Below are 57,671 nucleotides of genomic sequence, written 5' to 3' on the forward strand. Positions count from 1 at the left end.
CCCCCTCCCCGGCAGCGGCGCAACCGGCGAACACCGCCTTTCGCACCGCGTTCCTGCGAGGCATGGGTGTTGAGGAAGCCGATTTTCCCGGACGCGACAGCATCGCGGAAATGGAGAAGTTCGGTCGCGAGTATCGGCTGATGATGGAAGGCCTGATGCAGCTGCTGCGCAAGCGGGCCGAGGAAAAAGGCAACGCTCGCGTCGCCCAGACGGTGGTTGGGGCCTCTGAAGTCAATCCGCTAAAATTTCTGCCGACGGTCGACGACGCCATCGTGACCCTCATCGCGGAGCGCAGCCCCGGATTTCTGGCCGGTGAAGCGGCAATCGCCGACGCCGTCCGCGACCTCGCGCAACATCATGTGCGCGCCTGGCGAGGCGTGCAGTCCGCCTTGCGGCGAATGATAGACCGTTTTGACCCGGCCGAGATCGAGAAAGAGCTCAAATCGAGTTCCGCGATCGGCACCCTGCTTTCGGGCGGGCGCCGCGCAAAACTGTGGGAGCTTTACCAGAAACGCCATCGTGACATCGCCCAGAGTGCGGAATCGAGCTTTTTGGGCGAAATCGGCGCTGATTTTCGGGATGCATATGAGGAGGAGTGAAACATGATCGATCGCCGCGAATTCATCGTTGCCCTGGGCGCAACCGGGCTGCTTGCTGCTTGCCAGAGCGGTCCGCCGAAACCATCCGCGGTGACCGTCAACCTGACCGGCGCGGCCGGCATGAACCCGGGACCAGGCGGCGGCGACCGGCCGGTGACAGTCCTGGTGATGCGGCTGCGCAGCACCGGTAAATTCAATTCGGCCGATTATTTCGCGCTGCAGGGAGATGCCGGCTCGGCACTCGCAGGCGATCTCATCGGATCCGACCAGATCTCCGTCGGGCCTGGAAAGACCGCATCCAAAACCATCACGGTCGAGCCGGACGCGGCTGCGCTGGGCTTCGTTGCCCTCGTTCGCGAGCCCGGCGGCCGGACCTGGCGTACAACCAAGTCGGTGTCGTCGGGATCAACAGTTACCGTCAACGTCACGCTTGGCAGCGGCGGCATTTCCGCCTAGCGGCCAGGGCAAGGGGTGCTCGATGCAGGAAGTAGCGGCATGAGCGATGCAAACAGGGTGCTGTGGTCCGAAGGCCTGTTTCTCCGGACCCAGCATTTTCAGCAGCAGGATCGCTTTTTCGAGGCGACCGTGCGCGGCGCGTTGCAGGCCGGGCAGCTGCATACGTTCGGCTTTCAGCAGCTGACGCTGGACCAGGCGATGCTCGATGCCGGCCAGGTCTCGATCCTGTCGGCACGCGGCATCTTTCCGGATGGAACCCCCTTCTCCATCCCGGATCTGATGGACGCGCCACGACCGCTGCCGGTCACCGCCGATACCGGCGCCGGACCGGTGCTGGTCGCCCTGCCGCTCGAGCCTGCCGGCGGTGTCGGCTTCGATCCGGCGCACGCCGCATCGACAGGGGCACGCTATCATGGGCGGATCGTTTCGGTGCGTGACGCCGTCCAGGGCGGTTCGGATCCTGAAGAAATCGAAATCGCCCGCCCGCAGGCGCTGCTGATTGCACCGGGAAAATCGGTTGGCGGCTACACCGCCCTGCCGATAGCCGACATCAAAGGGGTTCGCGCCGACGGCGGCGTCTCGCTGGACGAGACGTTCCTGCCGCCGACACTGGTCACCGGGGCGGTGGCCTGGTACCGGCAGCTGCTTCTGGAAGTTGTCACCGGCCTCGACCAGATCGCCGAGGCGCATGGCAAAATGGTCATGGGCGGGCCAGGGCGCAGCGTTGAAGACCTGTTGATGCTCAATCTCGCCAATGCGGCGCGTCCGCGACTGGCGCACATGCTGGCTCAGGATGTTTTCCATCCGGCCGAGCTTTACCTGGAGCTTGCCGGTCTTGCCGGTTCAATGGCGACCTATGGCTCGAGCGCGCGTCGGCTGAGCGAGTTGCCCGCCTACGATCACATGGCGCCCGGCCCCGCCTATTCGGCGCTGGCCGACGCCTTGCGCTCGCTCATCCTAAGCCTGCGCTACATCGAGCCCAAATCACGCGCACTGCCGGTCATGCGGCATTCGACCAATGTCTGGAAAATCCGCATCGACAACCCGAAGCTGCTGGTGGCCAGCCGGATCGTCATCCGGGTCGGCTCCGAGCTGTCGGAAGATGCCTTGCGCAAGATTTTCGTCAACCAGGCGACTGTCGGTTCGGCCGATCAGTTCGAGGGCCTGTGGAAATCCCGCCTGCCCGGCATTCCACTGAAACCGCTTCATTCCCAGCCGCGCGAAATCCCCTACGATGGCGATCGGCTGTGCCTTGAGCTGGACCAGAAAAGCGAGCATTGGGCCTCGCTGCTCGATGCCCCCGGCTTCGTCATCGGCGTGTCGGGCGTGCTGCCTAGCGAGCCGCAGGTCGACTGCTATTCGGTAAACAGGTGAGATGATGAGCCGCGATGATCCTTTCGGACTGTCGGAGGATCGCGAACGCACGCGCATACGACTGACCGGCGCGCCAATGCCGCGACCGATGACACCACTGCTGTCGGGCGTGCCAATCAAACGCTCGCGCACGCATCCCAACACGCTGGTCAATGCATTCGCGCCGCTGCTCGAGTTCGCGCCCGAGCTTGAAAGCGCGCTGCCGCCGGAAAACCCGGAAGCGTTGCGCACCCGGCTGCTCGACGAGCTGGTGCGGGCGCGTGACGCGGCAATGGCGGCGGGTTCCTCTCTGGAGCGCGCCGACCAGGCAGCCTGGGTGGTGGCGGCGTTGCTCGATGATTTGGCCCTGAACACGCCATGGGGCGGCGCCAGCGCATGGCCGCGCCAGCCGCTTGTGGTGATGCTGCGAGGCGATGTCGATGCCGGCACGCAGTTCTTCACGCGTCTCGATGAACTGGAGCGGCACCCGAACCGGGATCGCGAATTGCTCGAACTGCAATATCATTGCCTGGCGCTCGGCTTCCGCGGCAAATATCGTGTGCCAGGCCGGTCGGGCGACCGCTCGCTCAATGCGGTTCGCGTTGCTGCGGCGCGCTTTCTGCGCGATGCCGATGCCGACGGCGCGCCGCTGTCGCCGAACTGGAAAGGCGTGATCGCATCCGACGAGCCGCAGCGCTTCATCGTGCCGATCTGGGTGATGGGGCTCGGCGCGGCGGTTCTCGCCACGGCAATCTATCTCGGCCTGTCGATGGGTCTGAGCAGTCAGGCGGTCGAGCTTTCGACGCTGGTTCGTGCCTTGCCGCCGCCGGAGCGCGGCGAAATCAGCCGGACATCGCCACAGGTCGACGCGCCGCCGCCGGAGGCAGTGGATTTCGCGCTGGTGCCGGAGTTCCAGGCCGGAGCCCCGGCGAACCTCAGAGCCGCGCTCAGCGGCACCGAGAGCGTTTCGCTGGCCAGGCTGATCATTCAGGCCTCCAACCCCGAACTGTTCCAGTCGTCGCGGCCGACACTGACGGAAGGCTTCGAGCCGCTGATCGGTTCAATCGCCAAAGTGATCCTCGCCAATCAGGAGCTGATCGGCAACATCACCGTGGTCGGCCATACCGACAGTATTCCCTTGCAACGATCCAATCCGCTTTCCACCAACCAGCGGCTGTCGGAAGCGCGCGCGGCAACCATTACCGAGATGCTGGTCCAGAACGGTGTGCCGCAGGACCGCATTCGTTTCGAAGGACGTGCAGCTACCGATCCAGTGGCCGACGACAGCACCCGCGCGGGACGGGCCTTGAACCGCCGCGTCGAGGTGCTGGTCGAAAAGAGGCTGTGAGATGTTCATCCTGCGCTTCCTCTGGGCGGTTCTGACATCGCGCTGGCTGTGGACGCTGATCGGCATCGCACTGCTTTCTCTGGTTATCTGGGTGTTCGGCCCGATCGTCAGGGTCGGTGCCTACGAACCCTTCGCCTCGGAAAATGTCCGCATCGTCATCATTGCGCTGCTGGTCATCTTCTGGCTGATCTGGCTGATCGTCGCACAGCGCCGGGCGATCCGGGCCAACCGCATGTTCGTCGCCGAAATCGCTGCGCCCGTGGTGGAAAAACCGCTGAGCCCCGGCGAAGAGAACGTCGCCGCCGTCGGCGCCAAGTTCACCGAGGTGATGGTCGAATTGAAGCGCCGCAAGCTGGGCGGACGCAAGTTCCTGCGCGAGATGCCCTGGTACGTGATCGTCGGGCCGCCGGCCACCGGCAAGACCACGGCCTTGCGCCAGTCCGGCCTGAACTTTCCGATCGACCTCACCGACGATCTGCAGGGCGTTGGCGGCACCCGCAACTGCGACTGGTTTTTCTCCGAGAACGCGGTTCTGATCGACACGGCGGGCCGCTATGTGCAGCAGGAGAGCCAGCCGGACGTCGATGCGGCGGAATGGCTGGGCTTCCTCGACCTCTTGAAAAAGCATCGCGGCCGCCGGGCGCTGAACGGCGTGATCGTCGCGCTTTCGATCGATGCGCTTTCAGAGGGCGACGAAGCCATCAAGGCGCATGGACGCAAGATCCGTCGTCGCCTGGCAGAGCTCAACGACCGGCTCGAAATCCGCCTTCCAGTCTATCTGATGCTGACCAAGGCCGATCTGATCAAGGGTTTCGAGGCCTTCTTCGGCGGCCTGTCGACGGCCTCGCGCGAGCAGGTGTGGGGCACGACCTTCGCGCTGGATGCGCGTGTCGACGCAAAGACCATAGAACGGGAAATCGCCACCCTTGCGACGGAACTCGAGCGGCGGCTGGTGCCGCGCCTGGAGGACGAGGACAAACTCGCCGCCCGCGCCGAGATTTTCAGGTTTCCCGCCCAGCTGACGAGCCTGTCCGAGCCGATCCAGGTGCTGGTCGAGGCGATGTTCGGCGAAAGCCGCTACGAAGAAGCCGCCTGGCTGCGCGGCCTCTATCTGACGTCGGCGACCCAGGAAGGGGCGCCTATCGACCGGCTGACGGCGGCGCTGTCGTCATCCTTTGGTCTTCCGCCGCGGCGGGCCATGCCGGCGCCGCGTGTTGAAAAACGCAGCTTTTTCCTGAAGAACCTGCTGACCGAGGTCATTTTTAGGGAAGCCGGCCTGGGGACGTTCGATCCGCTGGCGCAGCGCCGCCGCGCCTGGATCTGGCGTGGCGCCGCGGCCGCCTGTGCCGCCGCCGCGCTGTTGGCCGGTGCGATGTTCACATGGTCCTACTATGACAACCGCAATGCGATCGCAGCGCAGGCGGGCCAGTTCGAAGCGCTGCAGGCGCCGCTGACCGCGGCAGCCGCGAGCCCGGCATCGGTGGAGCAGCCCGCCATCGACAGCGCGCTCTATGCGATGGCCGAGGTCGCAAACGCCCGTACCGCACCGCCGAGCAGCGCCCAGGACCTGCTCGGGCCGTCGGCGTCGGCAGAGCTGCTGCGGGCGCAGGCCGACACTTACGACCACGCTTTGCGCAACGTCCTCGAGCCGCACATGGTCGCCCTGCTCGAGGCGACCATGTGGCGGCAGATCCGCGATCCGGATTTCATGCTGGGGGCGCTGAAGACCTATCGCATGATGACCGGCCTGTCGCAGATGGACGCCGATTACGTCCAGAGCTGGTGGGTCAACGACTTGCCGGAATTCGCACCGGCGGCGCCCTTTCCGACCGCCGACGCGGAAGAGCACCAGCTTGCCGCGATCCGTCGCATGGCGGTCGACGACAGCTACATATCAGCGGATCAGGCGCTGGTTGCCGAGGCGCTGAAAACGGTTTGCACGATTTCGCTGCCGGCGCGCGCCTACAGGCAGTTGCTGGCAGACCCGGCGGTGGCCGGCCTAAAGGAATGGATCCCGGCGAATTTCGCCGGTCCCAACGGCGCCAAGGTTTTTGCACGGCGTTCCGACAAGACGCTGCGCGTCGGCATTTCGGGCGCGTTCACCTATTCCGGCTTCCACGATGCCATTCTCGACCGGGTCGAGGACGTCGCCGCCCAGGCCGCACTCGATCGGGCGGTGTTTGCCGGAGGCTGTTCGGAAAATTCCGAAACCTCGGTTTCGGCGCTGTCGGAGGATATTCTAAAACTCTATTACGAAGACTACATCGCGCAATGGGACAGCATCCTGCGCGATATCAGGCTCGCGCCATTGGCCGACCTGAATGTCGCCAGCGAGAACCTCAAGGACCTTTCGAGTGCCGACTCCGCGCTGAAGCGGCTGCTTACGGCGGTCGTTCAGGAGACCGAGCTGACCCGGTCCGATGAAGCGCCGGCCGCCGACAACAAGGCGGCAGCCAAGGGCACCTCGAAACTGCTCGGCAAGCTGGGGAAGCTTGGAAAGATCGTGAAGACAGGCGCAAAACTGCTGCCACGCGCGGGTTCCGCCGACGAGGTGGATCTTACCGGCACTCTGGTGGCCGAACATTTCAAGCCGCTCAAGGGGGCGATCGCCGAGGTCGACGGCCAGCCGCCGGCACTCGACGCCGCGGTGGTGGCGCTGACCGCACTTTCGAACGTGCTGCAGACGGTCACGGCCAATCCCGACCCCCAAGACGCCATTAAGAAGCAGGGTGGGCTGGCCGAACTGACGGGAGCGGTCGCCAGGCAAGCGCAGATCCTGCCCGATCCAGTCGACGACTGGCTCGGCGGCATTGCCGGCGACACCAGCGGCCTGACACAGAAGGCGGTCACCTCGGAGCTCAACGCCATCTGGCGCGCCGACATCCTGCCGTTCTGCCAGGCGGCGCTGAACGACCGCTACCCGTTCAGCCCCGAAAGCGCGGTCGACGTCAATGTCCGCGATTTCGCCCGCCTGTTCGGGCCGGCCGGGATGATCGACGCCTTCATCAACGACCATTTGATCAGCTATGTCGACACCGCCAGCCAGCCATGGAAATGGCGCGCCGATTTCGGCCTCGACGCGGCGGCCCTGGCGGCGTTCGAACAGGCCAGGCGGATCCGCGACGATCTGTTTCCGGGCGGTACCGGGCCGGTGATGAGCTTCACGCTGCAACCGACGGACCTGTCGCCCAACGTCACGCGCGTGACGCTCAACCTCGATGGCCAGAACCTCGTCTATTACAACAATGCGACGCGGCCGCAGCCGATGACCTGGCCCGGCAAGGACGGCACCGGCGTCATCTCGCTCGCCTTCCAGCCGATCGACGGCTCGCCCGAAGTCATGTTGAACGAAACCGGCAGCTGGGCGTGGCTGAGGCTGCTGCGCAGCGGCCGCTTCACCGGCACCTCGCTGTCCGACGTCTACAGCCTGCGACTGGGCACGCAAGGCATGTACGCCGATTTCGAGCTCAAGGCGGCCAGCGTCGAGAACCCCTACAATTTGCAGATGTTCAAGAAATTCTCATGTCCGCCGCAGATATGATCCTGCCCGGCTTTTACGGCAAAATGCCTGCCACCGGCGATTTCGTCACGCGGCGGCTGCCGGGGGATTTTGTGCGCATCTGGGACCGCTGGTTGGCACTGCACATCGTCCCGCTGTTTGGCCAGGAAGCTTGGCCAGCCACTACCGCGCTACGCTTTCTGGCCGGCCCGGCTTTTTTCGGCGCATCGGCAGGTATCATTTTGCAGAGCGCCGACAGGGTTGGCAGACAATTCCCCTTGAGCATCGTCGCGCAGCTTCCCGAAGCTCCCGTCGAGTTGGCTTATGCCGAAGCGTGGTTTGACGGGATCGAGGAGGTGGCCATCGCCGCCCAACATGACGAACTGACGCCCGACGAACTGAATACCGCTTTGGCCGCACTTCCGGTGCCACCTGTCGAGCCGAGCGAAGAGATCATTACCGACTTGGTCATGTGGACTGCGCATTCCGACATTTTCGATATCGATCCGCAATCTCCGCAAGCGACGCTGGAGCAGATCTTCGCTGCTAGCTGGGAGACCAGCTGATGCAGGGGCAAGTCTGATGTTCGTCAGCCAGAACACCACCCCCTTTCTCGCCGAGACCTTTCCCTACGCGGATAAGCATGCGGTGAAATGGTGCGTGGCGGTCGTTCGCGCGACATTTGACGTCGACGAAGATGGCAACTGCACGCCGGCAAAGGAACAACTGCCATTCGTCTTCGCCGACACGCATTACGGCGATCCCGAGACCACATCGATCCGCGTCGAGACTGACTTCGTGCCGGTGAAGCCGCATTGCGAGGTGGTGCTCGATGCGATGGCGGTTGCGCGCGGCGGTCGTCCGGCGGAAACGGTTGAAGTCGGCCTGTTCGGGCCAAACCTCCAGAAGCGGGCGATCGTCACCGGGCAGCGCCGATGGTTTCGAGGCGGGCTCGGCATCCAGTCGTCAAGTCCGACGCCGTTCATGTCGATGCCGCTGGCCTGGCATCTGACGTTCGGCGGCTGGGACCGAACCGATCCGGATCCGGCCAAGCACCGCAGCGACGCGATCAATCCGATTGGCAGCGGTTTCCTGGTCGGCCAGGGCAACATCGACGGCACCCTGCTGCCTTCGGTCGAGGACCCGCAATCGCGGCTGCGGATATGGAACGATCGCGCCAAGGCGATCGGGTTCGGCCCGGTGCCGCGTTTCGCCAAAGAGCGCGCACGCTATGCCGGGACGTACGACAAGCACTGGATGGAGAACGTGCTGCCGTTCCTGCCGCAGGATTTCGACGACCGGTATTTCCAGGCCGCGCCGCAAGACCAATGGGTCGAGAAGCTGAGCGAGGGAACGATATTCGGGTGCACCAATATGAACGCGTCGGGCCGGTTCAAGGTCAGAGTGCCGAGAATGGAGCTGCCGGTGAGATTCATGTACGACGATCACACGGAGCATAAGTTCGTGAAGCCGGATACGCTCAATCTGATCCCGCACGAAGGCAAGATCGTGCTGGTCGGGCGCGCGACAGCGAAGCTGCCACGCAAATTCGTGCGGCTGCAGCAGGTGCAGGTGGGGCCGCCGCGCGAAGAGCCCGCGGCCAAGCCGCACTACGCCGGACTTGGCGAGGCGGTCGCCGCGCTGGCCAAGCTGCGGGGCCGCCGCCGATGACGGTCGTCAGCTGCGTCAGCCTTGTTTCGCCGGTCGGCTACAGCGCCGCCGCGACCTGCGCGGCGCTGCGGGCCGGCATCGCGGCGTTTGAGGAACTGGACTATCGCGACCGCATGGCGATGCCGATCCGCGGCGCCCGGGTCGACGCCATCGCGCCTTCCAGGCGCGGGCGCGAGCGGTTGCGCATGCTTGCGCGGCTGGTGCTGGAACATATCGAGCCCGATATCGGCGCGGCGCTGCCTTGGGCGCAGATGCCGCTGATACTGTGCACCCGCGACAAGGAAACGCCGGGCGCGCAGCTGAACGGAATGTTCTCCGACCTGCGTTTTCCGGATGGCTCTGCGGTGAACGGGCGGCGCACGGCGCATATCGCAGCGGGCCAGACATCCGCCTTCGCGGCGCTGATGCAGGCGCGGAAGATGCTGGGCGAAGGCGCACCGGCCTGCCTCGTCCTGGCAATCGACAGCCTGATCGATGCGCGCACGCTGGCCTGGCTCGACCGCCATGTGCGGCTGAAGACGAGCGAGACGACGGACGGGCTGATCCCCGGCGAGGCCGCATGCCTGGCGGTCGTCAGCCACCGTCCGATGACACCGCGCCATGTCGCGGTTCGCGGCCTCGGGCTTGGCGCGGAAACTGCGACCGCGATCAACGAGGAGCCTTTCCGCGCCAACGGACTGGCGGGCGCCTTGAAGACGGCGCTCGCCGAGGCGCGCACGGAGATGCACGAGGTCGCCTTCCGCTTCAGTGATGTCAGCGGCGAGTCCTATGCGTTCGAAGAGCTTGCCTTGGCGCAAGTCAGAAACATGAGAAAGACACGACCGACGCAACCGATCTGGCACCCGGCCGACTGCATCGGCGATACCGGCGCCGCGGCGGGGTTGATCCAGCTCGCCTGGGCGGAGCAGGCGTTCGGCCGCGGCTACGCGCCGGGTGACCTGGCCGCCCTGCACAGCAGCTCGATGGCTTTCGCCGGCCGCGCGGCCGCAATCGTGTCGGCTTGAGGAGGAGACGATGACCAAAGACGTCTTTGCCGGAAAGTGGGAAATTGCTGCGGAGAACGGTATGAACAAGTCGATTGCGCGGTTTCCCGACGTCTGCATGTCGCCGCCGTCACCGCCGGCAGGGCCGATACCTATTCCCTATCCCGATACATCGTTCTCCAATAATCTGAAGGAGGGTTCCAAAACGGTCAAAGTCGGGGGGAAGGGCGCTGCGCTCGCCCAGAAATCCTATTACAAGGAGTCGGCCCTGGGAAATGAAGCTGCGACGCGCACCTTCGGGGCGAACGTCATTTCGCACCAGATTACCGGTAAAACCTACTTCCAGGCATGGTGCATGGACGTCAAGTTTGAAGACAAGAACGTCTGTCGCCACCTTGACATAACATCGAGCAATCATGGGTCTCAGCCGGTCATCACTCCACCTCTGCCCACAATGGAAACTATGACCATGGCGGATGTGCAGACGAAACTGAATCAGGGCAAATGCCCGTGCTGCGACGGACCGTTACACGAATGGCAAAAGGATCCCAACAACAACAACCAACCATATGCTCCTATGACCTCAAGCGATTTCTGGCAGAATCGCATAGATCGAATGCCAATTGGCACACCAGCTCAACGCGCTCTGCGAGGTCAGAGGCAGGTTGCCGCGGGAAAGTTGAAACAGGCGCAGCGGCAGGCTAGAGAGGCCAAAGCCGCTGGTCGCCCCGGTTGCCCCAATGTCCATCAGAATGAAACGGATGGTTGCGCGATCCACTTCGACATTCCTGAGGGCACCGTGTATCCAGATGGGCAAACCGTGGCGCAAAAATGCGATGAAGAGTTCACTCACGAAGTCAAAGCAGTCACACGCTCCCTATGGGCCCGGGCCAATCGCAGGAAAGTCCCTCCCGGGACGACGTTGGATCACGTAACACCTAAACAGGCGGGTGGTTGCAACAGCCCGAACAATACAGTTCCAAGAAATTATGTTCAGGGCACGAGCTGTAAAGAGGTGGAAGCGAACCAGACCATACTAGAGCAAGGTACACCGCTGTGAGCGACGAAATCGAAGACGACGAGTGGACTTTTCGGGACCTGTCTCTCGGCTTCCATTTGAGGAATGACGATATCCTACGATATGACCCGGAAGGCCTTCTAAGAACCGGCCGCGAGTGGAATATTGTCGCCGCACTGAACATTCTGGGCCGATCTGGAAATTTCTTGCAGCTGGACCGCTTGACACCGGTCTTGGCGGCGACCGATGACGCGCAGATCTGGGATGCTGGAATCAATATGCTCGGTTTTTCGGGCAGTTGGTCGCAGATTGTTCGCTGGTACGACCTGTTCATGCAGCGACCTGATGCTCCGGGCGTGAAATACTACATGGCCTTTCTTCTGGGGGCATCGTGCGACCGCCGCGCCATCAACGTTCTGCTAGATCTCTACAGCAGATCCTCCGATTCGGAAGAGGCGCGCAACCATGTGATCCGTGAACTGTCGTGTTTGCTTGAGGACCGCAACAATGCAATCCTCCTCGCTCGTAATGCCGATCCGCCCTTTGAAGACCTTGTAAGTCTGATCCGACCCTCCGTCGAGGCGCAAGCCTCGAAGGAGAGCAACTCGATTTTCGAGGGCGCGGTTCTGGATATCCCCAGCCTGGCCGAAAAGATGCGGAACGAGTTGTTTCAGGAAGATGAAGCGCGCGGGCGCTTACTCCGCAGGAGACTGGTTTTCGAAGCTGCAACTGGAATCGACTGCACGGCCATGTTCAATGAGATTGGCAATCTCAATCGCTTGGCTGCAATTGCAATACTTGATGAATTTCTCGATACCGACCCGGGGGCCAGATTTCTCCCGGGGCGGCGCTATTTCTTCGGCCACCCAATACCGCTTAGCTCTACGCCGCGCGGCTGATGGCCTGCCACTCCTCGACCCTGTCCGGAATGGCAACCGTCACCACATCATCCTCGAAATGCTTGGCGAACGCCGGCCCCAGTTCGGTCGGGTCGATGGTGAACATCCTGGTCTCCTCCCGCGCTTCCGGGAAAAGCTCCAGCAACGCCGCGCAGGCGGCGACGGCGACATAGGGCTCTTTCATCCGCTCGATCAGCCAAGGCAAAATCGAGCGGTCGCCCAGCATGCCGATACCGCGCACCGCGAGCGGCGCGGTGGCGACGGACTGCATCAGCCCGCCCATCCAGGCGCGCACGTCTTTCTCCGGGCCGGCCGTGATCGCGGCCCGCAAGGCAGTCAGCGCGTCGGGTCCGCCGGCGACAGCGGCTTTGCGCAACTGGACCCGCGCCAGGTCGCCGGAGCCAAGTTGCGTCAGAGCCCATCCGGCCCATAGCCGCACCATCTGGTCTTCCGACTCCAGCGCTGCTGCCATCTCGCGCGCGAGGTCCGCTCGCTTCAGTTGGCCGGCAAGACGCATGGCGAAAGCGCGCGCCGGCGCGTCGGGGTCTTTGACCAGACGCGCGAGCAGTTGCCTGGGGTCGACGCCGTGCTCAAGGCAGGCGCCGACCGCCAAATAGCGCTTGAACGCGTCCGGTGCGACCAGCCAGTCGCGCACGAGGTGACCGATCTTCGGCGGCTGGTGCCAGGCCAGGGCGCCGACAAGGCCGCGCCGCTCGTTCTGCTCCTTTGCCGCCGCCACGGTCTGGTCGATGCGCGTGGCGTCGCCCTGCTCGATCGCCATCCAGCCGACGACGAAAAACTCGCCCTTGTCGGGAAAATCGTCGAGCTGCCGTCCGGCTGCCGGCCATGCGGCCGCGCCGGCGATCCGGAGTCCGTCGAGATTGATCTCGACGCGTTGACCGATCTCGCCGATCACCGTCTCGTCCGGCGGATCCTCCTGGCCCCAGTTGTCACGCTGAGCCCAGAGAAATGCCGCCTGCTCGACGTGCTGGCGCACTGCCTCGGCCGCGATGCGGCGCGGCGGCGCAAAGAGCTGTTCTCCTGCCGGTACCATCAGCGCGGAGCCATTAGTTGAGGTTGATGGAGCCGCCGCGAATGCGCTGCGCGCCGCTGGCGTGGCTGGTGATCTGGCCGCCGCGAATGGTGATGCGACCATCGCTGTCCATGATGATCGTTGCCTTGCCGCAGCGCAGTTCCAGCCTGTCCTCGGCGCTGATGCGAACGTTTTTGCCGTCGCGCATGACATGGGGGACGGCAGCGGCGGGACGCACGGGATCGACGATGCGTCCGACGATCAGCGGCTTGTGCGGATTACCCCCGTCGAAGAGCAGCGCCACCTCCTGACCGATCATGTCCGACGAGAGTTCGCAGAGACTCCGCGCTGGCAAGGCCGTCTCCTCCGGGCTCCCCGGAAAGACCACCAGCGGCGTCGATTCCTCGCCGAAGCCGAGGAAGGCTCCAATCACCACCCCGTCGATGCGATGCATGACGTTTTTCATGTCACCCTCTAATTTTCATTGATCTTCGAGCCCTTGATGATCACGTCGCTCGACGCCTTGATGTTGATCTTGCCGGAGCCCTTGACCGTAATGTCCTTGCCGTCGATGATGATTGTACCGTCCTTCTTCATCACGATCTTGGAGCTGCCGCACTTGAGGGTAATGTCGTCGGCTGCTTCCACTGACAGGCTCTTACCGACCTTGATGCCGGTATTCTCCTTCACGTCGGTAAGGCTGCCCTTCGCTACCTTCAGGATGTAACCGCCACCAACGTCGGTGCTGTCGTTCGACTTGATGTTAGCGACGCGAGAGGCGCCTACATCGGTCGCCTGTGACGCGGCGATGGCGACGGTCTGTCCGGCACCGATGCTGATGTTCTGACCGGCACCGATGGTCCAGGTATCGCTCGTGCCTACGCTGTGCGTCTGGCTGATGCCAACGCTCACCGACCGTGTCGCGCCGATGGTGTTGGTCTGCACCGCACCCACGGTCCTGGTCTCGGCGGCGCCGACGCTGTCGATGCGCGCGGCACCCACGGTGATCGTCTGGACGAGCGCGACCGTCTGCGTGTGATTGGCCCCGATCGTCTCCGTCGAGTTCGCCCCAATGCCTATGGTCTCGTTCGACCCCACCGTCAGCGAGCGATTGACCCCCACCGTCTCGGTATCGTTGTTGCCGATATCCGTGGTCTGGTCGACGCCGACCTTGACCGTTTTGTTGTTGCCGACGTCCTCGTCGAGGTTGTGGCCGACGGAGTGCTTGGCGTCGTGGTCGATGCGGTCGGACTGGTCGTGCTGCACAAGCTTGGTGCGGTCGTTCTTGATCAGAAGGTTGTGGTCCTTCTGTGCCTGGAAATTGACCAGTTCGGAGCCGGCCTTGTCCTCGAACATCAGCTCGTTGTAGCCGCCGCCGCCTTTCGAGGAGTCCGATTTCCAGCCGGATTGCGTGGCGTTGCCCGGCAGTCCGTAGGGCGGCATCTGCGAGGCGTTGTAGACGCGGCCGGTGATGATCGGCAAATCCGGGTCGCCTTCGATGAAGTCGACGATCACCTCCTGGCCGATGCGCGGTATCTGGATGAAACCCCAGCCGCTGCCGGCCCAGGTCTGCGACACCCGCACGAAGCAGGAGCTGTTCTGGTCCTTCTTGCCGAGACGGTCCCAGTGGAACTGGACCTTTACCCGTGCATATTTGTCGGTGAAAATTTCCTCGCCGGACGGGCCGACCACCGTCGCCGTCTGCGGGCCGCGCATGATCGGCCGTGTCGTAACCCGCGGCGGGCGATAGGCCAAGGCGGTCGGCGCCACGCCGAGGATCACCTTGAAGTTCTCGCTTTCGACGTCGGCAAGGGCTCTGTAGCCCGGATCGAACAGCCTGTATTCGGCGCTGACCACCAGATATTCCTGGTTCTGGTCTTCCCTTGGGAAGCCGTCCAGCTTGAACGTGCAGCCCGAATACAGGCCGCGCACGGTGCCGACTGCAGCAATGCGCTGGTGCACGGCCTGGATTTCCTCGCGCCGTATCGCGGCCAGGCTGTCGCCGCGACCGACGTCGAGATGCGCACCGGGCTGGCGGTAATTCTCGCCCGCGGCCAGCTTGTGACCGAACGGCTGGGCGGATTTGGCCATCAGGTCGGCGCCCGGCTTCTCGAAATCATAGTCGGTATGGACATAGGCGCCCGGCCGCACCGAGCTGCCCGGAATCCATTCGGTGATGTATTCGACATCGCGCCGGGAGCCCTGCCCTTCAAAGTGATAGGGCACCTTTTCATAGCCCGGCGCCGGCTTGAGCTTGCTCATGGCATCGGCCAGCACAAGCGTGTGCTTGCCTTCGTCATGCTCGAAGAAATACAGGATGCCTTCGTGCTCGAGCAGCCGCTGCACGAAATCGAGATCGCTCTCGTCGTACTGGACGCAGTATTCGCGCGGCGGATAAGATCCTTGCAGGCGCTTCTCGAATTTTGCCGTGCTGTACTTCGAGAAAACCTCCTCGACGATTTCGATGACGCTCATGTTCTGGAAAATACGGCAATCGGTGGTATTGCCGAGAAACCAGAGCCATGGCCTTACGACGGCTTCGTAGTATGCCAGACGGTCCTCGATCCGGGTCAGCCGAAACTCGGAGACAAGGCCGCTGAACCAGCGTTTGGGATCGGATTCACCTTCGATCGAAACCGCACCGCCCAGCATCTTCAGCGGATCGACGTCGGGGCTGTTGCTTACGAACCCGACCGTATAGGCCAAACAACGACTGATCTCATCGCGCCCGACAAGATGCGTGAAGGTCAACAGCTCAGCGCCAACCGGCGTCTGCACAACCGTGGCACGTTCGTTCGGCATGGGTCGTGCCCCCTCCCGCCGCTCGTTTCTGCCTGAGCCTAGCACATGTCTTGCACCGACCAAAGGGGACCCTTGGCGGCTGCAGCCTGGTCGCCTGTGGAATCATCGACTTGAACGCTTCTGTGCCGCCGCGCTCAGAAATTGCTGGTATAATGGGGTGTCCTGGGTGAGTTTCCCGACAGGATCGACGGCGATTTTGAATGTATATCAGGCTGCAGATCAACAATGTCGTCTCCCTGCCCGCCGGTATGTCGACCGGCTACTCCGCTCGTGATCGCAGCTTCGAAATCGGCCGCGAGGCCTGTGACTGGACCTTGCCCGACCCCGACAAGTTCATCTCCGCCAGACACTGCGAAGTGCGTTACCAGGCAGGCGCGTTCTGGCTGTACGACATCTCGCGCAACGGCACATTCATCAACGGATCGACCCAGCGCATGGCCGGCCCCCACCGGCTCGGTCAAGGCGACCGGTTGCTGATCGGCCGCTATGTCGTCCTGGTTTCGATTGACGACGAGCGGGCCGCGACAGGGCTTCCGCGAAGCAGCCACGGTTCGACGCAGCGACAAATGCCGATCACCACCGGCCGGCCGCGGGATTTCGGAGACCAGCCTTTCTTCGAGCCGGTGGAGCAACGGCCCGGGCAGAGAGCACCGGTGTCGACGTCTTCGCCGCCCGCGCCTCTCGCTTCGACGCCCGCGCCTCTCGCTTCGACGAAAGACGAGGTGCTGCGGGACATCGCGATTGCAGCCGGCATCGCGCCGGAACTGCTTCAATCGCGTGATCCGCATGAAGCGGCCGCCGAAATCGGCGCGGTGCTTCGGACTGTTGTCGAGGAACTGGCCCTGCTGCTGAAGGCACGTGCGGCTGCGAAAATACTGGCCAAGAGCACACACCGGACGATGATCAGCGCTGCCGATAACAACCCCCTAAAGTTCGTCCCGGGAACCGACGACATCCTAGAAATCATGTTTGCGCGGCGCAGATCCGGCTACCTTGATGCCAAGCACAGTGTCGAAGACGCGTTCCGCGATCTCAAGACGCACGAATTTGCCACCTATGCAGCCATGCAAGCTGCGCTCTCCCGGCTGCTTGACGATTTGTCGCCTGAGGCGATCAGCAAAAAACTCCCACCGACGTCGTTCACATCGAAGAAGGGCCTGGCTTGGGACGCCTTCGTCGCCAAATGGCGGACCATGGAGGAAGCGCACGAAAACGGCATGCTGGACATATTCCTGGCCTATTTCAGCGAAGCCTATGCCAAAGCCGACAAGCAAAAGTAGACCGGCAGGACTGAACCTGGCAGGTGCCCCGAAAATCGGATCGGTTGCTGCGCTTAGCTTCGGCTGCGGAGCGGATCACGCACCAGGTGGAATGTATCCTTGGCGAGCCCAAAGATACGGCGCGGTCGTTGGCGAAGAAAAATTCTTTCGCAGCGCTGCATCTGGTTCCAATCGACCGTTTCTAAGCTTACGATCATTTTCGACAGTTCGCCAGCGGGTAAGGCTGATTGACCTGGGGGTCTGCGGCACATGTCATGTTACGGCGGGTTAGAAAGATATAGTCGATCTTCCTCCAGACACTGCCCTCGTCAGCAGCGCCTGCAGTTCCTGCGCCTGCAGTCCCTGCGCCCGGCCGGGGACCGTCTTGCCCTGATGTGGCGCGCATGCGGCACCGACGCGTGCACGGACGATTGGCGATGAGCTCGAAGGACGACCCTTTCGGCCCAGCGGGCAAGACCGTCATTCGCGCACCGCGCCGTGCTGAAAAATCAGCGCCCGATCCCCAGCGGGCCGTTGCCGACGGCGGGCGCCCCGGCCCCTCGCCGGTCAAGGATTCAACGGTTTTCGATCCGGTCGCTCGGCATGCACCGCCGGGCTGGACATCCGGAACCGTGATTTATCAGGGCGCAGACCCCGGCGCAGCGGCGGCAACCGGCTCCGTTGCGGCGGCGCCGGGCATTCAGCAGGAAATACTGCTGCATGCCACGGACAGCGTCAAATATTCCGCAGCCAATCAGATCCTCGCCGCGGCCGCGCCTTTGCTGATGCTGTTTGGCCAGCTCAGGCTTATGGCTGTCGAAAGGCAGGCGGAGCAGCTGGCGGAACATGTCGCCGAGGCGATCGAAAAATTCGACCGGACATTGGAGAAAGCCGGTGTTCCCGAGGAAGATGCACGGATCGCAAAATTTGCTCTCTGCGAAACCGCTGACGACCTCATCGGCAACCTGCCTTGGCCCCAGACAGACGCCTGGGCGCAGCACAGCATGCTGTCACAGTTCTTTCACGTCGTGCCCACCGGCTCGGGCTTCTACCAAGCACTAAACAAGATACTGGCCGCGCCGGAGGCACACTACGATTTGCTTGAACTGATGCATGCCTGCCTGTCGCTGGGGTTCGAAGGCCAGTATCGAGGCCTGGCGCGCGAGGACAACAATCTCGAACGCGTTCGACGCGACGTCTACGAGACGCTTCGTTACTTCAGGGCGCGCGCCGACGACGACATCTCGCCCCACTGGCAAAGCCTGGCGGTGTCCAGCCTACAGTCGTCGGCCCGGTTGCCGCTCTGGGTGATTGCGGCGGCTGCGTCGGCGCTGCTGACGGCGGCATTCTTCGCATTGCGGGTCTTCATTACCAACGAGGGCGATGCCCTTGCCGGCAGGCTGCTGGCGCTCGATCCGTCGACGCCGATCGCCATCGAACGCGCCAGCGTGGTGCCGTCGGCTGCGCCGGTGAAAGTCGCTCCGCCTGTCGCTCCTACCCGTTCCCAGATCGATCGCGTCCATGCGGCACTCGCCAAGACTATCGCGCGCGGCGGGCTGAGCGTCGGCACGCAGGGCAGGTTCATCATCGTGGAGATCAACAATGTCCTGCTGTTCCCGTCCGGAAGGGCCGAGATAAAACCGGAGTTTGGACCAATCGCCGCGGACATCGCCGCAGCACTCGAACCGGAGCCTGGACCGATCATGATCGTCGGCCACACAGATAATGTGAAGCCGCGGAAATCGAGCGAGTTCAAATCCAACTTCGACCTTTCCATCGCCCGGGCGAAGGCCGTCGCAGCTGTCATGGCGCCACGGTTCAGCAAGCCTTCGCGGATCACCGTCGACGGCAAGGGTGAAGACGAACCGATCGCCGACAATGCGACGCCGGAAGGCCGCGCCCAGAATCGCCGTGTCGACTTGATGATCCCCAAGGAGGAAACGCTGTGAGCACGGCCATTTGGAAGCGCCCATGACGCGCTGGCTGCTGCGGATATTCAGCGCGATCGCGTTGGCCGGTTTCGCGGCAGCCGTCTGGTTTGCCGGACCATTGATCCGCTTTGCCGACACCCGTCCACTGGCACCCGTCTGGCTGCGCGTGACGATCATCGCCGTGATCGTTGCGATCGCGACGCTGTTTTATGGAGTGCGTTTCTGGCAAAAGCGAAAGGCGCAAAAGGCGCTCGAGACGATAGTCGCCCGCAACGACGACAGGGACGACGACTCGCAGGTGCTCGAGACTCGGATGAATGAAGCCATCGCTGCGCTCAAGCGGTCGAGCGGCAAGCGCAATTTCCTCTACGAGGTTCCTTGGTACGTCGTCATCGGCCCGCCTGGTGCCGGCAAGACAACGGCGTTGGTCAATTCGGGCCTGAATTTTCCGCTTGCCGGTTCGGGCGACGCCCAGCCAGTGGCCGGCGTTGGCGGCACACGATCCTGCGACTGGTGGTTCACCGACCAGGCGGTGCTGATCGACACCGCCGGGCGCTACACCACGCAGGATTCCAATGCGCAGAGCGACAAGAAGAGCTGGCTCGCCTTCTTGTCGCTGCTCAAGGGATACCGCACCCGGCAACCGATAAACGGGGTTATTCTGGCCATCAGCCTTGCCGATCTCATCAGCCTCGATGATCGGCAGCTTGACGCCCATGTCGTCGAAATACGCAGCCGTCTGCGCGAAATTCACGAAACACTGAAAATCCAGTTCCCGGTGTACCTGCTCTTCACCAAGGCCGACCTTGTCTCCGGTTTCATGGATTATTTTGGCGGCTTCGACGAGCAGCGCCGCCGCAAAGTGTGGGGCGCGACATTCCAGACCGCCGATCGCAGCAAGAACATGGCCGGTGAGGCACCAGCCGAATTCGACGCACTGGCAAAGCGCCTGGCGGAGGAGCTGGCCGACCGCCTGCAGGAAGAGGCCGATCCGGTCGCGCGCATAGCCATCTTTGGCTTTCCAGCTCAATTTGACGCACTGAAAGCCCGTATTGCCGGTTTCGTCGCCGGCATATTCGATCCGGCCCGTGGCCAGGTAAATGTCAGCCTGCGTGGACTCTATTTTTCGTCAGGCACGCAGGAGGGCACGCCGATCGACCAGGTGCTGGGCGCAATCGGTCGCAGTTTCGGCAGCGCTTCTCGCGCCCATCTTTCCGGCACCGGCAAAAGCTTCTTCTTGCATGATCTTCTGACCGGCGTCATTTTCGCGGAATCCGGCTGGGTTTCATACGACAAATCGGCTGAAAGGCGTGCAGCGATCGCCAGGTATGGCGGCCTTGGCGCAATAGCATTGATGGCTGCCGCGGCTCTGGGCACCCTGGCCCTGAGCTTTTCAGCCAACAGGTCGCTGATCGCTTCCACCACGCAAGCTGCAAGCCAGTATCGCGAGACGGCGGACCCGCTCCTTAAAAGCACTGAAGTCGCCGATGTCGACCTTGAAAACGTCATCGGCCCGCTCGACCAGTTGCGTGAGCTGCCGGCCGGGTTCGACACCAGTGACTTGCCGACCCCGATCCAGGAGACGTTCGGCTTCAGTCAGAGGGAAAGACTGCTTTCGGCATCAAGAACAGCTTACCGGCAGGCGCTGGAGCGCATGTTCCGCTCGCGCCTGCTGCTTCAGGCCGAACGGACGATCCAGGCCAGGATGGCTGATCCCACCGCGCTCTACGAACCGCTGAAGATCTACATGATGCTTGGCGGCAAGGCGCCCAAGGTCGATGACGAGCTGATCGTGTCCTGGATGAGGCAGGACTGGGAGCAGAACCGGTATCCGGGTGAAAACAACCGCGAGGGACGGGCGCAACTCGAAAAGCATCTGCGGGCCATGCTGGCGTTGGACGACGCCTATGATCCGGTTTTCGAGCTCAACCAGCCACTTGTCGAAGCCGCTCAACGCTCGCTCGGACGCATGAGCCTTGCCGATCGTGCCTCTGCCCTGGTGAAGTCGGCGGTGTACGCCGCTGCGCTGGACGATTTTTCCGTCTCCGTCAAAGGCGGCCCGGAAGCGCAGCTGTTGTTCGAGCGCGTCGATGGCGGCGATCTGTCAGGCCTTCGCGTGCCCGGTATCTACACCTATAGCGGCTTCAACAACTTCTATCTCGGACAACTCTCGCGCATTGCGCAGATGCTTGTCGATGACCAGTGGGTTCTCGGCGGCGGCGGCGAGCAAGGTGGCATCGACCAGGAATTGCTCAAGCTCGGTCCCGAACTTGTCGAGCGCTATGGCAGGGAGTTCGCCGCGGCGTGGAACGGCGTTCTCGACAGACTGAAGTTCAAGCCAATGCTGAAGGACAAGCCGGACTATATCGCGCTCTCCGCCGCCGCGTCACCAAGCTCGCCAATCGACCAGCTTTTTACCGCGATCGCCGACGAAACAGCGCTGACGCGAGACGCTGGTTCCAGCGAAGAGTCGGGCTCCGAGGCCGAAGCCGGCATGCTTCAAACCCAGCCGCAAAACGCTGTAGATATCGCCAGCGGATTGGCCCGCATCGGCATTCAAATCGCCAGCGGCAAATCGCAAAGCCGGGCCGGCACGGGGTCCGCTCGCGCGCAAAACCAGAATCCCGGGGCGAACATCGAAGCGCAATTCAGATCATTCCAGGCTTTGGTGAACGGTCCCACTGGGCGCCGCCCAATCGATGCACTGACCCAGAATTTCCGCGACATCCATCAAAGCCTGCAATTGGCGGCCGATATCCCTTCGCAAACGGAACGCGCCAACATGAATCTGCAGCTGCAGATATCCACCCTTCGCGCCAATGTTTCGCGGCTGCCCAAGCAACTCGCCCGAATGGTTACTGCAACCGCCGACGAGCTTGACGGCAACGTCGCAGAAACCTCGCAGACGAATTTGAACCAGCTGCTCGACCAGACGGTGACGCGCGCCTGCGAGGAGATGGTCGAGGGCCGTTATCCTTTCGCCAGCGATGGCCCGGAGGATATCGCGATGGCGGATTTCGCGAAACTGTTCGCTCCAGGCGGACTGATGGACCGGTTCTTCGCACAGAATCTGGCATCGCTGATTGACATGACCGGCCAGGACTGGACCTGGAAGCAGGATGCGCGTTTCGGGCGCGACCTGTCGAAGTCGACCTTGAAAAACTTCCAGCTGGCGGCGGAAATCCGCAACGCCTTCTTTCCTTCAGGTGGTTCTGTGCCGTCGGTCAGTATCACCTTTACGCCGTTTTCACTGCATGGCGATGCCGATACGGCGATACTCGACGTCGATGGCCAGATCGTCCAAAGCAACCAAGCCGGCAACGCGCCAAGCACGGTGACCTGGCCGAGCGGCATGGCTTCCGCGTCGGCGAGCCTGAGCCTCATTCCGGAGATGCCGGGCCGTGAGTCCGCGATCAAGTTCGACGGTCCGTGGGCACTGAAGCGCCTGCTGGACAAGGCCGATATCACCGGCACCGGCGGCAACACGCAAGCCCGCTTCGTGATCGGCGGACGCGATGTCGCCTATACGGTCCAGGCCAGTTCGGACCAAATCCCTCTCTTCCTTCCTGCGCTGTCCGGGTTCAGCTGTCCAAAGGCGTTTTGAGATGAGCTCTAGATTTTCCAATACGGTGCGGCGGCCCATCGGCAACAGATGGGCGGACGTTGATTTCGATACTCTAACGTTCGAGGCTGTGGCAAACTGGCGCGAGCGGGCGCCTGACGGTGCGCCGCAGAGGACGCTTGAGAAGCGCTTGGTGGCAAAGTGAACAATGTCGCCCTTCCCTTTGAAAGCTTCGGCGTTAGCCACAGAGGCTGTGTCCGTGAGCTCAACGAAGACAGCTACCTGGTCGAGCCGGACACCGGCCTGTGGGTGGTGGCCGATGGAATGGGTGGACATGATGCCGGGGAAGTCGCTTCGGCCAGCATTGTCGATCATCTGGCAACGATCGGCATTGCAAGCTCTGCACCGGATCTGCGCGCGCGCTTCGAGGACCGGCTGAGCCGGGCCAATGCCGAAATCCGCAGGATATCGCAATCCCGCGGAGTAACCATTGGCTCCACTGTCGCCGCCCTGCTGGCGATGGATGGGCGGTTTGCCTGCCTGTGGGCAGGCGACAGTCGCGTCTACCTGATCCGCAACGGCTCGATCTCGCAGATTTCGAAGGACCATACCGAAGTCCAGGAACTTCTCGACAAGGGCATGATCAGCGCAGCCGAAGCGCTCGCCTGGCCGCGCCGCAACGTCATCACGCATGCGGTCGGCGTCAGCGACGAGATCGTCATTGATTTCCAGCAAGGCGAAATCATGCCGGGCGACATATTCGTGTTGAGCACCGACGGGCTGACAGCGCATGTCACAGACGCCGAGATCGAGGCGGCGGCGGTGTCGGCGACACCTCAGGCGGCATGCGAAAACCTGCTGCAGATGGTGCTGGCGCGCGGGGGAACGGACAATGTCACGATCGTGCTCGTCAAGATCGGAGACGGGCGCAATGGGGCCTATCCCGGTCCTTCCAGAGCGGAAGGCTGAGGCTGATGAGCGCCGACGACAAGACGCGGATATCGCCTGACGTGGCCACCACAGCCGTAGGCACGCAACTCAGCGGCATCTATGAACTGGACGAGCGGATCGCATTCGGTGGCATGGGGGAAGTCTACCGTGGCCACAACATCCAGACCGGCGACCATGTCGCCATCAAGATCGTATTGCCCGAGTTCGCCCGTGACCAGACGATCCTGTCGCTGTTCCGCAAGGAAGCGACGATCCTCAATCATTTGTCGCACGACGCGGTCGTGCGATATCACGTCTTCACGATCGACCCCGGTATCGGTCGCCCCTACCTCGCCATGGAATTCGTCGACGGCCAATCGCTGTTCGATATCATGCGAAATGGCCCGATGCCGACGGAAGACGTGCGCAAGCTCTGCCATCGCCTGGCTTCCGGCTTGAACGCCGTGCACCAGGCGGGAGCGATACACCGTGACCTCTCCCCGGATAACATCATCCTGCCGGGAGGCCGGGTCGATCGCGCAAAGATCATCGATTTTGGCATCGCGCGATCGGCGACCGTCGGCGGAGAGACGCTGATCGGCGGAAAGTTCGCGGGAAAGTACAACTACGTTTCCCCAGAGCAACTCGGGCTGTACAGCGGCGATGTCAGCGAGCAATCCGACATCTACAGCCTGGGCCTGGTGCTGGCTGCTGCTCTGCGCGGCAAACCGATTGACATGAGCGGCTCCCAGTTCGAGATCATCGAAAAACGCCGAACCGTTCCGGACCTGTCCGACATCGACGCCGATTTTCGTGGAATTGTCGAGGCCATGCTGCAGCCGGATCCACAAGACCGGCCGATCAGCATGGCCGATATCGCCAGGGCGACACGTGACGACACGGACGAGGAGACAAGGCCGCCAACGTCGATCACACCGCGCGACCGGACGCCGCGAACCGGGGGAACCGCCGCGCCTGGCCCCAAGCTTCCCGGCCCCAAGCTTGCCGGTCCCAAGATGGCAAGTCAGCCTCCGGCGGCAGCCGGTGAGCAGCGCTTCGTTCCGCATGTCCGGCCCGCACTTCTGTCCGAGCCAAGGCCTTCGCCAGTTGCCGGTCCTGCTCGGGCGGTTTTGCCAAAGGTCCCGGCAAAGTCCACCAAGACCCGATCGATCGCAATCGCTGCCTTGGCGACATTAGCTGTCGCGTCGGGTGCAGGCGTTTATCTCAGCGGCGTGATGACGCCTTCCACGCCGACCGTCGGCGATACATCGTTCTTGTCGCCAAAAGCATCCAAACCGGGTCCGACGGACAGCGCGGCAAATTCGCCGGGCGATGAGCCGGCAAAAGCAGTTGCACCTGAGCAGTCACGAACAGAAGCCACTGCGCCGCCAGCCGAAAGTCAGGCAGGCGCGGCGGCGGATCAAAAGTTGGAGCCGGCACGGCCCGCCGAAGTCCTCTCACCATCCGAGGAAACCCCGGAGCGGTTGGCATCGGAAGAAAGCTCGGAGCCGGCGGCATCCGCGGAAATCTCGGAGCCGGCAGCAGAAGAAGCGCAGTTGCCAGCTGAAAATCGGCCAGATGCCCCGGCGGATCAAAGGCTGGAGCCGACGCGGCCCGCCGAAGTCCTCTCGCCAACCGAGGAAACCCTGGAGCCGGCGGCAGCCGAGGACATTTCGGAGCCGACGGCAGCCGAGGCGCCATCGCCAGCTGAAAATCGGCCAGATGCCGTGGCCGATCAAAAGTTGCAGCCGACACGGCCCGCCGAAGTCCTTTCGCCAACCGAGGAAACCCCTGAGCCGGTTCCGCCGCGCATCCAGGTCGCGCCAATGCCACCGGCCGACAAGGCCTCGCCGCCCGCAGCGGTCCGGCCCGAAATTATGGAGAGCCGGAGGCCCGATCAGCCGGCCAGCCAGCACGCGCGGGCCGAAAGCCAGACGTATGATGCGAACGAAAAACGGCAGCAGGACGAGACGGCGGCAGGCAAACAGCCGGGCGAAGCCACTATTGCCTTGAACGTGCCGAAACCGGACCTAAAACTGCCGCCGAAAAATGCCCTCGACCCCGCTGCGCAACGGGTCTCCTGGGTGCGGGATTTCAACGGCGGCGACTGTTTCTATGCGACGTTGACGTCGGCAACCGAGGCCGCCGCCGCCATCGAAGGATTGGGCACGGAGATCCAGCCGTTCGAACGAATGCTGTCCGATTTCCAGGCAAGATTCCGTGTCGAACCGGACATCAGCGTCCGCCTCATTGAGCCGGCTCAATGCGAAGTCACCAACTTTCTGCGCTTTCTGGACCAGATGCCGGCTGACAAGCCGCAGCTTGTTCTCGATCGGACGACGGTGCCGAGCGGCTCGCCGATCGGCGGCACGCTGGTGACGCAGGGCGGCCTGATTTCCAGCGTGCTGCTGATCGACCACAGGGGCATGGCATTCAGCCTCGACGATCTTATGCTGGCGCAAGCCGGCAAGGCCACCTTCAACATCCCGATCGATCTCGGCGCAGCCGACAAGGCGGCCGGCAAGGTCGTGCCGCAGATCATAATGGTGATCACGGGCCCACAGGATATTCAGGCTGCGGCGTTCTCTGCGCCGACACCAGCCGCGCTGCTGTTGCCCAAAATTCTCGACGAGATCGACGCCAACCGAGCTGAGTACTCCGCAACGGCAAAGTATTTTCGGCTCGGCGGGTAGCATGGACGCCGATGGCCCACCGCCGCTCGCGCTTTTCCTTCCTGCCCGCTGTCCCGCCCAACAATCAGCGTGACTGGCTTCGCGGCCTGCTTGCCCTGACAGGCCGTATCAGACTTACGGTCATATTGGGCGCGACATTGCTCGCTCTCCTGTCGCCTCACGAAGCGCACGCCGAATTCACCGTCTGCAATCAGACGCTCGACGTCGTCAATCTCGCTGTCGGCCAAAAGGTCGACAATGCCGACCAGACCGATGGCTGGTGGACCATCGGCGCAAATCAGTGCGTCAACGTCATCCGCGAGGAACTTTCGAACCGCTACATCTACATCTATGCGACGGACGTCTTTGGCCATGCGACCCTGACCGGGTCGACCGAAATGTGCATCGACCGGCGGCGTTTCTCGATACGCGGCATCGATGAATGCTGGCAGCGCGGCCATATCGCCGCACGATTTCTCGAAGTCGATACGCTTGAACAGGCGCGGTGGACCTTTTTCCTGACCGGAAGCAATCCGTGACGCACAGTATCGACACAAGCTTCAAGTTGAAAAAGCAGGCCCGCGCCGCCCTGCGCAGGCGCAGGCTCTGGCGCAGGCTGCTTGCCGGGCTTGCTGTGGTTGCCCTGTTGTCGATCGCTGCCGGCTTCTATCTCACCGCGGATTATTGGTCGTTTGGCGACGAAGATGAGGAGTTGCATGCCGTCGAGGGAATCGACGATGTGCCGGCCGACGCATCTGTCTATGTGCCTGCCATCATCGATCTCGCAGGCGACCCGATGTGGATCACGCTTGCGCCCGACACCGGCGGCGCAACAAAAAGCCAAGTCATCCCGCGCCCGGCAGAACTCGACCAGGCCGGCGTTTCTCCGCAGATCGAGATTCTGTCCGACGTGATGCTTAGCGCCAGCGAAAAGTTCATGACGACGATACCGTCCACGCAAGAAGATTTCGCATTCTTCCAGGCGCAGCGACAGACCGCGCCGGCGCCATCCAACGAGTTGCAAAACGACGTTCAGCCACCGCCCGTTCCAAACGAGGCTCCGGTTGCTTCGGACCCGCAGGGGGGTGTCGATGATGCCGAAGCAGGTTGGGGCGAAACAATCGATTCAGGCGAGGCAGCCCTTCCCGCGTTCCAGAAAACCCAGATCGAAAACAACACAAGCGTTGCAAATGTCATCAGTGAACATCAACGATACGAGGCTACCGAGGACATTTTCGTAAAGATCCTCAACGACCGCAGCCTGGACAGCGTTGCGCTCGATGCGCATTTCTCCGCCGAGGATGCCAAGCTGGCAGGCGAGGCCCTGAAGGCGCTTTTTAATCGGGAGAGCCTTGAGCCAGGTCATGTCGTCGCCATGCGCGGTTTCAGGCCGACGCGCGAGACGACAACCATGTCCCTCATGCAGGTTTCGATCTACGCCAAGAACGTATTTGTCGGCACGCTGACGCGCAATGCCGCCGGTGTGTTTGTGTCTGGTGTCGACCCGTGGGTCCGCGAAGATTTATTCAACTACTCGGGCGCACAGGCGCAAGGCACGCACAAAAGGCAATACCGGCTGCTCGACGCGATCTACTCGACAGCAGCGCGCAACAAGGTTCCAACCGGCGTGATCGGAGAAGCGATCATGTATCTGTCGCGAGGACAGGATCTGGATGCCTTCGCCAGCGAAGACCAGCGTCTGGTCCTGATCTATTCGCAAAAACCGCGTGGCAAGGAAGAGACGGCCGGACGGGTGCTGTATGTTGGCGTCCGGGGTAGCGAGAAAAGCCTTGACTGTTTCGTGTTCCAGCAGACCGACGGCCAGTATGCATGCGTCAGCGGCGACGATCAGGTTCGCTCGCTGACAGTCGCCAACGGCATGGTCACACCGGTCAACGGGGTCATGACCTCGACTTTCGGCCCACGCAAGCACCCAATCCTCGGAACCGTTCGTATCCACAAGGGCGTCGATTGGGCGGCGCCTCTGGGCACGCCGATAGCCGCCGCCTTCGACGGCGAAATCGTCTTTCAGGGCGATGGAAGTGGTTACGGCAATTTGGTGAAGATTTCGCACGGGGACGGCAGCGAGACGCGCTATGCGCATATGCAGAAATTCGCTGACAAGGGCGGTGTCGGCGCGAAGGTGAAGGCAGGCGATATCATTGGCTACATCGGCACCACCGGTCTTTCGACCGGGCCGCACCTGCATTTCGAACTCTATCGCAACGGCCAGGCCATCGATCCGCTGGGCACGGTTACGGCAATCGCGACGGACGCTTCCGCTGTCGAAACCCTGACCGAGCGTATCGTTCAAGTCGAAAGTGGCGGCAAAGCCCGCGCCAAGAACCCACTTTCTTCGGCGACCGGCGCCGGTCAGTTCATAACCAAGACGTGGATCCGGATGATGAACACCTACCGCCCCGAACTGGCGCGGACACTGTCAACCGCCGACCTGCTCGCTCTGCGTTTTGACGCCACCATCTCGCGCGAGATGGTCAGCAATCTGGCGCGCGAAGGCGAAGCCTATCTTCGGGCACGCGGCCACCAGATCACAGCCGGCCGGCTTTATCTCTGTCATTTCCTGGGAATGGAAGGCGCCCATCAAGTGTTGTCGTCGCCGGGCTCGGCGCAATTGAGCGCCGTGCTCGGATCGGCCGTCATTCAAGCCAACCCGTTCCTCACCGGCAAGTCCGCCAGCTATGTCGTGAGCTGGGCCGAAAGGAAAATGGGGCGGAAGCTGAGCCCGGCGATGGTTGAAGTGAGCCAACAAACAACGACAACGACGGAAGTCCGGCAGACATCGCCCGAGTTCGAAAAATACAAGCAGGCGATCACGGCTCTCATAGGCTCGATGCAGAATACCCTTTGAACGTGCTTCTCGAGGCGCGCGAGTTTGCCGTTAGTCCATTGGCGTTCCTGCTGCCAAGTGCTACTATAGCCAACTTTTTTGGGCCTTTGTGAACCAAAACTGTGGTCGAGATCACATACGCCCAGGAGCCATTTTGGCATGCGCAGACATCGATAGTGCGCCCCGGCGGGGCGGAGGGCTGGACCATGAAAGCATTTGCCGTCTTTCTGAGCGGGTTTCTCCTGTTTGTCATCACGTCGCTTGGAGCCGAGGCTGCCGCGCCTGATGCCAAACGCGTGGCACTGGTCATCGGCAACAGTAAATATGTCCATGCCGTTGCCTTGCCCAATCCCGCCAACGATGCGCACCTCATCGCATCCACGCTACGCAATGCCGGCTTCCAGGTGATCGAGGGGCTCGATCAAGACAATGCAGGCATGCACAGCCTCATCAGTCGGTTTACCGAGCAATCCTACGATGCCGAGCTCGCCGTCATTTTCTATGCCGGCCACGGCATGCAGGTCGACGGCAAGAATTTCTTGATTCCGATAGACGCCGAACTGACATCGCCCGCTCATCTCAAGACCCGCACCGTTCAGATCGACGACTTCATGGCGGCGTTACCAGCCGAGCCGGCGATCGGCGTCATCATCCTCGATGCCTGCCGCGACAATCCATTGGCCAGGACGCTGGCCGCCTCGATGCCGAAGAGCCGTTCCGCCTCGTTTGGCTCCGGACTGGCGCCGATTGAAGCAAGATCGGACGGCGTTGGAACCGGCGGAGTCTTGATTGCGTATGCAACCGACCCCGGCGCCATCGCTTTCGACGGCAACGGCGTAAACAGTCCCTACTCCGCGGCGCTCGCCAGACACCTGACTGAACCTGGCGTTGAAATCCAGAGCGCGCTGACGCGTGTGCGCGGCCAGGTGACCGAAACGACACAAGGTCGCCAAAGACCTTGGCACAACGCATCACTGGGACGCGAGGTCTTCCTGGGACAGTCCAAAGCGGAAGCGGCGCCTGCCACAAAACCGATCGCTGGTGCGTCCGGCGCGATGACACCGGCGCCTGCCCCGGTGACCAACGAGCCTCCTTCCTGGGAGGTTGAGCAGCGTCTGTGGGACGAAGCTTCCAAGCGCAATTCCATTCCGTTCTACGAAGCCTATCTTGAACAGTTTCCGAGCGGCCGCTTCGCCACGGTGGCACGGCTGAACATCGACCAGTTGAACGAACCGAAGGCCGAAGATCGGCAGGTCCCGGCAGTCGATGAGGACGAGGCCAACGCAATTTCCGGCTCAGCCGTTCGCACCTCGGTTGGGGTTTCGGACGAGGTGAAGCAGGCCCCGGGCACCGAGTTGACGGAAAGCGCGATCGGTCTCGATCGCCAGGGCCGTATCGATCTGCAGTTGCGCATCGAAGCCTTGGGCAACGAGCTTGGCCGTATCGACGGAAACATAGGCCCAAAAACCCGCCAGGCAATCGGCATCTGGCAAGCGAAAAACGGCCTGCCGCAGACGACCTTTTTGACACGCGAGCAACTGACGTTCCTGGTGATCCAGACGGATCCAATGATGGATTCGGTGCGCGCCAGCTACGCTGCCGATCTGGCTCGAGCACAGCCGAAGAAACAGGTGCAGCAGGCCCGCACAAAGAAGCCGGTGGCACAGAAGGCCCGCACACAAAAGCCGGTGGTGGCACAGAAGCCCCGCAGGCAGCAGGTCGTGGTTCGACGGGATGTTCCGCCGCCGGACAACAACGACTTCCTGACCAAGGCGCTGATTTTCGGCACCGGTGTGGCCGTGGGTGGCGTGCTCAACAACAACTGACGAGCCAGTTTCAGGCGTGTCGACGCTGGCCGTGCCTCGGTGGTCGGAGCGGCCCTACTCAGTCCTTATCCGCATTTCCACCCGGCGGTTTACCGAATCGAATGGATTGGGGTTGCGCGGACTCGCTTCGCCCAGGCCTGTCGCTTTGATGCGGGCAGGATCGATGCCGTTGGAGGTCAGGAAGGTTGTTACCGATCTGGCTCTGCGTTCCGACAGCCCCTCGTTGTAGCGCTCCGAGCCGGTTGCATCGGTATGACCCTCGACAACGAAGTTCAAAGTGCTTAGTCGGCGGTCCTTCAGTGCCTTGGCGAACTCGTCCAGTTCAGCGCGGGCAGTCGCATCGAGTTCCGCAGAATCAAGGCCGAAATTGATCAGCATGTCGAGGCTGGTTTTTTCGGCAGGCGCTGCCTTGTTCTTGCTGTTGCACTCTTCCTCGGTGCCGACGCAAATTCCACGCGGCGGGCCGAGCTCGCTCGCCGCGTCAAAAAACTTCACGATGTCTTCTGATTTCTGAAGCGGATCAGCAAAAGCATGGGTCGAATAAAACGCGACCGTAAACACGAAGGCTAAACTGCCCAACCGCATAACGGTTACTCCTGTCTTGAGCATCGATTTCATCGACTGCGGACAATACCAAATTGCGAAGCGGTTGTCTGTCAATAAAAGTCAGGCATACGAGTGATGGAGGGCAGTCGCATCTTGCTGGGGACTGGGAGACTTGACCCGCCCCGCCCGGGGCTTCAGTGTCGATTGTTCCCTGGGGAAAGCGTGGCGCCATGGCCAATGAGCTTCGATTCAAAACGGCACGGGACCTTTTCATGGCCTGCCCCGCCGTTTCCAGGGACATGGTGGCACTTCCGACCGAACAGCCTTCAATCGAATTTTGCCGCGCCCTGCTGGCCGGGCGGGTGCCCGAGGAGGCGATTACGTTCTGTGCCTATTTGCTACCCGAGCGGGCTGCGGTGTGGTGGGCCCATGAATGCCTGAGCCACCTCACCGTTCTGCTCGACAGCAGGGATCAGGAATTGCTCGCGGTTGTTCGTGACTGGGTCAGCGAACCGGAGAGCCCTCACCATCGCCCGGAAGTGGACAAGGCTGCGGCAATGCCGCCAACAACGCCGGCCGCCTGGATTGCCCTGGCTGCAGGACGGCATGGCAACGGTTCAGCCATGGAGGCGCCAGCGCTATCGGCCTCGCCGCCAGCCGCCCGCGCTGTGAGTGCGGGGGTTCTGGCCGGACTGGCACGTGTTGCGTTGGAGGACCGCTTTTCAGTTCTTTCCGCGTTTGTCGAAATGGGCATCCAGTTGGCAGAGACAGAGGCGCTGCGCCAATCGGTAGATGCAAATTAGACCGTGGTCTGGAGCCTGGATGGCTCGCCTTACTTGCGGCCGCCTTGGGCCCCATTTGGCCAGCGCTTGCTTGAAACGTGTCCCCAGCGAGTGTTGCAGTCGCAGCACCGGGACGTCGTTGGTGGTGAAACTTCAGCCCGCCACTTTCATTTGGTCAACCTCCCAACCGCCTACTCCGCTTCCGCCTCCAGTTCCACCTCCGCCGCCGCCCGAAGAAGGAACGATGACAGGCGCAGTTACAGGCTCTTCCGCAACCGGTTTAACCACTTTCTTGACGGCCGCCGGTTTGGGAGCGGGCCTGACGACCTTTCGCGGCGGAGGGGCTCTGCGAACGACCTTCGGCGGCTGCTTCGGCGTGGGCGTCGCCAGCAGCGGCGTCGGTCGAATTTCGGGTGGTATCGAGCCATATGTGGGGCCTGCCGACGGTAGCGCCCAGCTAGGCTGCGCAGAGATCGGCACTCACGAAGGTTAGTGGCCTGTGCCGCAAGGCGGCCCCGGCCAAGAAAACGCCAGCCAAGAAGGCAGTTGCGGGGCGAGCGAAGGCTTAAGAGATTTGACGATGGCAGGCGCGCCGAAAGCAATGTTCGGCACAATCGCCAGGGTTGGGCTGTTGGCTTCGCGCGCAGGGCGGATACGAAAAGCTCAGTCGACATAACACCATCCCGGCGGCGGATGGTAACCTTCGATAACCGGATCGTGGGTCGTTGAGTGAGACGCGCTCGATGGCGTGCTTTGGCCTATCGCGACGATTTCATTTCGGCACATGCCCGTCAGTCGGGACTGTCGGGACCGGGGCGCGGCTCAGGACAGCTTGGTCCCAGGCACGGTCAATTGCGCGCGCCGCGTCCAAACCCTGCATGTCGCCGGTGGCGAGTTTCATCGTGGCCTCGTTAAGAACCTCGCCCGCGATCGGCCCAAGCGCCTGGTCGTAGTAAAGTTGGTGGTAGGTGCTCCTCAGCAGCGTCGCCGCGACGTCACTGATAAAGGGGTCTTTCAGCGAGAGGTCGGAACCAGACACCGAGGGCACCGAGTCGGCGAGTTCCGAAATGCGGCTCTGGACGGCGCGCGACGTCAGGACCCGCAAAAGTTCCACCGCCATCTCGGGAGCCTTGCTATTGACCGCGTAGCCGTCGGCCCCACCATAAGTCAGGAGCTTGTCGGAAGGCTTGGAAACGGCGGGGAAATCGAGCCGACGCAGTTCGCGGCTCATCCGGGTCGCGCCGCCAGGCCAGTTCCACCTCATCGTATTCAGGCGCCAATTCCCGGTCACCACCATCGCCGCGCCGCCTTTGGCGAAGGTCATGCCGGCCGCGCCCTCATCCGCTGAGAGAAAGTCGACCTGGAAAGGCTGCAATTCAGCCAGTTCACGCAGCCGTTGACCTGCCTCCACAAAGGAGGGAGACAGGAACCCCTCTCCTGCGCCGGAATAGGCAGCCTCGAAGGCAGCCCGGCCGCCGATCTGCTCCGCAAGATTGCCCCACAGGAACTGGAACGGCCAGCGATCACGCCCGCCAATCGCAATTGGGACGACGCCCTGCGCCTTTAACTTGTGGACCGCCTCGAGAAACCCGCCCCAAGTTGCCAGATGCTCGGGCGCAACGCCCGCCTTTTCGAGGATAGAGGTGTTGACCCATAGGCTGACCAACTCGACTGATGAAGGAACGCCGTAAATACGCCCGTCCTGCGTGTAGGTCTGCAAAGCCCCGGAGCGGAACTCCAGAGCCCAGCCCTTGGACATTTCCTCGGTCAGGTCGCGTGCGAAGCCAGCTTCGCGCAGCGCCTCCAAATGGCCACCGCCCCAAGTGTGCATGATGTCTGGGGGAGTGTCGGATCCGAGCATTCCAAGAAGTGTCGCCTTATACGTGGATCCCGGTTGATGTTCGATAGTCACACGGTAGCCAGGGTGACGCGCCTCAAAATCCAGCGAGAGATCGCGCCAGTAGGCGTGGACTGCGTCGTTGCGACTCATGGCAGCAACGCGTAGCACGGTTGGGCGAGCCCCAGCTCCTTTCGAGGCGACTGCAGCAAGCAAGTGGACGGCGTCGCGCCGTTTGGTGTCCAGATCATCGCGAAGGACTGCGCCAGCATAGCGCCGCACGAGAACCTGAAGGGTCCGCTGGTCGAGGTAGCCGGTCGCGTCAAGGCCTGCAGACCGCTGGAGACTCTCGATCGCTTTGCGGGTGCCCGGCCCAAAATTCGCATCCTTCCGACCCGAGTATTCACCAGCTTCGGTCAAGAGTGCTTGCACGCCGGCCAGAGCCTGCGACCCAAGCCCCAGCTTGGCTTCCATCTCAAGGGGCTGCGGTTGCTTGGCGGCCGACGCAGCCTCTTGCGATACTGTGGGTTTAGGATCCGGAAGCGGATCCACACTTGCCGCAGCGACTTCACCGGCGCTTTTACCCTGCTCCAATCCCGTCGTCTCACCAACGACCAAAGTGCCCGGGTCGGGCGCGACCGCGGCGGACACCTCCACCGGTGGGTGCTCTTTTTCTTCGCGGAGTTTTTCGATCCTTTTTTCGGCCGCAGCAGCAAAGGGGCCGCTCGGGAAAGCATCAAGGTACTTTTGGAAAAGGTCGATGTCCGAGGCGTGCCGGATCGAAAGCCAAATCAACCCTTGCCTGACGAAATCATCGTGAAGATCCGCTTTGTCGCCCTCCCCGGGCAATGAGGCGGGCAATGGGTCCGCCCCGTCGGTACCGGTGAGCCGACTGTAAAACTCTCGCGCGACTGTCCGCTCGACGGGAAGCTCAAGCGCGCGGATCGTGTCGAGGAGCGCCACCTCGATGCTTGCAACCTTCTTGGAACCGGCAAGTGCGGCAGGGTCGGCAGGGTACAGGTAAACCTCGCGGAGCAGCGCCTCCTCAACCCAGGGCACCTGCGCGCCGCGTGTAAGCTCCACAACCGTGCTGCGTACCCGTCGGAGCATTGTGCCAAGCTCGAGCCCGGGGCGATCAATCCATTGGAGAAGCGCCGTTGTGAAGGGACTATGGCCATCTCCGCCATCGAAAGCCACGGCTCCAGGCGCTGCAGCAAAGCCGATTAGCATGCCGGCCGAATTCGGCCGCTGAACGAAGGCACTGGCTGAGACGCTGCCACTGGCCAGTCCCGGCGATGTCGAAATCGCAGCCGAGAACGGATTGTCGCGGCAAGCATCGAGGACAAGAACCGCAAGGTCGGGCCCGGCTGCAACAAGGCTTGCATAAATCTCGGAGGCGCGCAGAGTTGCTGCCTGGAGGTCAGAGCGTGATGCAAGGTTTGCATCGACCGGGATCAGGTAGTTCTCACCGTTCACCTGCAAACCGTGGCCGGCATAGAAGATAACGGCAACCTCGGCTGAGCGAGCCTGGGCGGTGAACGTTTTCAGCGCCGACCGCATCGCGACAAGTTTCGCGTCCAGCGCCACCGTGACAACGAAGTCGAGTTCGCGCAACTTTTCGGCGATTGCCTCGGCGTCCTTCGGAGGATTGCTAAGAGCCGGCGTGTTTCGGTATGCCCCGTTGCCGATGACGAGCGCCACACGTTCGGCAAGCGCCGGGCTACCAATGGCTGTAAGCGTTGCTGCCGCGAGCAACAATACAATCGAAACTGCGCGACACGCACCGAATAGGGCATGTAGTAGGGATGCGATACCCTGGCGCATCTTGCTTGATCCTTCGGTCAAGCACGCAACTATGTACCTCGCGCGACCCCACGTAAAGCCCGGGGCTCTTGTACAAGCCAAAAATCGAGAAGCGCGCCGAGCAGCGAGCGGAACATGGCTAGGCCTAGGCACCTTTCTGTGTCACTGTGTCGGAAACGGAGACTACCTGACAGCAAAGACGTTTGGCATATTACTTCATTAGCTTGGGGACACGATGTCGAATGACCAGAAGCTTTCTGCCCTGACGCGATCTTTGATCGTCGGCGCATCCTTGGGAACCGTTTCCTTGACCGTAGTTGGCTGCGTGCCGTTCCAAGGCCTGGCGGAGTCGCAGGTAACCCGTGCCGCCGCAGGTCTCGAAGGGGAAGAACGGAGACTGTGCACGCGCGCGCTTCAGACGAAATCGGTCGACGACGTGAACGCCTTGATGGTGCGGCACCCCGACAGCCGGTGCATCGCGCCGCTGCTCGGAGCCATGCCTGCCTCCGTACTGGCCGCGCTGTCGCCCTCGGCCGTGGCAGGGTTGTCGCAGGACGTGGTTAGCGCGCTGCCACGGCGAGTTCTGGCGCAACTGCCAACCCTTCCACGAAAACGGGTTGTGACGGCTCCGCAGCGAAAAGTCACCGCCGCCCAGTACTGAGGCACAAGAGGGTCGAGTCTGGGTGCATAAGACGATTGCAAACAGCCCGTCTCTGAATCCGGCCTCAGTTTGCCTTGCATCTCGCACAATCCGTTCACTATTCGAGGAAAGCGGACTGGACGTGCTCCTCGAGTCGCGCGGCATCGCACTGGACGTCGCGGGATCAGACACGACACCGCACGCTTCGGTCGTGGCGGTGCTAATAAGCCTGACTTCCGATGACGATAGTGCGGCACTTCGCGCAACGGCTGGGCGGTTCGATTTGCCCATCATCAATCTCGGCGACAGTTGGGTGCCGGGTCGAAGGCGCCTGAGCGAGCAATTGCCTGGCCATGCGCGGGGCGAGGATAGCCGTCTTCAACGACTGGTCGAAAGCTTTGGCCGGATGCTCGACGCCGACGCGGTGGCAGCTCTGGTAGGGGCCCTGCCCCAGTTCGAAACCGACTGGTCGCCGGCGAAGGGTTCCCACGTTCCGGTTGTCTTGCTTGGTGTCCATCCCGAACTGCGACCAGCTTGGGCGCTGTTCGTCGAGCCCGATCGTCTCGAAGCTCTTGCTCTGGCCCATGGGCTGTCCCTCGCTTCAGACCACAACGCGGCCGGATCGGCGCTGCTCGTCATGGGAGACAAACGAGAAGCGTGGGAAGCACTCGCCCAGGGCCGCGAGGTGATCTGCGCGGGCGCTTGTCCTTTCACCGGGCTGGGCCTCACGCACGACGCACCTGACCCAACGGACCTGCCACGAGCGCTTGCCTCGCTCGCATCGGGGCGGCGGAACCGCCGCGACGTCACGCGTCGAGTGCTGGCTACCGAAGCGCTTTTCAATAGCTTCGGGGGCGAACCTGCCGTGATCGCCGCCGCACTGGATGAGGCGGTGCGAGCCGTCGGCCGTCAGCCGCACCGGTTGGTCAGCATCGTGATAACCAGCCACAATTACCTCGCGTTCGTCGGTGAGGCGATCCGCAGCGCCCTGACCCAGACCGTGTCGGCCCACGAGGTCATAGTGGTCGATGATGGTTCCGACGACGGGTCGGCCGGACTCATCGCTGCCACGTCGGGTATCATTCCGGTGCTGAAGCCGAATGGAGGCCAGGCCTCCGCCTTCAACGCGGGCTTCGCGCGGGCCACGGGGGATGTTGTTCTGTTCCTTGACGCTGACGACCGGCTGCTGCCCGAGGCGGTCGCACGCGTTGCTTCCGCTGACCTTCGTGGCGTCTCTCGTCTGCAGTTCGGACTCGAAACGATCGATGCCGCGGGTCGCCCAACTGGCCTTTATTCATCGGGAAGGCGTGCCGCCAGCGGCCATCTCGCCGGGACACTCGCGGCGCAGGGCATTTTCCCGTTCATGCCGACCAGTGGGAATGCCTTTCCGCGCCATGTGCTGAAAACGCTCCTCCCAATGCCCGAGGCAGAATGGACGCTTTGGGCTGATCTCTACCTCGTCCTGGCTTGCGCAGTTCTGGGGGAGACCGTCGATCTTGGGGCTGTCCTTGGGCAGTACCGAGTGCATGGCGGCAACGGCCACTTCCGCATGCTTGGCGGCGAGCCTTATCTGCACGAGGTGCGGCTTGGACGACAGGTTCTGGCTTGGCGGGCATTGAGTGCACGGCTGTTCACGATGGTGACACGCCCGCAAGCGGAGCGGTGGCGACTGGGGCTGCAACGCCGTGTCCTTTCAGCCGCTTTCGAGAATGTGCGGCACCGCCGGCGCACCGGCATAAGGGACGCCACAAGGGAGTCGTTTAACGCGCTTGCCCTGGCAGCATCGTCGCGGACGATTTCGCGATCCGCGAGAGCGGCACACGCATTGCTTCCGGCCCGGCTTGCCCTTGGCCTGCCCGGCAGGCCGAAGCGCCAGCCCCTGCCAGGCGCCGAGAGCGCCGATCTTGTTGACTACGCTGGCCCAGCGACATGGCCGCAACTCGGTCCCGGCTACCGACTGGATATGACGTCCGCGCAATCCCAGTCAGAAGTATTAGGGAGCGGCTGGTCCCACCCCTCCGCCGATGGAGTCTATGTCGAGGCGAGCGAGGCGGTTCTTGCGTTTCGCCTGCCCGAAGTGGCAGCGCACTGGCGGCTCAGGCTCGACTTCGCCGTAACAGGAACCGGGCCTCTGCGGGGGTTCGAGGTCTGGCTGAACGGAACGCGCATTGAAGCCCTGGACCTGGGCGCCATGGGCGTGATCGACCTGCGACTCCCCGGCGAACTAATCACAGTATGGAGCCGAAACCTACCCGGCCCTGGTGCGCTTTCTGCCTGCATTGCGCTCCGCGTAGGCGCTGACGTCGGGCGGTTATGCATCTCGCTCTTACGTTTGGACTTGCTTCCACTCGCACTTCCCCCAGCCCCGCGTCTCCCGGCCGGGAGATTCTTCCGCATCTTGCCTATGTGGACAGTACCGCCAAGGGCTGCAGGGGAATCTACGGTGGACGTTTCGTCTGGGGACACGGTTGGCTCGGCATGCCTCGGTGAAGGTTGGGATTGGCCGGACGACCAAGGAGCGCGTCTCGTCGGCCAGCGAGGCCAGATTTACCTTTCGGTCGCCGAGTGCGGCGACCATGCGCTGACCTTCCAACTCGACAGAGATCCGGGCGGGAGCCTACCCGACATTGTACAGATAGTCGTCAATGAAGCGCTGACCGCGATCCACGAAGCACCGGACCGGCGCTCGTTCACGGCAGTGCTGTCCGCTGGAGCGGTGGCTGACGGAAGGGTCCGCATTGAACTATCCACTTTCGAGGATCCCGTGACCGGTGCCTGGCCAGATATTTGCTTAGCCGCGCTGCGTATTGACCGACTGGACCATGCGGGCGGGGGACCCCTTCTGCCTCTCAACATTCCGCTCGATGTCAGTCCTCTCGCCAATGCATCTGCATCGACGGCTTTAGGTTTGGTGCCGGACGGGCGCGTGGCTAGGGTCATCGCCAATCGCTTCCGGCTGACCTTGCAATTGCCTTCGATTAGCGGTCCGGCGCGTATCAGGTTACGCGTCGTTGCGGGAGTTGCACTACCTGGTCCGGTTGCGGCTTGCCTAAGCCTGGGGGATCGGCCCCTCGCGTTCTGGCTAGGTCGGGACAATGCAATAGATCTGGACTTGCCGGACGGGGTGGTCGGCGCGGTCTCGCTAAACGGCCGGATCGATGCGCCGGAGCGCCTGTTCACGTTGAAAGCCGTGCAGCTCTGGGCTTCCTCGCCTTTCCCTCCAACGAACGTTGCGCCCCTAGCCGGGAACTGGCCGCCCTCGGCAGAGGGGCTCGGTCCAAAAGCCGTCCACTGCTCCGCCGTAGATCCCGCCGCCTGGCATCCTGCGGTGGAAGATGCACTTTGGCTGGCAGTCCACCGGACAACTTTACTTTTGCCGCCTCCGCCGACGGGAACGCAAGCGCTCGACGTGTCGGTCGTTACGATAGGAGAACCACTGCAGCGGCTTTCTCTAGAGCTCGGTTCAGCACGAATTGAGACCGCGAAGCCGGGGCTTCAAGTACTGCGACTGCCGCTGCCTGTCGCCGGGGCTTCGCTTGGCCTCAGCCTTACGGTAGCTTGCGACGGGCTGATCGCCGCTGACACGGTGGGCGCGAACGGCCCCGGAATGCTCGGCGGAGCGATCTGCCGGATCGTAGCAGTCACCGACGATCTGCCGAAGCAGGTAGCGCCGCACCCTTGTCGGCGGTCGGTCAAGGGTAGCCTCACGATCAGGCAGCCTTTTCCGCTGGGCGACGAGTAATGGCAGCCCAAGCGGGATCGGAGACCTCCGCCTCCGCCAACGATCGCATGGCGCACAAGACGCTCGCCCACCCGCGGGTAAGTGTCATTGTTACATGCTACAACTACGGGCACTTTTTGGAAAACTGCCTCGACAGTATTCTCGTCCAGTCCCACCCTGCGGTGCAGATAGTGGTTGTCGATGACGGCTCGACCGACGCGACTGGGCAGATTCTCGATAGATATGCCAGTCGAGTCGAAGTGATACGAACCGAGAACCTCGGCCAGGCTGCGGCTTTCAACACAGGGTTTGCCGCGGCAACGGGTGATATCGTCCTGTTCCTCGATGCCGACGACTTACTCCGTCCCGAGGCAATAGAGTTCATTCTCCTCCACTGGAGCGACGATCTTGCGGTCTTGACCTTTGGCCTCGATACCATCGATGAGGCCGGGCATAGCACGGGGCTCTACGCCCCCTCGATTCACTCCGACAGCGGCGACAATCGTCCCCGTCTTCTACAGAGTGGCACCTTTGCATTTCCGCCGACGTCGGGTAACGCCTTCGCGCGCAGCCTCCTTGAAGCTGTGCTGCCTATGCCGGAAGCGCGGTGGCGGATCAGCGCCGACGCCTATCTGATCAGAGCAGCCGCTCTCTTCGGGCGATTTGACCATGTGCCGCAGGTCCTCGGATCGTACCGGATCCATGGTGGCAACAATTACGCAATTGGACTGGCGGACTTGCACGACCTGGCACGTGATCAGGCCCACCAGCGAGACATCGCTGATGCTCTTCTTTCCCTGGGCGAGAGGGCGGATTTGTTTTCGAACGATCCCGACGAGGCAGCCTCGCTGACCTACGCTCTGTGCCATCGGGCGGAGGCGCTCCTGGCTCCGCAGGGAACGCCGACCGCCGCGAGGGAGAGCAACTGGAGAACGGCTGTGGCATCGGGTACGCGTGGGAAGCGCAGGCGAAAGGGTACCGATACCGCGGCTCAGCTGCTCTGGTTCGAACGCCTCGCAAGCTCGCGATGGCCGGTACATGTGCCATTTGAACGCTGGATCGATGTCCGCGATGGCGGGACCTACCAGGACGTCATAGTTGCCGATTTGGGCAACGGGTCGACCTATGCGCGCGGAACAACCGTGCTCGAGTTCACGCTCGACCCAACCCCCACGATGCTCCTTATCACATTGCAGATGCACATGACCCCGGAGCCTGCCGAGTGCTCCCCAGAGGCGACGATCTCTATCGGAGGCGAGGCCATTTGGCGCGGCGCGGTGGCGGCGGCGCAGGAGGTTCACCTTCCAGTCAAACAGGCGCCGTGGGAAGGCCGCCGGAAGATAAGGATTGAAATTGCCTTTTTTGCCGAGCCCGATAGCCAGGTGCTGCTACCAAGAGATCGTTGCCCAACCGTTAGCAGGCTAAAGGTATCAACGAAGGGCAGCGCTGGGCCCGCGCCGTACATCGATGGGACAGGCTACCGCCCGATCGCGACGGCTCTCGCTGCAGGCCTCGATTTTGATGAGTGGGAGGTCGATTCGGAGGACGGCGCAACTATGCGTGCGTCTACGGCACGCATGCGCTTTTCTGCGCTGTCGGCAGGATCCTGCGAGTTGCTCCTGGGGTTCGGGGCATTTCCGCCACGGGGTTGGCTGCATGTGCGGCAGGGACAACAGTCATTGTTTACGGGCTGGCTAGGCGACGCAACCAGCCTTGCGATCTGCTTGCCGCGTGCGCCTCAGCAAGTCCGACCCCACGACCTGTCGCTGCATTTCGAGGGGTCGGCCACTGCAGGGGGCGAACGACTTCGAATCGCCGAAATCGGCATCCGCGACTATCTTGCAGCTGAGTTAGGCTCCGCTTCATCTAAACTCCTGAACCTCGGCGAGACCGTGTTCCCCGGTCGGGACATGTTGCAAACGCGCTTTCTCGTCTCTGGTTGGGAAGAATCTGACGGGACCCCAGCACGCAACGCGGCGTCTGAGGCATCGCTTGCCTTTCGCACGCCGGAGTGCGTCGAAGCGGTGTCGCTCGTGATGTCGATTGAACCGGTGCTGGACCCGGTGCCAGGGGTCCGCCACATCATTGGCGTGTCGCAGGACGGCGATCTGCGCGCCGCAGTTCAACTCGATGGGGCGGGGACCATCGAGGTTCCGCTCCGAGACCCCGCCGATCAACATGAGGTAAGATTAGTCCTGCATTCGACCTTTGTGTCCGAACTGCCTGACGGCGGCGCAGGCGACGGCCCCGTGGCACCTGTCGCGCTTGTAAGCTTCGAGTTGCGCGGCCGGGAGGGTATCGCCGCGCGTCCGAGATTGCCACGCGCGCATACCGTCAACCCCCCCAGCTTTCGGGCTATGATGGATGCTGCGGCTAAGCTGTTCGAACCCGTTGCTGAAACCAAGCCGGCAGAACTCGCCCGCATGCGCGCCACCTTGTCCGCGTTCATCGACACCTGTGATCCCAAAGCTTGCCTCCTGATCGCCTCGGCACCTCGCGACATGGATTTTCTGGTGAGGATCGGCGAGGGCACGGTGCACATTCCGCGAACCGAGGCAGAGGAATCCCTCCTCCGGACCGCCACCGCGCGGACAAGTGGCGTCGGCGGTGCCGATCAGTTGCGGGTAGCGCTTCTGTCGCTCCTGAACTGGCCTGCCTGCACGGCGCCCCTTGATTCAGACCTGGAGCGGCTCCCTGCTCCTCTACTTTGGAAGCCTGACACGCTGGCCCGCTATTTCGGGCGCCCCCCGGAAATCCATGATGACAAGATGCACGGGGCATATGTGATCTACCTGGAGCGTCTGCTCGCCAGCATCGACCGCATTCTGGGGCGGGAACCTAAGGCGAGCGCTCTGTTCGATCTGGCAGCGGCCACCCTGCGGACCCTCCGCAGCACGCGCGTGATTTTCGGAAAGGGAGTGCTGCGCGACCTCATCGGGCTGCGCAGCCGGTGCATCGAGCGGTTGCTTACGCGCTCGGGCGCACGGCTGGCGATGCCGCGTGTGCCGTATAACCCGACCCTTCGCCTGCGGATCGGCGTGCTCGTGCGTGATGTACTGCCGCATCCAGAGGGCTGGGCCGTGCTCGGCATGTATCGGGACCTGGACCAGACGCGTTTCGAGGCGGTGCTGATCCGAATGGACCGGAGCGACGCAGCGCTCGGCACGGGAGGGCTCTTCAGTGAGGAACTATGTCTGGCTGGAAGGTCGATTGATGATTCCGTCGCTGCGATCCGAGCGCTTGGACTCGATCTGTTCATCATCGGCTGCTATGTCGCCGACTGGGAGAAGACCTCTGCGATCGTCGCCCATCGCCTCGCCCCCGTCCAGGTCTGGACCGGCGCGATCTGCCCGACGACAGGAGGCTTCCGCAGCTTCGACTACGCCCTTACCTGTCGCGCCACCGAACCTGAGGCGCCCGAGCGGCATTACACCGAGACGCTGGCCTGGATCGAGGGGCCGCTTCAGTGGGCGTGTGCCTTTCCGAAGTTTGTCGCGCCTCAATCCGCGAAAATACGGCGCGAGCTCGGCATCAGGGCGGATGCCGTGATGTTGGTCAGCGGGGCCATGGCGCACAAGATCACCGATGCCCTGCTGACGGTTTGGGCCGATATCCTCCATGGTGTTCCGGATGCCGTTCTGGTCTTGTACCCGTTCGCCACGAATTGGTCGATGGATTTCGCCCACGAAGCTTTCCGCGCCAGGCTTGCTGGACACCTGGCCAAGGCGGGTGTCGGTCAAGACCGGGTTTTACTGCTGTGGACACAGACCCCAGATCGAGTTCGTCAAATCGCGTCGTGCGCCGACCTGTACCTCGACAGCTTCCCCTACGCCGGCGCGACGACCGTCTGCGAGGCGTTGTCATGTGGTACGCCGGTGCTGACTTGCGAAGGCGATGCCTTGCGGCAATTGACCGGCGCCTCCTGGGTACGCGCCTATGGGCTGCCCGAGCTCGTCGCCGGCTCGCCAGAGGAGTATGGCGCGCTCGCCAGGCGGCTTGGGACGGAGAGGGGCGCGTTGCGTACGCTGCGCAAACGGCTTGCCACGACTTTGCAGTCCGGGCGGCCGCCACACGACAATTCGGAAGCCTTCGGGCCAGCTTTCTCGGATGCTCTCTGGCAGATCGCACGGACGAGCGGTCTGTTTCCTCAGCTGGCCGATGCGCGAGACGTGTCCGTGCCGAAGCGAACTGTGGCGCAGGGGCCTTCCGACTTTGCGCCACAGCGGCTCGCCGCGCCGTTCCCGGCGCGCTCGAGCAACGTGCCGGTCAAGCTGGCCATTTTTGCCAGCCCCAGAACGGGGTCCACGCTGCTCTGCGGTCTGCTCAACCGAACGCCAGGCGTTGTATGCCACTACGAACTTTTTCACGACGACATGATCCAGTTCAGCGACCGCACCGTCTCCGACCCGGAGGCCCTCGGCGCGCGCAATGCCGACCCGATAGGGTTTCTCGACAGGGTGTACGCAGAGGCTGCCGCGGAGGGCCGAAGTCTCATGGGCTTCAAGCACTTTGCCCATCTGAGCTCCGTGGTATCGCAGGCGGCCATCGCAGACCCGGCAACCAGGCTGATCCATCTCAGACGCGGCAATTTTCTGGCGCAGTACTCGTCGGAGAAGATCGCCAAGTCGAATGGCAAATGGTTCAGCCGACGTGGCGAAAGGCCGGAACAGGTTCGGATCAAGTTTGACAGAGATGATTTCGAGGCGCGAGAACAGTACCAGCGCCGCATCGAGTGTGAATGGATGAACCTCTTTGCAGCGTCCAGGCGCGAGGTGCTCTTCCTGGATTTCGCGAAGGTCCTCGACCCTGCGACGCCGGGACTGCTTTCCCGGTTTCTTGGCGTCGAAATCGCAAGCGGTGGAATCCCTGATTTGCATCGGCAGAATGCTCCGGTGATCCTGGACCGTTTCACCAACCGCCACGAAGTCGCGCGCTATCTGGCGAAGAGAGGCCTGTCGCATTGGTTCGAGGCTGGCTGACGGTTTCGGATCATAGCCAGCACCTCGCGGCAAGTAGATCCGCAAGCATCCTGTTTCATGGCAGTCTTTCGAGCGTCGCCAACCGGCGGCGACGGCTCCCGCTTCAGAGCAGAACCACCTTTCGCCCTTCGCCTCTGGTAAGCATCCGGCAAAGCCGGCAAAGGCCGCAGCCGAGGACCTCACATTTTTCGACGTGATTTACGGACTGCTGCGCGACAATGAGGGTGCGAGCCTCTCATCAGGATTGATTGTCGCGCCTATAGCGTCGGCAGTGTCAGATCCGTTGCCCTGTTTGAGATATGTGCGGTCAGGCGATCACGGTGCACCGTGGCAATACGCATTGGGACGAGGTTTGCGTCATGCGGGCCAAGATGATCGCCGAAAAAATCCGTCCATCCCAGGCTTGCACAAGGCCGGTGCCGCTGGCGGTAAGAAGCTGGTCCCTGAGCCAATAGTCCTTGCGAGGGAATGGATTGTTGCGGCAGGCATCGAGGATGATCACCTGGATCTTCGATTTCGAACGCATCTGCTGCAGCACATCGTTCAGCTTGATTGCCTGGACCTCGACGTCCGCCGCATCTTTCAACGAGGCATCGACAGGGATCAGGAAATTTTCGCCGCCGATCTGAAAGCCGTGGCCGGAATAGTAGACGACAGCCACATCCGCGCCGTCCACGGCGGCAAGATAGTTGCGGAACTGATCTTCAAATTGCAGCTTTGTAAGATTGCTTGCAACGAAAACATCAAAACCAGCCGCTCGAAACGTGTTGGACACGTCCACCACATCCTTGGCCGGGTTCTTGAGGGCCGAGATTTCCTGGTAATCGGAGTTGCCGATTACAAAGGCGACCCTTCGTTCGACTGCAGAAGCGTCGAAAGTCGCGACGCTTGCGAGCATCAGGGCCGCAACGAATCCGCAACGTCGGAGCATGGCAAATCCCTTAACCGTCGTTACCTGGCGACCACAAGAACACAGCTTGCAGTGCCAAGGTCCGTTAGAGAGCATGCTATCTGCCGAGACAGAAAAGAGAGAAAAGCCGTCGCGACAGCGGTATATTCCTCACTTGATCGATCCCTAAATTACATCAGAGCCCGAGTGTCCGCAATGATCGTCAAAAGGTTTCTCAACTATTTGTTCGTGGTCGATACGGTCCCCTCGGGCCACGCGGTTGGCATACCCTTGGCTTCGCACACGCATCACGCGTCAGGGCGCCTGAGGTTTTCCACTGCTAATGTCGGCCTGCCCCTGATTTTTACTAGCCACCATTTCCGCGACTCAATTAGCGTCTGCTTATGGAGCATCGGCACGCCATTCGACGGATCAAGGAAGGGCTTTGGGAGGTCTATGACATAGACGACAATAGGGTTGTCTTCGCTGACGGGGTGGCTCTGACAAATTTGCAGGATGAGGAGGCACTCGACGCCCTGGAGTTGCTAAAAAGTGGATTCCTGGTTCCGAGCAGCGCTCCCGCGAGATGGGGCACTGAAGGCGGGTAGCCGGCACGCAAAAGCGCCGCCGCTTAGCGGGCTCCTGGATGCGTTCTTTCGTCGAGATCTGCCACCTATTTCGGCCACGTCGCAGCCGCGATGCAGAAGCTGTGGATCAAGTCGCGAGGCTCAGCGCGCCGCAGCGTGGCAAAACGAAAAATTCTCCTTCGTTTGGTTGATGCCGAAACAGTGCTCCGTCCGTAAGTTCGTGCTATATATTAGCAGGAGCTGTTATGAGGTTTTTGCCCGTTCAGGAACCGACCAACACATGGGCCGTGTTCGATACGACCGTGGATGTGCCGGCGCACTTCGCTGGTATTTGCCTTATCGGCTTGCCGCGGGAGCGGGCGGAGTGGCTTGCAGCAAGGGCCAATCAAGATGCGTTGGCAACAAGCAGCAGGATCGGCCGGCTTTCGTCTCCGCAGACTGAGCACGCCGTGCTTCCGATACGCAAATGCCAGAAATCGCTTACATCAGCAGGAGGGGTTTCAACGACGGGGGAAGAGGCCGCGGGGTTGGCAGCCGGGTACCAGCAGCCACCGTAAGTCCGATATCACCAGCGATACAGCCATTGGTTCTGGGCAAGACCATCCAGCTTGCCCGGTTCCTGCCGGAAAGATCGCGGTTATTGCTGATCCGGCATCTCGGTATTCTCCTGGGGGTTCTTTTCGATGCCCGCGGCAGGCGAGGTGTCGGCCGGGGCGTTCCCACCCTGGTTTTGCTCCTGGGCTCTTTCGAGTGGCGAGGTGCGCCAGCCCATATCGGCATACAAAAAGCCGATGAGAAAGCCGACGATGATGATCGCTGCTATCACCAGCGAAAGTATGGCGTTACGTCGCTCCATGTCCGGCTCCTTCCTGCGAGCCGAACAGCCAGTATCGAAAATGGTTCCCATCCAGCGGCAGGTCGTGGAACTTCGCACCGTGCCGGCGGTTGACACGCAGGGCTTCGAGCGGTGAACGAAGCCTCCGTTGTTTCCGTCGCAGCAGGAAGGAGACACCATGGCCAACAAGAAAACCACATCGAAACCGGCAATCCGGCAGGCAAATGCCGCTGGCTTGCGACGTCCAAGGCGGGATGCTGACAATACGGATGCCGGAGCCAGGCCACCGACGCCGAAAAGCGCGGGAGCCTCGAAGCCCTCGACCGCTCCGCTGGACAATCCGGTGGCCAACCGCAATGCCGGCCGGCCGCGCCAGCAAGGCGCCACGCCGCGACCGACCGAAAAGCCGCTGGACTGAAGGGCAAACGAGCTAGGACGTCGGGACCAATTCCGCCAAGGCTCTGAGAATGGCCGCCTGGTCTGCCGGCTTGCGAACAAATCTAGCGTTGGCGAACGCGGATGGAACATCGCGCGGCCCAAAGCCGGTCAGGCACGCGAACGGAATATGGCGGGTTTTTAGTTCTTCTGCGATCGCCAGGCTCGTTTCGCCATGCAGTTGAACATCCAGCAGCGCCACGTCGACAGGATTTTCGCCGATAAGACGAAGGGCCGCCGCCACCGAAGGGGCCGGGCCGATCACCTGATGTCCCGAATCGCGCAGACAAGCAGCGATGTCCTCGGCGATGAGCCATTCATCCTCGACCACCAGAACGCGCAGCGGGTCGGTCACGGCGTCTCCTTGCGCAGCATCGGGAATGTGATCTGGACCTCAAGACCGTCACGGTTGAAGGTGGTCTCGACGTTTCCGCCAAGCCGGTAGCCGATCTCACCCTGCAGCAGGGAAAGTCCGAAGCCGTTATCTTCAGGTTTTCTGACCGGCGGCCCGTGTCTCTCGCGCCAGGCGAGCGTGAACATATCGCCCTCGCCAGACCATTTCAGAACGACCCTGCCCTCGGGCTTCGACAGCGCGCCATATTTGGCGGCGTTGGTCGCCAGTTCATGAATGGCCATGCTGAGGGAAAGACCCTGTTGCGGGCTAAGCTTCACTTCAGCGCCGTCAAGTTCGAACCGGTCAATGCTGAAAGCTTCGAGCTCCTGATGCAGCAGTTCGTTGATCGAAGCTTCTTTCCAGCGTTCCTTCGACAGCAGACCGTAAGCCCGCGACATGGCGTGCAGGCGACCGATCAGCGCTTCGGCGAACTCTTCCTTCGATTCCGAACTTTCACGGGTGCGGTTGGCGATGCTGGCGACCACCGCCAGCATGTTCTTGACGCGGTGGTTGAGCTCCGAAATGAGCACCCGGTTTCGCTCTTCCGTCTCGGCCAGGGTGGTGACGTCGACCAGTGTGACCACGACGCCCTGGATCCTGTTGTCCTTGTCGCGATACGGATTGATGCGAACCATATAAAACCGGCCCTGGTTGTCGCGCGCCAGATGATGGTTCAGGGTCTCTCCGGTTTCGAAGACGGCATCGATATGCGGTTTCAGCTCGGGATAGTCGAGCTGGCTCGAAAGCTCGGTCAGCGGCCGGCCGACGTCGGAAGGACGCAGGCTGAAGAAAGACGAGGCCGCCGGCGTAAAGGTCCGCACCACCAGATTGCGGTCGAGGAAAATGGTTGCGATCTGCGTGCTTTCGAACAGATTGCGCAAATCGCTGTTAGCGCGGTCGAGCTCTTCTATCTTGCTGGTCAGCTCCGAATTTATCGTGTTGAGCTCCTCGTTGAGCGACTGCATCTCCTCCTTCGAGGCCTCAAGCTCCTCATTGGTCGACTGCGCCTCCTCGTTGACGGAGACGAGTTCCTCGTTCGAGGATTTCAGCTCTTCCAGCGCCGTTTCGTACTCCTCGATCGTCGACTGCAGTCGCTCCCGCGTTTCGCGCAGCTCCCGCTCGAGATCAGCAGCGCCTTCGCCATCACGGTTTTCGCCCCGCACATCCGACCGCGGCTGCACCGGCCCCGTCGGTTCGAACAGGACGAGATAAAGCCGTTCGCCCTTGCCGCGTTCCGCCAGGGGCTCGACAGTGAGTTTGATCGACTGGGCCTGTTCGTCGTCCTCGTCGACGACGACATTTTCCCGCACGACAGTGCGGCGCGTCGTGGCGGCTTCCCGCAATGCCGCGCGCAGGTCGAGCCTTAGCCCGGAGCGGGCCAAAGTCAGCACCTGCCGGCTCGGAATGCCTTGCGGCGCTTCGAGATATCGGCCGGTCCGCGCCGAATAGTAGACGACGTCACCGTCGCCATTCACCACGACATGCGGCGGCGCGAAACGCTCCAGCACTTGTGCCTCGACCGCCTGTCGAAGCGGATAGCTGGCGGTTCGCTTGTTCGGCCCCGTTCCTTCAGGCAGGAAGGCGCCTGAACGGCCATCGCCGATCAGCATCGGCAGCCTAATGTGTGGCGAGGCATGTTCCCGCGCCTGAAAAATGCGCTGCTTCTTGTCGACGGTGGCGAAGAGGTTGTCGTGCTGGCCGACGCTTTCGGACGTGCCGAGGAAAAGATAACCGCCCGGCTTCAGCGCGTAGTGGAAGATCGGAATCACCCGGTTCTGGATGTCCGAGCCGAAATAGATCAGCAGGTTGCGGCATGAAACCATGTCCATGCGTGAAAACGGCGGGTCGCGGACGACGCTGTGAGGGGAAAAGACGCACAGCTCCCGGACCTCGTTGGCAAGCACGTTGCTCTCGCCGTCGCTGCTGAAAAAACGCTGCCTGCGCTCGGGCGAGACGCCCTGCAGCAATGCCGCCGGGTAACGCGCCGCGCGCGCCACCGCAAGCGCGGGCTCATCGATGTCGGTCGCAAATATCTGGACGCGCGGCACAACCGAAAGCGTCTCCATGTGTTCGCGCAACAGCATGCCGATCGAGAACACCTCCTCGCCGGTGGCGCAGCCAGGCACCCAGATCCTGACGGCGTCGCTGGCGGTCTTGCCCTCGAACAGCTGCGGTACGACCTTCTCCTCGAGCAGCTTGAACGCGTCGGGATCACGGAAAAAATCGGTGACGTTGATCAAAAGGTCACGAAAAAGGTTCGCCACCTCGCGAGGGTCCTTCTTCAGCCATTCAACATACTCTTCAATGGAATCAAGCTGTCCGATTTGCATGCGCCGCTTGATGCGCCGCAGGAATGTCTTGGTCTTATAGCCTGAGAAATCGTGGCCGGATTGGCCCTGCAGAATGCCGTAGATCTCGTCGCGGAGCCGACCCAGTTCTGCCGTCTCGTGCTCGCCGTCTCCGGCAACGCCGTTCAGCATGTCGAAGCTGCGGGCGAACCCCTCGAGCTTCGCGCCGATCTCCTCCGCCGGCGCCGCAATGTCGATCAGCCCGCTGGAGATCGCACTTTTCGGCATGTCCGGGTTGCGCGGACCGTAGCCGTCGGGAGCCTGGGCGACCGTCAGTCCGCCACGCTCCTTGATCGCCTTGGCGCCAAGCGTGCCATCGGAATCGCCGCCCGACAAAATGACGCCAACCGCATATTCGCCCTGATCCTCCGCCAACGCGCTAAAAAAGATATCGATCGGCTTGCGCTCGCGGCTGAGCACGTTGGATGGCCGCAGGTGAAGCACTCCCCGCTCGATCGTGAGAACGACGTTTTGCGGCATCACATAGACGTGGTCGGACAGGATAGTGGTGCTGTCCTCGACGACGACAACCGGGAGTTGCGTGTAACGTCCGACGACCTCATGAAGCAGGCTTTCGCGCTCGGGGCTGAGATGGGTGACGATGACGAACGCCATGCCGGGCTGGCCGGTGATGCCTTTGAACAGGCCCTCCATTGCAGGAATGCCGCCGGCCGACGCGCCGACGCCCACAATTGGAAATCTCTTCACCTGAGATGTCACCGCAAGCCCTCGGTTGAACAGCCTAGACGACAAGGCCGCCAAATCGACCCAAAGCCCACGACCGGGCTGAACGCAACGCCCAGCATATAACGTGCGCGAGGGCCGGAACAAGTCCGTGCAGACGGCGTTAAAGTCGGGATTATTGTGGAACTCCAATGTCAAAGCGCACACCTGAGCTGAAGCTGACAAGACGAGCGTCGTTGCGCTTCGAGGATCTGCTGAGTTTGCCGGGAAACGAATCCATTCCGCCGCGCATGCTTGTTTTGGCGAAGCGCTTGCAGGCAGCCTTGCAGGAACATTCCGAACAGGCCCGTGCGGACACTTGCAAATCCCGCTCGAAGAAAGGGCGATGAGGTGCGCGATCTCCGAGGAGTGCGCATCCTGATTGTCGAAGACGATTGGGTATTGGCCGGCGATCTTGCAAGATATTTCGGCAATATGGGCGCGGTCGTCCTTGGCCCTGCGGCGACGGTCGAACACGCCTCCATGCATACCGAGGTGGCTGAGGCCGCGATCCTCGACGTCAATCTCAACGGCCGGCGGGTGTTTCCGATCGCCGACGAACTGATGCGCCGCGGCGTTCCCTTCGTCTTTTTCAGCGGTGACGAGGACATCATCATTCCCGAACGTCTCCGCCACGCCAGCAATCTTCGAAAATCGTCGGATAGCTACGCCGTCTTCGACGCCTTGTTCCCTCCGGAAAAATCCGCCCTTGCCGGTCGCCCTGCCGTGAGCTTGTCGGACAACGTGTTTTCACTTCTGCCGAAGCTCAGGCTCGCGGCGCGGCTGCTTCTGGGCGACGTCGGTGCTTCCGATCGGCTGGTCGAGCGAACACTGGAGCGCGCCATCGGCGAGATCGACAGGCGGCGGCCCGGTGTATCGACCGAAGACTGGCTGAACGGCATCATGCGAAATATTGCCGGATCGGGCGGAACCAGCCTGCTGCACTGAGCTTGGTTTTCTAACAGTCTGACAAGTAGGCGAAAACAGCCATCTATAGTTAAGTCCTCTATCAGAACGTGAGGCGCGCCTAAGAGCTACCCGACGGCGCTGAGTTCGCAGCTTCCTCAGCCGTTCTTGCGGTCGATGAATTTGTTGAACCGGCTGTTTTTTCCGGAGCCGGTTTCGTCCTGGTAAAGGAAAGTCAGATCGTTCTCGTCGAAAATCCGGAAGAACTCATCCCATTCGATGGGTTCGAGCTTCTCCTCGGGCTCGCCAAAATCGATCCGCAAGATGCCCCCCTCGCCCCTGGTTCGTACAACCGCCGGTCGGCCACCACGATCTTCGGCCCATTGGCGGATCTCGTCATGATTGGTGGTTGTCTTCGATTCAGACATTGGAACCTCCTTTGATCCAGACCTTGCAGGCGTGTGGCCTCCTGGCTTGCGCCCACGGGCCGCCCACGGACCGGATGACCGCCCCTAACACCAAAGAAGCTGCAATGTTCCAGCGCATCGCCCAAGGCTCGTTCGCCATGCGTTCACCTCAGGTTGCAGCCTCGCCAAAACCATCTTTGTTGAAGCAGAGGGAACAAACCTTTTGCCAAACAGTTCGGGGCGCCAAGGCCAACTGCGTAAGGAGTTGTCGTGAAACGCATACTGGTTACAGGAGGGTGCGGTTTCATCGGCCGCCACGTCGTCCAGGAACTCGTCGAACATGGTTATGCCGTCTGCATTCTCGATGCGCTGCTGGAACAGGTGCACGGCAGCGAAGCGATCAGCCTGCCGGCAGGAGCCGAACTGATCAAAGGCGACGTTCGCGATCGCGCCGCCGTCGCCGAGGCGCTGCAGGGCGTCGACGCCACCGTTCATCTCGCCGCCGAGGTCGGCGTCGGCCAGTCCATGTACGAGATCGCCCGCTATGTCGGCGCCAACGACCTCGGCACCGCCACCCTGCTCGAGGCACTGATCAAGCATCCGGTCGAGAGGATCGTCGTCGCCTCCTCGATGAGCGTCTACGGCGAGGGTCTCTATGCCACGCCAGGCGGTCGGCGCGTCGACAATGCACGGCGGCAGGCCAGCGACGTCAAGAGCGGCCAATGGAATCCGCTGTCGGCGGCGGATGAAAGCCTGTCGCCGCTGCCGACAGACGAGGAAAAGCCGGTCGACCTCGCCTCGATCTATGCGCTGACGAAATATGCCCAGGAGCGCGCCGTGCTGATCTTCGGCGATGCCTATGGCGTCGATGCGGTGGCGCTGCGCCTGTTCAACGTGTTCGGCGCCGGACAGGCGCTGTCAAATCCTTACACCGGCGTTCTGGCGAATTTCGCTTCACGCCTCGCTAACGGCCAGCGGCCGATGATTTTCGAAGATGGCGAGCAGAAACGCGATTTCGTGCATGTGCGTGACGTCGCCCGCGCGTTCCGCCTGGCGCTGGAACAACGCCAGGCGCGCGGCCACGTCATCAACATCGGCAGCGGACGGGCCTATGCGATCAGCGAGGTCGCCCGGCTGCTCGCCGACGCCATGGGTGTGCCGGACCATCGGCCTGAAATTCTCGGCAAGGCGCGCGCCGGCGATATCCGCAATTGCTTCGCCGACATCTCGAAGGCGCGCGAACTGCTCGGTTTCGAGCCGCAGCACCGGCTGGAGGATTCACTCGACGAGTTCGTCGCATGGGTGCGCAACACGGTCGCCATCGACCGCGGCGCCGACATGAAACGGGAACTCGAAGAGCGGGGACTGGTATCATGAGGCCGGACGGTTTTCGTGAAGCGCCGGTTGCCATCGTCGGCGGCAGCGGCTTCATCGGCTCGAACCTCGCCGACAGCCTGTTGTCGGATGGGGTGCCGGTGCTGGTCATCGACAATCTCAGCCGCCCGGGCGTCGACCAGAACCTGGCTTGGCTGGCGCATAAGCACGGCAATCAACTTGCCGTGGAAACCGCTGATGTCCGGGACGAAGACGTGCTGGCGCCGCTTTTGGCGCATGCCAGGGCGATATTCCATCTCGCCGCGCAAACCGCCGTCACCACGAGCCTGGCCCAGCCAAGCGAAGATTTCGACATCAATCTGCGCGGGACCTTCAACGTTTTGGAAGCGGCTCGCCGCAACGGCAGACGCATTCCCGTGATCTTCGCCAGCACCAACAAGGTCTATGGCGGCCTGCCCGACGTCACAGTGCGCGAAGAGGACGATCGGTGCGTGCCCTGCGATGCCGGCATCCGCGCCAACGGCATAGACGAGGCCTGCGGCCTGGATTTCTGCACCCCCTATGGCTGCTCCAAAGGCGCGGCCGACCAATATGTGCTCGATTATGCCAAGTCGTACAATCTGCCGACCGCGGTCCTGCGCATGAGCTGCATCTACGGGCCGCGCCAGTTCGGCACGGAGGACCAGGGCTGGGTCGCCCATTTTCTGCTCAGCGCGCTTTCCGGCCGGCCGATCACGATCTACGGCAACGGCAAGCAGGTGCGCGATATCCTTCATGTCAGCGACGCCGTTGCGGCCTATCGCGGGGTACTTGCCCGGATCGACGACATCAAGGGCCAGGCATTCAATCTCGGTGGCGGACCGGGCAACGCCGTCAGCCTGCGCATGCTGATCGAGGAGATCGGCGACCTGACCGGGCGGAACCTCGCGATCCGCTACGACCGGGAACGCACCGGCGACCAACCTTTCTTTGTCGCCGATACCCGCAAGTTAGAAGCGACGCTCGACTGGAAAGCGCATGTCTCCTGGCGCGACGGCGTCCGCGATCTCGCCGACTGGCTCCGGCGTCATCGCCTCGAGCCTGAACCAGCGAGGTACGTGGCATGAAAGTCGCCCTGGTCAATCCGTTCTGGACCTACGAGGACAGCATCTATTTCGGCTGCCGCCAGCCACATCTGCCGCTGGAACTGGGCTACTCGAAAGCCTCGCTGGAGGCCGACGGCCATCAGGTGCTGATGCTGGACGGGCAAATCCAGAAGCTCGACAACGCGGCACTTGCCGATCGCGTCGCCGCTTTCGCACCGGCCATGACCGTCGTCAGCACGGCGCCGACCTATTTGTTTTGGCGCTGCGCGCCGCCCGAGCTGCGTGTACCAGCCGACTTCCTCAACCGCCTCGCCCGGCGGGGCGGCCGCACAGTGGCTGTCGGGCCGCACGGCTCGGCGACGCCGGCGCCGACGCTGCGCAAGCTGGGCGTCGATGTCGTCGTGCGCGGCGAATGCGAAGAGGTCGTCGCAGAACTCGCCCGCCGTCACGATTGGAGCGCCGTGCCACACACCGCCCACCTCGACGAGGGGAAACTTGTCGGCAGCGGCGGCGTTCACGCCAGTTCGTTTGTCGATCATCCGCCGCTCAGCTGGCCGTCCGATTGGATAGCCGCGCATTCGCACCATCACCACCGATTCGATGACAATCAGCTGGGTTTCGGCGCGGAGGTCGAGGCATCTCGCGGCTGCCCCTACAATTGCAGCTTCTGCGCCAAGATGGATTTCCGCGACGCCTACCGCCGCAGGAACCACGATGCGATCACCGCGGAAATCGATCGGCTCATCGGGCAAGGCGTCGGATACATCTATTTTATCGACGAGATCTTCCTGCCGCAGAAGGCGCTGCTGGAGGCGCTGGTCGATCGCGACGTCAAGTTCGGCGTGCAGACCCGCATCGATCTTTGGAAGCCGGAGCTCCTCGAACTGCTGGGTGCCGCCGGCTGCGTTTCGATCGAAGCCGGCCTGGAAAGCCTGACGGTGGAAGGCCGGGCCATGCTGGCAAAGCGTTGCCGGCTGGGCACCGAGGAACTGGCCGCTTTGCTGGTCGATGCACGACGTCACGTTCCGTTCGTCCAAGCCAATCTGATCGGCGTCGTCGAGGACGATCCGGCTCTGGTCGACCACTGGCGCAAGCACCTCATCGACCGCGGCGTGTGGGCCAACGAGCCGGTGCCGCTCTATCCCTATCCCAGTTCGCCCAGCTATCGCGAGCTTTGGGGCGAGCCCGACGATCTCGCCTGGGAGCGCGCCCACGAGCATTATCTGGCCTCGTTCCGGACGTTCAGCGATATCCAAGAGAAGCGCCCCCGCGCGCTGGCCGAGTTGGAGGCGACATGTTGCAGTCACTGATCCGCCGCCCGCGGCGAATCCTGATGACCGTCGATGCCGTCGGCGGCGTCTGGCGCTACGCGCTTGATCTGGCGCGGGAGTTGGCTCATGGCGGCGACAGCATCGTGCTCGCCGGGCTGGGCCCGGAACCGTCGGAGGAGCAGGCGAAGGAGGCACAGGCTTTCGCCGGCCTGGCGTGGCTCAAGACACCGCCGGACTGGATGACCCGCAATGAGGACGATCTGGAAATCTTGCCGCAGGAACTGCGCGCGCTCGTTGGCGATTACGCGATCGACCTCGTCCATCTCAACGCGCCGACGCAGGCGGTGGGACTTGATCTGCCCTGCCCGGTCGTGGCGGTCTCGCACTCATGCGTCGTGACCTGGCTCCACGCCGTCAGGGGGCGGGCTGCGGACGGCGAATGGGCCTGGCAGAAGGACCGCAACAGACGCGGCTTCGATTGGGCCAATGCGGTAGTCGCACCCAGCCGCAGCCATGCCGACATGCTCGAGGCCTGCTACGGGCCGATCGCCCGCCTGAGCGTTGTCAGCAACGGCACACGGCCGGGTCCAGAGGCAGAGCGACGCGAACCGGTGGTTCTCGCCGCCGCGCGCTGGTGGGACGAAGGAAAGAACGCAGCTACGCTGGACCAGGCAGCAGCGCTGACGAAATGGCCAGTCTTCGCTGCCGGCCCGATCGAGGGCGGCGATGGCCAACGTGTCAATTTCAGCAATGTCGTTGCTCTGGGCTCGGTCTGCCACGACGAGGTGCGTCGCTTGATGGCGCGGGCCGGCATCTTCGTATCGCCCTCCATTTATGAACCATTTGGCCTTGCCGCACTGGAGGCAGCGACGTCGGCGACACCTTTGGTGCTTGCCGACATCCCGAACTATCGCGAATTGTGGAATGGCGCGGCTTTGTTCTACGACGTCCACGATCCAGGCGATCTCGCCAGGTGCGTCGATTGTCTCTCTGACGATGCCCAACACAGGCGCCGGCTCGGCGAAGCCGCCGCACGCCGAGCGCGCAAGTTTTCACCAGCAAGGCAGGCGGCGGCCATGCACGACATCTACGATCGGGCCGCCCTGGCCGTTGCGGAACGCTGACAATGCGGTTCCTGTTCTATACCCATTCGGTCGTTTCCGACTGGAACCACGGCAACGCACATTTCCTGCGCGGCATCATGCGGGAGCTTGTTGCACGCGGGCACCAGGCGATCGCGCTGGAGCCAGCAGACGGCTGGAGCCGTTCGAACCTGCTGGCAGAGAAAGGGCCCTACGCGGTCGAGCGCTTCAGAAAAGATTTTCCGGAGCTGATGCCGGTGACCTACGACGCGTCCTTCGACCATGAAGGCTGGATTGCCGACGCCGATGTGGTGATCGTCCACGAATGGACTGACCCGGAACTTGTCGAGCGAATCGGCGGGGCCAAGGCGAATGGA

General features: G+C 62.4%; 39 protein-coding genes (1 of these 39 running past the window's edge). 29 read left to right on the forward strand and 10 right to left on the reverse strand.

Annotation, left to right across the window (positions count from 1 at the left end):
* The 10 genes from tagH (AC0L2Z_RS07140) to AC0L2Z_RS07185 all read left to right on the forward strand — a co-directional run.
* Positions 1-599: type VI secretion system-associated FHA domain protein TagH (gene tagH / locus AC0L2Z_RS07140; RefSeq protein WP_473627312.1), on the forward strand; the 599-nt coding region annotated here is incomplete at its 5' end.
* Between the two features lie 3 nt (positions 600-602).
* Positions 603-1,055, forward strand: coding sequence for a type VI secretion system lipoprotein TssJ (gene tssJ / locus AC0L2Z_RS07145; protein ID WP_023801306.1), 453 nt, complete (start codon positions 603-605; stop codon positions 1,053-1,055).
* Between the two features lie 39 nt (positions 1,056-1,094).
* The gene (gene tssK / locus AC0L2Z_RS07150; protein WP_023801305.1) at positions 1,095-2,429 is read left to right on the forward strand and encodes a type VI secretion system baseplate subunit TssK; all 1,335 of its coding nucleotides are present in this window, start codon (positions 1,095-1,097) and stop codon (positions 2,427-2,429) included.
* 4 nt (positions 2,430-2,433) lie between these two features.
* The gene (gene icmH, locus AC0L2Z_RS07155) at positions 2,434-3,756 is read left to right on the forward strand and encodes a type IVB secretion system protein IcmH/DotU (protein WP_473584194.1); all 1,323 of its coding nucleotides are present in this window, start codon (positions 2,434-2,436) and stop codon (positions 3,754-3,756) included.
* 1 nt (position 3,757) lies between these two features.
* A complete protein-coding gene (gene tssM, locus AC0L2Z_RS07160) occupies positions 3,758-7,297 on the forward strand; it encodes a type VI secretion system membrane subunit TssM (protein WP_473627314.1) in 3,540 nt (1,179 codons plus the stop codon).
* Positions 7,279-7,821 carry a type VI secretion system-associated protein TagF gene (gene tagF, locus AC0L2Z_RS07165; protein WP_473627315.1) on the forward strand — a complete coding sequence of 181 codons (543 nt, stop codon included), beginning with the start codon at positions 7,279-7,281 and terminating at the stop codon, positions 7,819-7,821. The genes tssM (AC0L2Z_RS07160) and tagF overlap by 19 nt, the downstream gene beginning before the upstream one ends.
* 16 nt (positions 7,822-7,837) lie before the next feature.
* Positions 7,838-8,926 carry a DUF2169 family type VI secretion system accessory protein gene (locus tag AC0L2Z_RS07170; protein WP_473627316.1) on the forward strand — a complete coding sequence of 363 codons (1,089 nt, stop codon included), beginning with the start codon at positions 7,838-7,840 and terminating at the stop codon, positions 8,924-8,926.
* Positions 8,923-9,930, forward strand: a complete 1,008-nt coding sequence (locus AC0L2Z_RS07175) for a hypothetical protein (RefSeq protein WP_287289134.1) — start codon at positions 8,923-8,925, stop codon at positions 9,928-9,930. Before AC0L2Z_RS07170 ends, AC0L2Z_RS07175 begins: the two co-directional genes overlap by 4 nt.
* A gap of 10 nt (positions 9,931-9,940) precedes the next feature.
* The gene (locus AC0L2Z_RS07180; protein ID WP_287284562.1) at positions 9,941-10,969 is read left to right on the forward strand and encodes a PAAR-like domain-containing protein; all 1,029 of its coding nucleotides are present in this window, start codon (positions 9,941-9,943) and stop codon (positions 10,967-10,969) included.
* Positions 10,966-11,826, forward strand: a complete 861-nt coding sequence (locus AC0L2Z_RS07185) for a hypothetical protein (RefSeq protein WP_473627318.1) — start codon at positions 10,966-10,968, stop codon at positions 11,824-11,826. The genes AC0L2Z_RS07180 and AC0L2Z_RS07185 overlap by 4 nt, the downstream gene beginning before the upstream one ends.
* On the opposite strand, the gene AC0L2Z_RS07190 is transcribed toward AC0L2Z_RS07185, so the two are convergent.
* Genes AC0L2Z_RS07190 through AC0L2Z_RS07200 form a run of 3 tightly spaced genes read right to left on the reverse strand, consistent with a single transcriptional unit; the run spans position 11,810 to position 15,661 of the window.
* Entirely contained in the window at positions 11,810-12,880 is a 1,071-nt protein-coding gene (locus AC0L2Z_RS07190; RefSeq protein ID WP_473627319.1) for a HEAT repeat domain-containing protein, read from the reverse strand. The genes AC0L2Z_RS07185 and AC0L2Z_RS07190 overlap by 17 nt on opposite strands.
* A 13-nt stretch (positions 12,881-12,893) precedes the next feature.
* On the reverse strand, positions 12,894-13,325 hold the full coding sequence (locus AC0L2Z_RS07195) for a DUF6484 domain-containing protein (protein WP_287284553.1): 432 nt from the start codon (positions 13,323-13,325) through the stop codon (positions 12,894-12,896).
* 8 nt (positions 13,326-13,333) lie between these two features.
* Complete coding sequence (locus AC0L2Z_RS07200; protein WP_473627321.1) at positions 13,334-15,661, reverse strand: type VI secretion system Vgr family protein; 2,328 nt, start codon at positions 15,659-15,661, stop codon at positions 13,334-13,336.
* Positions 15,662-15,861: 200 nt separating this feature from the next.
* On the opposite strand from AC0L2Z_RS07200, the gene tagH (AC0L2Z_RS07205) reads away from it, so the two are divergent.
* The 8 genes from tagH (AC0L2Z_RS07205) (at position 15,862) to AC0L2Z_RS07240 (ending at position 30,689) form a co-directional block, all read left to right on the forward strand.
* Complete coding sequence (tagH, locus tag AC0L2Z_RS07205; protein WP_473477115.1) at positions 15,862-16,941, forward strand: type VI secretion system-associated FHA domain protein TagH; 1,080 nt, start codon at positions 15,862-15,864, stop codon at positions 16,939-16,941.
* A 416-nt stretch (positions 16,942-17,357) separates the two neighbouring features.
* Positions 17,358-18,869: a type VI secretion system protein TssL, long form gene (gene tssL, locus AC0L2Z_RS07210; protein WP_473627322.1), complete on the forward strand. Its 1,512-nt coding sequence runs from the start codon at positions 17,358-17,360 to the stop codon at positions 18,867-18,869.
* 22 nt (positions 18,870-18,891) lie between these two features.
* Positions 18,892-22,455 carry a type VI secretion system membrane subunit TssM gene (gene tssM, locus AC0L2Z_RS07215; protein ID WP_473627324.1) on the forward strand — a complete coding sequence of 1,188 codons (3,564 nt, stop codon included), beginning with the start codon at positions 18,892-18,894 and terminating at the stop codon, positions 22,453-22,455.
* 159 nt (positions 22,456-22,614) lie between these two features.
* Positions 22,615-23,382, forward strand: coding sequence for a PP2C family protein-serine/threonine phosphatase (locus AC0L2Z_RS07220; RefSeq protein WP_027154129.1), 768 nt, complete (start codon positions 22,615-22,617; stop codon positions 23,380-23,382).
* A gap of 5 nt (positions 23,383-23,387) precedes the next feature.
* Entirely contained in the window at positions 23,388-26,036 is a 2,649-nt protein-coding gene (locus AC0L2Z_RS07225) for a serine/threonine-protein kinase (RefSeq protein ID WP_473627325.1), read from the forward strand.
* An 11-nt stretch (positions 26,037-26,047) separates the two neighbouring features.
* Positions 26,048-26,554 (forward strand): DUF1036 domain-containing protein, encoded by a 507-nt coding sequence (locus AC0L2Z_RS07230; protein ID WP_473627326.1) that lies wholly within the window; start codon positions 26,048-26,050, stop codon positions 26,552-26,554.
* A complete protein-coding gene (locus AC0L2Z_RS07235) occupies positions 26,551-28,884 on the forward strand; it encodes a M23 family metallopeptidase (RefSeq protein ID WP_473627328.1) in 2,334 nt (777 codons plus the stop codon). Before AC0L2Z_RS07230 ends, AC0L2Z_RS07235 begins: the two co-directional genes overlap by 4 nt.
* 185 nt (positions 28,885-29,069) lie before the next feature.
* Complete coding sequence (locus AC0L2Z_RS07240) at positions 29,070-30,689, forward strand: caspase family protein (protein WP_473627329.1); 1,620 nt, start codon at positions 29,070-29,072, stop codon at positions 30,687-30,689.
* 54 nt (positions 30,690-30,743) lie between these two features.
* Here AC0L2Z_RS07240 and AC0L2Z_RS07245 read toward each other — a convergent pair whose 3' ends face one another.
* Positions 30,744-31,274 (reverse strand): OmpA family protein, encoded by a 531-nt coding sequence (locus tag AC0L2Z_RS07245; protein WP_473627331.1) that lies wholly within the window; start codon positions 31,272-31,274, stop codon positions 30,744-30,746.
* A 191-nt stretch (positions 31,275-31,465) separates the two neighbouring features.
* Between AC0L2Z_RS07245 and AC0L2Z_RS07250 the strand changes: the two genes are divergently transcribed.
* A complete protein-coding gene (locus AC0L2Z_RS07250) occupies positions 31,466-32,038 on the forward strand; it encodes a DUF6931 family protein (RefSeq protein WP_473627332.1) in 573 nt (190 codons plus the stop codon).
* A gap of 751 nt (positions 32,039-32,789) precedes the next feature.
* Here AC0L2Z_RS07250 and AC0L2Z_RS07255 read toward each other — a convergent pair.
* On the reverse strand, positions 32,790-35,678 hold the full coding sequence (locus tag AC0L2Z_RS07255; protein WP_473627333.1) for an extracellular solute-binding protein: 2,889 nt from the start codon (positions 35,676-35,678) through the stop codon (positions 32,790-32,792).
* 214 nt (positions 35,679-35,892) lie between these two features.
* Between AC0L2Z_RS07255 and AC0L2Z_RS07260 the strand changes: the two genes are divergently transcribed.
* From AC0L2Z_RS07260 to AC0L2Z_RS07270, 3 genes are all read left to right on the forward strand, one after another.
* Positions 35,893-36,318 carry a hypothetical protein gene (locus AC0L2Z_RS07260; protein WP_287217038.1) on the forward strand — a complete coding sequence of 142 codons (426 nt, stop codon included), beginning with the start codon at positions 35,893-35,895 and terminating at the stop codon, positions 36,316-36,318.
* Between the two features lie 121 nt (positions 36,319-36,439).
* On the forward strand, positions 36,440-40,039 hold the full coding sequence (locus AC0L2Z_RS07265) for a glycosyltransferase (protein ID WP_473627335.1): 3,600 nt from the start codon (positions 36,440-36,442) through the stop codon (positions 40,037-40,039).
* The gene (locus AC0L2Z_RS07270; RefSeq protein ID WP_473627336.1) at positions 40,039-44,997 is read left to right on the forward strand and encodes a glycosyltransferase; all 4,959 of its coding nucleotides are present in this window, start codon (positions 40,039-40,041) and stop codon (positions 44,995-44,997) included. Before AC0L2Z_RS07265 ends, AC0L2Z_RS07270 begins: the two co-directional genes overlap by 1 nt.
* Before the next feature lie 307 nt (positions 44,998-45,304).
* On the opposite strand, the gene AC0L2Z_RS07275 is transcribed toward AC0L2Z_RS07270, so the two are convergent.
* The 4 genes from AC0L2Z_RS07275 to AC0L2Z_RS07290 all read right to left on the reverse strand — a co-directional run bounded on the left by AC0L2Z_RS07275 (position 45,305) and on the right by AC0L2Z_RS07290 (position 51,193).
* Complete coding sequence (locus AC0L2Z_RS07275) at positions 45,305-46,003, reverse strand: caspase family protein (RefSeq protein WP_473627337.1); 699 nt, start codon at positions 46,001-46,003, stop codon at positions 45,305-45,307.
* 1,107 nt (positions 46,004-47,110) lie between these two features.
* Complete coding sequence (locus AC0L2Z_RS07280; RefSeq protein ID WP_473627339.1) at positions 47,111-47,659, reverse strand: hypothetical protein; 549 nt, start codon at positions 47,657-47,659, stop codon at positions 47,111-47,113.
* Positions 47,660-47,738: 79 nt separating this feature from the next.
* Positions 47,739-48,098 carry a response regulator gene (locus tag AC0L2Z_RS07285; protein WP_023801272.1) on the reverse strand — a complete coding sequence of 120 codons (360 nt, stop codon included), beginning with the start codon at positions 48,096-48,098 and terminating at the stop codon, positions 47,739-47,741.
* Entirely contained in the window at positions 48,095-51,193 is a 3,099-nt protein-coding gene (locus AC0L2Z_RS07290) for a CheR family methyltransferase (protein WP_473627340.1), read from the reverse strand. The genes AC0L2Z_RS07285 and AC0L2Z_RS07290 overlap by 4 nt, the downstream gene beginning before the upstream one ends.
* 167 nt (positions 51,194-51,360) lie before the next feature.
* On the opposite strand from AC0L2Z_RS07290, the gene AC0L2Z_RS07295 reads away from it, so the two are divergent.
* Entirely contained in the window at positions 51,361-51,558 is a 198-nt protein-coding gene (locus tag AC0L2Z_RS07295) for a hypothetical protein (protein ID WP_023801270.1), read from the forward strand.
* Between the two features lies 1 nt (position 51,559).
* On the forward strand, positions 51,560-52,156 hold the full coding sequence (locus tag AC0L2Z_RS07300; protein WP_473627342.1) for a response regulator: 597 nt from the start codon (positions 51,560-51,562) through the stop codon (positions 52,154-52,156).
* Positions 52,157-52,272: 116 nt separating this feature from the next.
* Here the strand turns inward: AC0L2Z_RS07300 and AC0L2Z_RS07305 are convergent, their stop codons facing one another.
* Complete coding sequence (locus AC0L2Z_RS07305) at positions 52,273-52,542, reverse strand: hypothetical protein (RefSeq protein WP_027153502.1); 270 nt, start codon at positions 52,540-52,542, stop codon at positions 52,273-52,275.
* A 249-nt stretch (positions 52,543-52,791) separates the two neighbouring features.
* Between AC0L2Z_RS07305 and AC0L2Z_RS07310 the strand changes: the two genes are divergently transcribed.
* The 5 genes in view from AC0L2Z_RS07310 to AC0L2Z_RS07330 are tightly spaced (at most 2 nt apart) and all read left to right on the forward strand, a layout consistent with a single transcriptional unit that may run on beyond the window.
* Positions 52,792-53,898: an NAD-dependent epimerase/dehydratase family protein gene (locus AC0L2Z_RS07310; protein ID WP_287318724.1), complete on the forward strand. Its 1,107-nt coding sequence runs from the start codon at positions 52,792-52,794 to the stop codon at positions 53,896-53,898.
* Positions 53,895-54,962, forward strand: a complete 1,068-nt coding sequence (locus AC0L2Z_RS07315; protein ID WP_473627344.1) for an NAD-dependent epimerase/dehydratase family protein — start codon at positions 53,895-53,897, stop codon at positions 54,960-54,962. The genes AC0L2Z_RS07310 and AC0L2Z_RS07315 overlap by 4 nt, the downstream gene beginning before the upstream one ends.
* Entirely contained in the window at positions 54,959-56,251 is a 1,293-nt protein-coding gene (locus AC0L2Z_RS07320) for a TIGR04295 family B12-binding domain-containing radical SAM protein (protein ID WP_473627345.1), read from the forward strand. Before AC0L2Z_RS07315 ends, AC0L2Z_RS07320 begins: the two co-directional genes overlap by 4 nt.
* The gene (locus AC0L2Z_RS07325; RefSeq protein WP_473627347.1) at positions 56,236-57,336 is read left to right on the forward strand and encodes a glycosyltransferase family 4 protein; all 1,101 of its coding nucleotides are present in this window, start codon (positions 56,236-56,238) and stop codon (positions 57,334-57,336) included. The genes AC0L2Z_RS07320 and AC0L2Z_RS07325 overlap by 16 nt, the downstream gene beginning before the upstream one ends.
* Positions 57,337-57,338: 2 nt before the next feature.
* A protein-coding gene (locus tag AC0L2Z_RS07330) for a CgeB family protein (RefSeq protein WP_473627349.1) crosses the window boundary here: on the forward strand, positions 57,339-57,671 show its 5' end (the start). 798 nt of this gene lie beyond the right edge of the window; 333 of the gene's 1,131 nt are visible here — the first part of the coding sequence; its start codon is at positions 57,339-57,341; its stop codon lies off the right edge, out of view.

The sequence above is a fragment of the Mesorhizobium sp. WSM4850 genome, assembly GCF_055811735.1.

What these genes read in the sequence shown, in the direction of transcription:
- tssJ (WP_023801306.1), top strand. Translation starts at nt 603, where the DNA reads ATGATCGATCGCCGCGAATTCATCGTTGCCCTGGGCGCAACCGGGCTG.
- tssK (WP_023801305.1), top strand. Translation starts at nt 1,095, where the DNA reads ATGAGCGATGCAAACAGGGTGCTGTGGTCCGAAGGCCTGTTTCTCCGG.
- icmH (WP_473584194.1), top strand. Translation starts at nt 2,434, where the DNA reads ATGAGCCGCGATGATCCTTTCGGACTGTCGGAGGATCGCGAACGCACG.
- tssM (WP_473627314.1), top strand. Translation starts at nt 3,758, where the DNA reads ATGTTCATCCTGCGCTTCCTCTGGGCGGTTCTGACATCGCGCTGGCTG.
- tagF (WP_473627315.1), top strand. Translation starts at nt 7,279, where the DNA reads ATGTCCGCCGCAGATATGATCCTGCCCGGCTTTTACGGCAAAATGCCT.
- AC0L2Z_RS07170 (WP_473627316.1), top strand. Translation starts at nt 7,838, where the DNA reads ATGTTCGTCAGCCAGAACACCACCCCCTTTCTCGCCGAGACCTTTCCC.
- AC0L2Z_RS07175 (WP_287289134.1), top strand. Translation starts at nt 8,923, where the DNA reads ATGACGGTCGTCAGCTGCGTCAGCCTTGTTTCGCCGGTCGGCTACAGC.
- AC0L2Z_RS07180 (WP_287284562.1), top strand. Translation starts at nt 9,941, where the DNA reads ATGACCAAAGACGTCTTTGCCGGAAAGTGGGAAATTGCTGCGGAGAAC.
- AC0L2Z_RS07190 (WP_473627319.1), bottom strand. Translation starts at nt 12,880, where the DNA reads ATGGTACCGGCAGGAGAACAGCTCTTTGCGCCGCCGCGCCGCATCGCG.
- AC0L2Z_RS07195 (WP_287284553.1), bottom strand. Translation starts at nt 13,325, where the DNA reads ATGAAAAACGTCATGCATCGCATCGACGGGGTGGTGATTGGAGCCTTC.
- AC0L2Z_RS07200 (WP_473627321.1), bottom strand. Translation starts at nt 15,661, where the DNA reads ATGCCGAACGAACGTGCCACGGTTGTGCAGACGCCGGTTGGCGCTGAG.
- tagH (WP_473477115.1), top strand. Translation starts at nt 15,862, where the DNA reads ATGTATATCAGGCTGCAGATCAACAATGTCGTCTCCCTGCCCGCCGGT.
- tssL (WP_473627322.1), top strand. Translation starts at nt 17,358, where the DNA reads ATGAGCTCGAAGGACGACCCTTTCGGCCCAGCGGGCAAGACCGTCATT.
- tssM (WP_473627324.1), top strand. Translation starts at nt 18,892, where the DNA reads ATGACGCGCTGGCTGCTGCGGATATTCAGCGCGATCGCGTTGGCCGGT.
- AC0L2Z_RS07225 (WP_473627325.1), top strand. Translation starts at nt 23,388, where the DNA reads ATGAGCGCCGACGACAAGACGCGGATATCGCCTGACGTGGCCACCACA.
- AC0L2Z_RS07230 (WP_473627326.1), top strand. Translation starts at nt 26,048, where the DNA reads ATGGCCCACCGCCGCTCGCGCTTTTCCTTCCTGCCCGCTGTCCCGCCC.
- AC0L2Z_RS07240 (WP_473627329.1), top strand. Translation starts at nt 29,070, where the DNA reads ATGAAAGCATTTGCCGTCTTTCTGAGCGGGTTTCTCCTGTTTGTCATC.
- AC0L2Z_RS07245 (WP_473627331.1), bottom strand. Translation starts at nt 31,274, where the DNA reads ATGCGGTTGGGCAGTTTAGCCTTCGTGTTTACGGTCGCGTTTTATTCG.
- AC0L2Z_RS07250 (WP_473627332.1), top strand. Translation starts at nt 31,466, where the DNA reads ATGGCCAATGAGCTTCGATTCAAAACGGCACGGGACCTTTTCATGGCC.
- AC0L2Z_RS07255 (WP_473627333.1), bottom strand. Translation starts at nt 35,678, where the DNA reads ATGCGCCAGGGTATCGCATCCCTACTACATGCCCTATTCGGTGCGTGT.
- AC0L2Z_RS07260 (WP_287217038.1), top strand. Translation starts at nt 35,893, where the DNA reads ATGTCGAATGACCAGAAGCTTTCTGCCCTGACGCGATCTTTGATCGTC.
- AC0L2Z_RS07270 (WP_473627336.1), top strand. Translation starts at nt 40,039, where the DNA reads ATGGCAGCCCAAGCGGGATCGGAGACCTCCGCCTCCGCCAACGATCGC.
- AC0L2Z_RS07275 (WP_473627337.1), bottom strand. Translation starts at nt 46,003, where the DNA reads ATGCTCTCTAACGGACCTTGGCACTGCAAGCTGTGTTCTTGTGGTCGC.
- AC0L2Z_RS07295 (WP_023801270.1), top strand. Translation starts at nt 51,361, where the DNA reads ATGTCAAAGCGCACACCTGAGCTGAAGCTGACAAGACGAGCGTCGTTG.
- AC0L2Z_RS07305 (WP_027153502.1), bottom strand. Translation starts at nt 52,542, where the DNA reads ATGTCTGAATCGAAGACAACCACCAATCATGACGAGATCCGCCAATGG.
- AC0L2Z_RS07315 (WP_473627344.1), top strand. Translation starts at nt 53,895, where the DNA reads ATGAGGCCGGACGGTTTTCGTGAAGCGCCGGTTGCCATCGTCGGCGGC.
- AC0L2Z_RS07320 (WP_473627345.1), top strand. Translation starts at nt 54,959, where the DNA reads ATGAAAGTCGCCCTGGTCAATCCGTTCTGGACCTACGAGGACAGCATC.
- AC0L2Z_RS07325 (WP_473627347.1), top strand. Translation starts at nt 56,236, where the DNA reads ATGTTGCAGTCACTGATCCGCCGCCCGCGGCGAATCCTGATGACCGTC.